General features: G+C 73.2%; 46 protein-coding genes. 13 read left to right on the top strand and 33 right to left on the bottom strand.

Translation table 11 applies throughout. The features are described from left to right. Together ABZS66_RS29945 and ABZS66_RS29950 are read right to left on the bottom strand one after the other, a co-directional pair. Positions 1–1,353 (bottom strand): hypothetical protein (locus ABZS66_RS29945; protein WP_354763414.1); only part of this gene is annotated, 1,353 nt, incomplete at its 3' end. Positions 1,354–1,414: 61 nt separating this feature from the next. After that, the gene (locus tag ABZS66_RS29950) at positions 1,415–2,914 is read right to left on the bottom strand and encodes a glycoside hydrolase family 30 beta sandwich domain-containing protein (RefSeq protein WP_354763416.1); all 1,500 of its coding nucleotides are present in this window, start codon (positions 2,912–2,914) and stop codon (positions 1,415–1,417) included. 106 nt (positions 2,915–3,020) lie between these two features. On the opposite strand from ABZS66_RS29950, the gene ABZS66_RS29955 reads away from it, so the two are divergent. Next, positions 3,021–4,007 (top strand): LacI family DNA-binding transcriptional regulator, encoded by a 987-nt coding sequence (locus ABZS66_RS29955; protein ID WP_354763418.1) that lies wholly within the window; start codon positions 3,021–3,023, stop codon positions 4,005–4,007. Position 4,008: 1 nt separating this feature from the next. On the opposite strand, the gene ABZS66_RS29960 is transcribed toward ABZS66_RS29955, so the two are convergent. Further along, positions 4,009–4,569 carry a hypothetical protein gene (locus tag ABZS66_RS29960; RefSeq protein ID WP_354763420.1) on the bottom strand — a complete coding sequence of 187 codons (561 nt, stop codon included), beginning with the start codon at positions 4,567–4,569 and terminating at the stop codon, positions 4,009–4,011. Positions 4,570–4,649: 80 nt separating this feature from the next. Here ABZS66_RS29960 and ABZS66_RS29965 point away from each other — a divergent pair, with 80 nt between their 5' ends. Beyond that, positions 4,650–5,969, top strand: a complete 1,320-nt coding sequence (locus ABZS66_RS29965; RefSeq protein ID WP_354763422.1) for an ATP-dependent 6-phosphofructokinase — start codon at positions 4,650–4,652, stop codon at positions 5,967–5,969. Here ABZS66_RS29965 and ABZS66_RS29970 read toward each other — a convergent pair. The 8 genes from ABZS66_RS29970 to ABZS66_RS30005 all read right to left on the bottom strand — a co-directional run bounded on the left by ABZS66_RS29970 (position 5,962) and on the right by ABZS66_RS30005 (position 14,640). Next, a complete protein-coding gene (locus tag ABZS66_RS29970) occupies positions 5,962–7,017 on the bottom strand; it encodes a 3-deoxy-7-phosphoheptulonate synthase (RefSeq protein ID WP_354763424.1) in 1,056 nt (351 codons plus the stop codon). The two genes, ABZS66_RS29965 and ABZS66_RS29970, sit on opposite strands and share 8 nt — an antisense overlap. A gap of 220 nt (positions 7,018–7,237) precedes the next feature. Beyond that, entirely contained in the window at positions 7,238–8,371 is a 1,134-nt protein-coding gene (locus tag ABZS66_RS29975) for a serine hydrolase domain-containing protein (protein ID WP_354763426.1), read from the bottom strand. Beyond that, positions 8,368–9,225, bottom strand: a complete 858-nt coding sequence (locus tag ABZS66_RS29980; RefSeq protein WP_354763428.1) for an NAD(P)-dependent oxidoreductase — start codon at positions 9,223–9,225, stop codon at positions 8,368–8,370. Before ABZS66_RS29980 ends, ABZS66_RS29975 begins: the two co-directional genes overlap by 4 nt. Beyond that, positions 9,222–10,637: a radical SAM protein gene (locus ABZS66_RS29985; protein ID WP_354763430.1), complete on the bottom strand. Its 1,416-nt coding sequence runs from the start codon at positions 10,635–10,637 to the stop codon at positions 9,222–9,224. Before ABZS66_RS29985 ends, ABZS66_RS29980 begins: the two co-directional genes overlap by 4 nt. Positions 10,638–10,710: 73 nt before the next feature. Further along, positions 10,711–11,892, bottom strand: a complete 1,182-nt coding sequence (locus ABZS66_RS29990; RefSeq protein ID WP_354763432.1) for an endonuclease/exonuclease/phosphatase family protein — start codon at positions 11,890–11,892, stop codon at positions 10,711–10,713. Between the two features lie 30 nt (positions 11,893–11,922). Then, positions 11,923–13,098 (bottom strand): NAD(P)/FAD-dependent oxidoreductase, encoded by a 1,176-nt coding sequence (locus tag ABZS66_RS29995; protein WP_354763434.1) that lies wholly within the window; start codon positions 13,096–13,098, stop codon positions 11,923–11,925. A gap of 31 nt (positions 13,099–13,129) precedes the next feature. Continuing rightward, complete coding sequence (locus tag ABZS66_RS30000; RefSeq protein WP_354763436.1) at positions 13,130–13,729, bottom strand: PadR family transcriptional regulator; 600 nt, start codon at positions 13,727–13,729, stop codon at positions 13,130–13,132. Further along, complete coding sequence (locus ABZS66_RS30005; RefSeq protein WP_354763438.1) at positions 13,726–14,640, bottom strand: oxidoreductase; 915 nt, start codon at positions 14,638–14,640, stop codon at positions 13,726–13,728. Before ABZS66_RS30005 ends, ABZS66_RS30000 begins: the two co-directional genes overlap by 4 nt. Before the next feature lie 300 nt (positions 14,641–14,940). On the opposite strand from ABZS66_RS30005, the gene ABZS66_RS30010 reads away from it, so the two are divergent. Beyond that, positions 14,941–15,483 (top strand): hypothetical protein, encoded by a 543-nt coding sequence (locus ABZS66_RS30010; protein ID WP_354763440.1) that lies wholly within the window; start codon positions 14,941–14,943, stop codon positions 15,481–15,483. A 49-nt stretch (positions 15,484–15,532) separates the two neighbouring features. Here the strand turns inward: ABZS66_RS30010 and ABZS66_RS30015 are convergent, their stop codons facing one another. Next, positions 15,533–15,982: a MarR family transcriptional regulator gene (locus ABZS66_RS30015; RefSeq protein WP_354763442.1), complete on the bottom strand. Its 450-nt coding sequence runs from the start codon at positions 15,980–15,982 to the stop codon at positions 15,533–15,535. Between the two features lie 75 nt (positions 15,983–16,057). Between ABZS66_RS30015 and ABZS66_RS30020 the strand changes: the two genes are divergently transcribed. Beyond that, positions 16,058–17,425: an NAD(P)/FAD-dependent oxidoreductase gene (locus tag ABZS66_RS30020; RefSeq protein WP_354763444.1), complete on the top strand. Its 1,368-nt coding sequence runs from the start codon at positions 16,058–16,060 to the stop codon at positions 17,423–17,425. On the opposite strand, the gene ABZS66_RS30025 is transcribed toward ABZS66_RS30020, so the two are convergent. From ABZS66_RS30025 to ABZS66_RS30040, 4 genes are read right to left on the bottom strand one after another with little or no spacing between them, the layout of a single operon-like run. Beyond that, a complete protein-coding gene (locus tag ABZS66_RS30025) occupies positions 17,360–18,064 on the bottom strand; it encodes a phosphonatase-like hydrolase (RefSeq protein ID WP_354763446.1) in 705 nt (234 codons plus the stop codon). The genes ABZS66_RS30020 and ABZS66_RS30025 overlap by 66 nt on opposite strands. Beyond that, a complete protein-coding gene (locus ABZS66_RS30030) occupies positions 18,058–19,164 on the bottom strand; it encodes a TIGR03364 family FAD-dependent oxidoreductase (protein WP_354763448.1) in 1,107 nt (368 codons plus the stop codon). The genes ABZS66_RS30025 and ABZS66_RS30030 overlap by 7 nt, the downstream gene beginning before the upstream one ends. A gap of 32 nt (positions 19,165–19,196) precedes the next feature. Further along, positions 19,197–19,916, bottom strand: coding sequence for a GntR family transcriptional regulator (locus ABZS66_RS30035; RefSeq protein ID WP_354763450.1), 720 nt, complete (start codon positions 19,914–19,916; stop codon positions 19,197–19,199). A 9-nt stretch (positions 19,917–19,925) separates the two neighbouring features. Next, the gene (locus ABZS66_RS30040) at positions 19,926–20,717 is read right to left on the bottom strand and encodes an alkaline phosphatase family protein (RefSeq protein WP_354763452.1); all 792 of its coding nucleotides are present in this window, start codon (positions 20,715–20,717) and stop codon (positions 19,926–19,928) included. Positions 20,718–20,771: 54 nt separating this feature from the next. Here ABZS66_RS30040 and ABZS66_RS30045 point away from each other — a divergent pair, with 54 nt between their 5' ends. Next, the gene (locus tag ABZS66_RS30045; RefSeq protein WP_354763454.1) at positions 20,772–21,875 is read left to right on the top strand and encodes a serine hydrolase domain-containing protein; all 1,104 of its coding nucleotides are present in this window, start codon (positions 20,772–20,774) and stop codon (positions 21,873–21,875) included. On the opposite strand, the gene ABZS66_RS30050 is transcribed toward ABZS66_RS30045, so the two are convergent. Then, positions 21,864–22,526, bottom strand: a complete 663-nt coding sequence (locus ABZS66_RS30050; RefSeq protein WP_354763456.1) for a TetR/AcrR family transcriptional regulator — start codon at positions 22,524–22,526, stop codon at positions 21,864–21,866. The genes ABZS66_RS30045 and ABZS66_RS30050 overlap by 12 nt on opposite strands. A gap of 93 nt (positions 22,527–22,619) precedes the next feature. Here ABZS66_RS30050 and ABZS66_RS30055 point away from each other — a divergent pair, with 93 nt between their 5' ends. Continuing rightward, positions 22,620–23,255 carry a DUF4386 family protein gene (locus tag ABZS66_RS30055; RefSeq protein WP_354763458.1) on the top strand — a complete coding sequence of 212 codons (636 nt, stop codon included), beginning with the start codon at positions 22,620–22,622 and terminating at the stop codon, positions 23,253–23,255. On the opposite strand, the gene ABZS66_RS30060 is transcribed toward ABZS66_RS30055, so the two are convergent. The 3 genes from ABZS66_RS30060 to ABZS66_RS30070 all read right to left on the bottom strand — a co-directional run bounded on the left by ABZS66_RS30060 (position 23,213) and on the right by ABZS66_RS30070 (position 26,089). Then, positions 23,213–23,944 (bottom strand): SDR family oxidoreductase, encoded by a 732-nt coding sequence (locus ABZS66_RS30060; RefSeq protein ID WP_354763460.1) that lies wholly within the window; start codon positions 23,942–23,944, stop codon positions 23,213–23,215. The two genes, ABZS66_RS30055 and ABZS66_RS30060, sit on opposite strands and share 43 nt — an antisense overlap. Before the next feature lie 493 nt (positions 23,945–24,437). Then, on the bottom strand, positions 24,438–25,364 hold the full coding sequence (locus tag ABZS66_RS30065) for a glutathione S-transferase C-terminal domain-containing protein (RefSeq protein WP_354763462.1): 927 nt from the start codon (positions 25,362–25,364) through the stop codon (positions 24,438–24,440). 23 nt (positions 25,365–25,387) lie between these two features. Next, complete coding sequence (locus ABZS66_RS30070; protein ID WP_354763464.1) at positions 25,388–26,089, bottom strand: SDR family oxidoreductase; 702 nt, start codon at positions 26,087–26,089, stop codon at positions 25,388–25,390. A 99-nt stretch (positions 26,090–26,188) separates the two neighbouring features. Between ABZS66_RS30070 and ABZS66_RS30075 the strand changes: the two genes are divergently transcribed. Continuing rightward, entirely contained in the window at positions 26,189–26,776 is a 588-nt protein-coding gene (locus ABZS66_RS30075; protein WP_354763466.1) for a TetR/AcrR family transcriptional regulator, read from the top strand. Between the two features lie 10 nt (positions 26,777–26,786). Further along, on the top strand, positions 26,787–27,125 hold the full coding sequence (locus ABZS66_RS30080; protein WP_354763468.1) for a DUF1330 domain-containing protein: 339 nt from the start codon (positions 26,787–26,789) through the stop codon (positions 27,123–27,125). Between the two features lie 4 nt (positions 27,126–27,129). On the opposite strand, the gene ABZS66_RS30085 is transcribed toward ABZS66_RS30080, so the two are convergent. From ABZS66_RS30085 to ABZS66_RS30100, 4 genes are read right to left on the bottom strand one after another with little or no spacing between them, the layout of a single operon-like run. Further along, complete coding sequence (locus ABZS66_RS30085; RefSeq protein ID WP_354763470.1) at positions 27,130–29,046, bottom strand: DNA recombination protein RecN; 1,917 nt, start codon at positions 29,044–29,046, stop codon at positions 27,130–27,132. Beyond that, positions 29,043–29,525: a hypothetical protein gene (locus ABZS66_RS30090; protein ID WP_354763472.1), complete on the bottom strand. Its 483-nt coding sequence runs from the start codon at positions 29,523–29,525 to the stop codon at positions 29,043–29,045. Before ABZS66_RS30090 ends, ABZS66_RS30085 begins: the two co-directional genes overlap by 4 nt. Next, on the bottom strand, positions 29,512–30,477 hold the full coding sequence (locus ABZS66_RS30095; protein ID WP_354763474.1) for a hypothetical protein: 966 nt from the start codon (positions 30,475–30,477) through the stop codon (positions 29,512–29,514). Before ABZS66_RS30095 ends, ABZS66_RS30090 begins: the two co-directional genes overlap by 14 nt. A gap of 34 nt (positions 30,478–30,511) precedes the next feature. Beyond that, positions 30,512–31,654, bottom strand: a complete 1,143-nt coding sequence (locus tag ABZS66_RS30100; protein ID WP_354763476.1) for an endonuclease/exonuclease/phosphatase family protein — start codon at positions 31,652–31,654, stop codon at positions 30,512–30,514. A gap of 52 nt (positions 31,655–31,706) precedes the next feature. On the opposite strand from ABZS66_RS30100, the gene ABZS66_RS30105 reads away from it, so the two are divergent. After that, on the top strand, positions 31,707–32,330 hold the full coding sequence (locus ABZS66_RS30105; RefSeq protein WP_354763478.1) for a CPBP family intramembrane glutamic endopeptidase: 624 nt from the start codon (positions 31,707–31,709) through the stop codon (positions 32,328–32,330). Positions 32,331–32,340: 10 nt separating this feature from the next. Then, on the top strand, positions 32,341–33,195 hold the full coding sequence (locus tag ABZS66_RS30110; protein WP_354763480.1) for an LLM class flavin-dependent oxidoreductase: 855 nt from the start codon (positions 32,341–32,343) through the stop codon (positions 33,193–33,195). A gap of 3 nt (positions 33,196–33,198) precedes the next feature. On the opposite strand, the gene ABZS66_RS30115 is transcribed toward ABZS66_RS30110, so the two are convergent. Then, positions 33,199–33,522, bottom strand: coding sequence for a MarR family transcriptional regulator (locus tag ABZS66_RS30115; RefSeq protein WP_354763482.1), 324 nt, complete (start codon positions 33,520–33,522; stop codon positions 33,199–33,201). An 808-nt stretch (positions 33,523–34,330) separates the two neighbouring features. Here ABZS66_RS30115 and ABZS66_RS30120 point away from each other — a divergent pair. After that, on the top strand, positions 34,331–35,140 hold the full coding sequence (locus tag ABZS66_RS30120; protein ID WP_354763484.1) for an alpha/beta hydrolase: 810 nt from the start codon (positions 34,331–34,333) through the stop codon (positions 35,138–35,140). Here the strand turns inward: ABZS66_RS30120 and ABZS66_RS30125 are convergent. Genes ABZS66_RS30125 through ABZS66_RS30150 form a run of 6 tightly spaced genes read right to left on the bottom strand, consistent with a single transcriptional unit; the run spans position 35,094 to position 43,544 of the window. Next, a complete protein-coding gene (locus tag ABZS66_RS30125; protein WP_354763486.1) occupies positions 35,094–36,299 on the bottom strand; it encodes an Ig-like domain-containing protein in 1,206 nt (401 codons plus the stop codon). The genes ABZS66_RS30120 and ABZS66_RS30125 overlap by 47 nt on opposite strands. Positions 36,300–36,356: 57 nt before the next feature. Continuing rightward, entirely contained in the window at positions 36,357–37,139 is a 783-nt protein-coding gene (locus ABZS66_RS30130; protein WP_354763488.1) for a hypothetical protein, read from the bottom strand. Next, entirely contained in the window at positions 37,136–38,392 is a 1,257-nt protein-coding gene (locus tag ABZS66_RS30135; protein WP_354763490.1) for a hypothetical protein, read from the bottom strand. Before ABZS66_RS30135 ends, ABZS66_RS30130 begins: the two co-directional genes overlap by 4 nt. A 56-nt stretch (positions 38,393–38,448) precedes the next feature. Then, positions 38,449–41,730 (bottom strand): NB-ARC domain-containing protein, encoded by a 3,282-nt coding sequence (locus ABZS66_RS30140; RefSeq protein ID WP_354763492.1) that lies wholly within the window; start codon positions 41,728–41,730, stop codon positions 38,449–38,451. A gap of 18 nt (positions 41,731–41,748) precedes the next feature. Further along, entirely contained in the window at positions 41,749–42,387 is a 639-nt protein-coding gene (locus tag ABZS66_RS30145; protein ID WP_354763494.1) for a response regulator transcription factor, read from the bottom strand. 26 nt (positions 42,388–42,413) lie between these two features. Next, positions 42,414–43,544: a histidine kinase gene (locus ABZS66_RS30150; RefSeq protein WP_354763496.1), complete on the bottom strand. Its 1,131-nt coding sequence runs from the start codon at positions 43,542–43,544 to the stop codon at positions 42,414–42,416. Between the two features lie 107 nt (positions 43,545–43,651). Here ABZS66_RS30150 and ABZS66_RS30155 point away from each other — a divergent pair, with 107 nt between their 5' ends. After that, positions 43,652–44,980 carry an alpha/beta hydrolase gene (locus ABZS66_RS30155; protein ID WP_354763498.1) on the top strand — a complete coding sequence of 443 codons (1,329 nt, stop codon included), beginning with the start codon at positions 43,652–43,654 and terminating at the stop codon, positions 44,978–44,980. Here ABZS66_RS30155 and ABZS66_RS30160 read toward each other — a convergent pair. Both ABZS66_RS30160 and ABZS66_RS30165 read right to left on the bottom strand, forming a co-directional pair. Then, positions 44,969–45,622 carry a class I SAM-dependent methyltransferase gene (locus tag ABZS66_RS30160; protein ID WP_354763500.1) on the bottom strand — a complete coding sequence of 218 codons (654 nt, stop codon included), beginning with the start codon at positions 45,620–45,622 and terminating at the stop codon, positions 44,969–44,971. The two genes, ABZS66_RS30155 and ABZS66_RS30160, sit on opposite strands and share 12 nt — an antisense overlap. Before the next feature lie 247 nt (positions 45,623–45,869). Beyond that, positions 45,870–48,569: a tetratricopeptide repeat protein gene (locus tag ABZS66_RS30165; protein WP_354763502.1), complete on the bottom strand. Its 2,700-nt coding sequence runs from the start codon at positions 48,567–48,569 to the stop codon at positions 45,870–45,872. Between the two features lie 476 nt (positions 48,570–49,045). Between ABZS66_RS30165 and ABZS66_RS30170 the strand changes: the two genes are divergently transcribed. After that, positions 49,046–50,146 carry a hypothetical protein gene (locus tag ABZS66_RS30170; RefSeq protein WP_354763504.1) on the top strand — a complete coding sequence of 367 codons (1,101 nt, stop codon included), beginning with the start codon at positions 49,046–49,048 and terminating at the stop codon, positions 50,144–50,146. Positions 50,147–50,245: the final 99 nt, after the last annotated feature.

Here is a 50,245-nt window from a genome sequence, read left to right on the forward strand (position 1 = left end):
GGCGACCCGGCCGGCGGCGAGCGCGTTGCGCCCGGCCAGGCCGGCCCCGGCGAGCAGCGCGCGGGTGGCGAGCACCCCGGCACCGACGGCGAGCAGCAGCGGGGCGGCCTGGGACAGGCCGAATCCGGTGTCGCGCCGCACGTCGGCGGCCGGCTCGGTGGCGACCTGGAAGAACGCGGCGACGGCGAGCGCAAGGGCGCACACCTCGACGGTGGCGGCGGCGAGCGGCCGGCGCGGGAGCACGACCCGCAGCAGGTCCGCGACGCGCCGCTGGGTGGCCGTCCAGTCGGCGACGACCACGATGACGGCGGCCGCCCCGAGCAGCACCCAGAGCTCGACCGGGGGCCGCTGCCGCAGCGCGTAGGCGACCGCGAGCGGCACGGCGGCGCCGGCCGCGAGCGGGATCAGGCTCTGCCCGGCGGTGGCGGCCAGGGCACGCCACCGGGGCAGGCCGCGGATCGCCAGCCGGGCGGCGTCGCCGCGGCGCTCGGCGGCGGCGTAGGCGGCCGCCACCGCGAGGGCCAGCGCGCCGAACAGCAGGACCTGGAGCTCGGCGATGCGGATGCCGCGCAGCGTCGCCCGCCGGTCGGTGGCGAGGGCGGCGGCGAGTGCGGGTGCCCCGGAGTACACCTGCGGAAATGCCGCCTGCAGGCGGATCAGCTCGGCCGAGAGCTCCTCCGGTGCGTCGAACGCCGCCGGGCGCAGCAGGGCGTCGACGGTGGCGATGACCGACACCTTCGCCTGCGCGATCGTGCCGAGCGTCGTGTACGCGGCGAGGCCGCCCTGGTCGGACCAGTACCAGCCGGTCGGGTCGGCCACCTGGAAGACGCCGGTGACGGTGAGCTCGACCGGGGTGGCGGTGAGGCCGGCGTCGTGCCGCACCTTCGCGCCGGGGCCGACCGCGAGCTGCCGGGCCAGGTCGGCGCCGAGCATGACCTCGCCGTCGGCGGACGGGCAGCTCCCGGCGGTGAGCGTGACGTTGCGGCAGACCTCGTCGAGGACGCGCAGCTCGACCGCCTGCTTGCGGTCGCCCGCGTGGAGACCCCCGGCCAGGCGTACCCCGGTGATCATCCGCTCGGTGTTGTCCGACGTCAGCGCGTTGCCGCTGACCAGCTGGCGGAAACGCTCGAGGGTCGGCCCGGGGCTGGTGCCGAGGTCGACCGGGCCGTGGACGCCGAGCGAGCGCTGCGCCTCGCCGGCGGCGCTGATGCGCTCGCGGGTCGCGGTGCGCTCGGCGGTGCTCGCGCCCCAGCCGGCGGCGAGCGCGGCGCTGACGGTGATCGCTGCGAGCAGGGCCATGACGAGTGCCTGCGGGCGTCGCGCCCGCAGCGCGGCGAAGATCAGGCCCAGCATGCAGTGGACCCTAGCGAAGTCCCCTGGGGGCGGCCACCCCACCGTGGCCGCCCCCAGGTGCTCACCAGGTGAAGGTCGCCAGGGCGCCGCCGGGCAGCGTGTACTCGAACGTCTTGCCGCCGATGGTCACCGCGAACGATCGCGGGTCGTCGTTCTGGTTGTGCACGACCAGGGCGATCGTGCCGTCCGGGGTGCGGAAGGCGACGTCCTGGATCTGGCCGTTCCAGCCGGTGGTGCCGTACGAGGTGCTCGCGATGCGCACCGAGCCGGGCGGCACGAACTTGGCCAGGTGACCGATCGTGTAGTACTCGGCGTCGGTGGTCACGCTGCCGTCGGCCTGGCGGGTGACCAGGCCGGTGCAGGTGCCGCAGCCGCCCAGGTGCGGGCCGCCGTCGCCGTCGAGCGCGATGTTCCAGTTGACGACCGACTTCGCCCACTCGCGCGTGGTGCCGATGACGATGTTCCGCGCGTGCCAGACCAGCGTGTCGCGGAAGATCTGGGCCGGCGGGTCGTTCGGGCCGTGCGAGCCGGAGCACTCGGTGAACCAGATGCCCTTGTCGGGGAAGGCGTCGTGCAGCTTGCCCTGCGCCGACGGGTCGCCGGAGTAGCAGTGGTACGCGGTGCCGGCGATCCACTTGGCCGCCGGGCCGGCCAGCAGCCGGTACGGGTAGTCGGTCTCCGGGTCCTCGCCGGGCGGGGTGGACCCGACGTCCCCGGGGTGCGTGGTCCAGTTGTGGTCGTAGCCGAGGATCTTCGTCCGCGGGCTGAACAGGCGCAGCAGCGGGCCGAGGATCTCGATGACCTTCGCCTCCTGGCGCACCGGCAGGTCGGTGCCGGGGTAGGCGCTCGGGTGCCGGTTCTGCGGCTCGTTCTGCACGCTGATGAAGTCGATCGGCACGCCCGCGGCGGTGTAGGCGAGGACGAAGCGCAGCAGGTAGGCGGCGTAGGCCGCGTACACGGCGGGTTCGTCCTTGAGCCGCCCGCCGACGAGGGAGTCGCCGGTCTTCATCCAGGCCGGCGGGCTCCACGGCGTGGCCATGACCTTCAGCTGCGGGTTGAGCTGCCTGGCCTTGCGCAGCAGCGGCAGGATCCGGGCCCGGTCGTGGTCGATGCTGAAGTGCCGCAGCGTGTAGTCGGTCCGGCCCGGGGGCATGTCGTCGTACGTGTAGTGCGCCGGCTCGGCGGTGAAGTCCGACGAGCCGACGGGCTGGCGCAGGAAGCTCACGCCGATGCCGGAGCGCGGGTCGAACAGCTTGCGCATGGTGTCCTCGCGCTGCGCCGGGGTGAGCCGGTAGAGCACGTCGGCGGCGGAGTCGGTGATGGCGGCACCGAAGCCGTCCATTCGCTGGTACGTCTGTGCGGGGTCGACGGTGATCGTGACCTCGGCCGAGGTGCCCGGGTCGAACTTCACGGGTGCGCGCTCGTGCAGCAGCTCGGCGCGGTCGACGGTGGTCACCCAGACCCGGGCGGTCGTGGTCCGGGGTTGTGCGACGGCGCTGCCGGACGCGGCGAGTGCGAGCACGCACCCGGTCGCGATCGCGCCGGTGAGACGGGTGAACATGCGATCTCCTCTGCGGCCTCTGTAACAAAATGAAACAGCCGTGTAACATCGCCGGGCATCAGGAAACTCTCATCGATATCGACTGTCAAGCTTGGTGATGAAACAGATGATTGATCGACGGCGGGTGACAGTCCGCGACATCGCCGCGGCCACGGGGCTGTCGATCGCGACGGTGTCGCGGGCGCTGAACGGGCACGCCACCGTCACGGCGGCGACCCGGGCAGTGGTCGACGAGGCGGCCGAGCGGCTGCGGACGGGATCGCACTCCTTCCGCGGCACCGTGTTCGTGCGCTGCCCGTACCTCCTGACCGACTACTTCGGCCTGATCGTGTCGTCGATCGCCGAGACGCTGAGCCTGCACGGCCGCCAGCTGGTCCTGACCGCGGGCGAGGCCGCGGCCCGCACCCCGCTGCTGGCCGACCTGGCCGGCCGCCAGGGCGTGGCCGGGGTGATCGTGATCCTGCCCCCGGAGCCCGGGTCGGAGCTGCTGGAGCTGCAGGGCCGCGGCGTCCCGTTCGTGGTGGTGGACCCGCGCACCGCCCTGCCGCGCGACATCGTGTCGGTGTCGGCGGCCCACTTCGCGGGCGCCCGGGCCCTCACCGGCCACCTGGTCGGCCTGGGGCACCGCCGCATCGGCGTGCTCGGCGGGCCGACGGAGTGGCTGGTGAGCGACGCCCGCCTGGCCGGGCACAACGCGGCGCTGGCCGACGTGGGCGTGCTGCCGTCACCGGCGCTGCTGCGCGCGGTGGAGCCGACGACCTCGCACGGCTACGCGGCGGCGGCGTCGCTGCTGGACCTGCCGTCCCGCCCGACCGCGCTGGTGTGCTTCAACGACAAGGTCGCGGTGGGCGCACTGCGGGCGGCTGCGGAGCGCGGCCTGCGGGTCCCGCAGGACCTGTCCGTGACCGGCTTCGACGACCTGGACCTGGCCCAGGCGACCGGCCTGACGACGGTCCGCCAGCCGCTGCAGGAGATGGGCCGGATGGCGGTGACGCTGCTGGTCCGCCTGCTGGACCGCCACGAGCTGGACGCCCTGCACGTGGAGCTGGCGACGGAGCTGGTCGTGCGGACCTCGACCGCTCCCCCGCCCTGAGCTACCGGCGGCGGCGGGCGGGCTCGCGTCTGGTCGTGTTCCGCGGCGCGGCGGGCAGCCGCCGGTGGGCCGGCCACTCCACCACGAGCGTGTCGCCGACCTTCAGCGCGCTCCAGCGCTCCTGGGCCGCCCGCAGCGCGGCGACCGCGGTCCGGACGCGCTCCACGGCCGGCCGGGGGACCTCGCCCACCGGGGCGGTCGCGACGTAGTGCGGCAGCTCGGCGTCCGGCAGGTCGGCGGCGCGCTCGACGTAGCCGCCGATGAGCTCGGCCCGCTGCAGCAGCGCGCGGTGCTCACGGATCAGGGCGGCGGACGTGTCCGCCGCGTGGGGCGGCCGGCGGCCCGACACGTGCGTCATGCTCTTGAACACCGCGCCGCCGGCGATCGCACCCCAGATGCCGTCCGGCATGCCCAGCGCATCCTCGACGGTGAAGTGGACGAGGTCGTGCGGGATGTGGTCGGTCACGGGACCGGCATGCATCCGGTACACCACCCCGTCGTCGCGCTCGATCAGCACGTCGGCCCACTGATGGTCGGCCAGCCGGGAGAACGTTACCCGCATTTCCCCACCATCCCGCAGATCGCACGGCGCCACAACGCGATTTCATCGCCGTGAAACGTCGGTCGCGGACCATGGCGGACATGGTCGACGAACGCGCGCAGCTCGAGGTCACCACCCTCGGTGAGTGTCGCATCGATTCGCCGCTCTCGGCGGCGCTGCGCCGGCAGCGCAGCACCCAGCACTACGTCGACGAGGACGACCGGGTGCTGCTCGACGACACGGTGTCGCTCGTCGCCGCCCGCGGGGTGCCGGTGGCGGAGCTGCCGGGGTTCGAGCCGGGCGGACCGCGGTCGAAGATCTTCTTCGACCCGTCGAAGACCCGGGTCGGGATCGTCACCTGCGGCGGGCTGTGCCCGGGGCTCAACGACGTGATCCGGGCCCTGGTCCTGGAGCTCACCAACCACTACGGCGTGCACCGCATCTTCGGCTTCCGCAACGGCTACCAGGGGATGACCGCGCGCTACGGCCGGCCCGTCGTGGACCTCACGCCCGAGGTCGTGAGCGGCATCAACGAGTACGGCGGCACGATCCTCGGCACCTCCCGCGGCAACCAGGACCCGAACGAGATCGTCGACTGCCTGGAGCAGCTGAGCGTCAACGTCCTGTTCGTCATCGGCGGCGACGGCTCGATGCGCGGCGCGCTGAAGATCGCCGATGTGGTCGCCGAGCGGGGCCGCCGCATCGCCGTCGTGGGCGTTCCCAAGACCATCGACAACGACATTCCGTACATCGAACGCTCCTTCGGCTTCCAGACCGCCTTCGGCAAGGCGACCGAGGCGATCCGCGCGGCGCACGTGGAGGCGACGGCGTTCCCGAACGGGATCGGCCTGGTGCAGCTGATGGGGCGGCACTCCGGCTTCATCGCCTGCTATGCGGCGCTGGCCAACAACGACGCCGACTACGTCCTCATCCCCGAGGTGCCGTTCGCGCTCGACGGCCCCGGCGGGTTCCTCGAGCACCTGCGGCGCCGGGTGGTCGACCGCGGGCACGCGATGATCGTCGTGGCCGAGGGCGCCGGCCAGGAGTACCTCAGCACCAAGGGCACCGACGCGTCCGGCAACGTCCGGCTGGAGGACTTCGGCCGCTACCTGCGGCAGCGCATCGCCGAGCACTTCGCCGCCGCGGGCGTCGAGGCGAACCTGAAGTACATCGATCCCAGCTACACCATCCGCAGCGTCCCCGCCGACCCGTACGACAGCGTGTACTGCATCCGCCTGGCCCACGCCGCCGTCCACGCGGCGATGGCCGGGCGCACCGAGATGGTCGTCGGCCGCTGGCGCGGCCGGTTCGTGCACGTACCGATCACGCTGGCGATCAGCTCGCGCAACCTGGTCGACCCGGACGGCGACCTGTGGCTCTCCGTGCTGGAGGCCACAGGTCAGCCGGCCGCGTTCAGCTGAGGCCGGCCCGGCGGGTGCGGACGGCGGCGGCCAGCTCGTCGAGGATGCCCGCGGTCGTGTCCCAGGACATGCAGGCGTCGGTGACGCTCTGGCCGTACGTCAGGTCGCCGCCCAGGTCCTGGCGACCGGCCACCAGGAAGCTCTCCAGCATGATGCCGGCGATGCCCTCCTGGCCCGCGGCGATCTGCTCGGCCACCTCGCCGGAGACCGAGGCCTGGCGCACGTGGTCCTTGCCGCTGTTGCCGTGGCTCGCGTCGACGATGAGGCGCTGCGGCATGCCGGCCTTCTCCAGGCGGGCCAGGGCGTCGCGGATGTCGGACGGGCCGTAGTTCGGGCCCGAGCGGGCGCCGCGCAGGATGATGTGGCAGTCCGGGTTGCCCGTGGTCGACACGACCGCGGCCCGGCCGTCCTCGTCGACGCCGAAGAACACGTGCCTGCTGGCCGCGGTGCGGCAGCCGTCGATGGCGACCTGGACATCGCCGTCGGTCCCGTTCTTGAATCCGACGGGCATCGACAGGCCCGACGCGAGCTGCCGGTGGACCTGGCTCTCCGGCGTGCGGGCGCCGATCGCGCCCCAGGAGACGGCGTCGGCGATGTACTGCGGGCTCGTCGGCTCCAGGAACTCGCAACCCACCGGCAGGCCCAGCCCGAGCACGTCGAGCAGCAGCCGCCGGGCCAGCCGCAGCCCGGTGGGCACGTCGAACGTCTCGTCGAGCCCCGGGTCGTTGATCAGGCCCTTCCAGCCCACCGTCGTGCGGGGCTTCTCGAAGTACACCCGCATCACCACGCAGAGATCGTCACTGTGCTGTGCGGCCGCGGCGGCCAGGCGGCGGGCGTAGTCGACGGCCGCGACCGGATCGTGGACGGAACACGGCCCGACCACGACGAGCAGGCGGTCGTCCTGCCCGGTGACGATCCGGTGCACCTGGTCGCGTGATCGGCGGACCAGGTCGGCGCGTGCGTCGTCCATGGGCAGCTCGGCGGTGAGCTCGCGCGGCGTGACCAGCGGCCGGTAGCCGGTGACCCGCAGGTTGCTGGTGTCGTTCATGAGGCCCTCCCAGGTTGGCGGCGGGCTCATCGGACGACCAGCCCGCCGTGTGACACGACGAAGGGCAGAGACCGAGGTCTCTGCCCTTGCTGGCTCCGGGTGACTGGCGTTCAGCGCAAACGACCGCCGGCTCCACCCGGAGCCACGGTAAAGCGCCAATACCACCGAATCACGCCGCCACTGTACCGCACCGGCCGCCGCGGGCAACGTGACCGGGGCCTCACGCGGCGAGCACGTCGGCGACGGCCTTGCGGGCCGGGTTGGGGCTGGCCGCCGACGCGCTCGGGTGCACCCGGTTGGTGAGCAGGACGAGTACGACCCGCCGCCGCGGCTCCACGACGATCGACGTGCCGGTGAAGCCGGTGTGGCCGAAGGCGCCGCGGCCGGCCAGGCGGCCCATGTACCACGCCTGGTCGAGGTCGACGCCCAGCCCGTGCGCGGCGGACGGGCCGAACGCGGTGTTCTGGTTCGTGCGCATGAGCTCGATCGTGGGCGGCCGCAGCAGCGGGCCGCCGCTCAGCAGCGCCCGCCCGAGCAGCGCCACGTCGGCCGCGGTCGCGAACAGGCCCGCGTGCCCGGCCACGCCGCCGAACGCGGCCGCCGACGGGTCGTGCACGGTGCCGCGCAGCGTGCCCTCGGTCGCCGCGATGCGCGGCAGCAGCGCCGCTGGCGGCCGATACCCGGTGTCGGCCATCCCGAGCGGCACCGCGATCTGCCGCCGCACCTGCCGGTCGAGCGGCTCGCCGCCGAGCCGCTCGGCGAGCGCCCCGAGCGCGATGAAGTTCTGGTCGGCGTAGATGTACCCGCTGCCGGGCGCGGCGACCGGCGGCTCGCGCAGCACGTGGGCGAGCCGGTCCGCCGGGTCGGCGCCGGCGATCGGCGTGTCCTTCGACAGCCCGGACGTGTGGGTCAGCAGCATGCGGACGGTGATGTCCGGCTTGCCCTGGAACAACGGGAGATAGCGGTCGACCGGCGCGTCGAGCTGCACGGCGCCCCGCTCGTACAGCCGCAGCACCAGGATCGCCGTGAACACCTTCGTCAGCGAGGCCAGGTCGTAGAGCGTGCCCGTCGTCGCCGGGACCGGATCGGCGCCGTAGCGCACGGCGTCGCCGACGGCGAAGTGCGCGACGACGTGCCCGTCGACGGCGGCGAAGAGCACGGCCCCCGGGAACAGGTTGGCGTACCGCTGCAGCGCCGAACGAAGCGGCGCCTCATAGCCGCCGGCGGGTGGCGCCCAGGGCGACGGCGTGGACACCGGCAGCGCCCACGGGTCGATCGACGCGGCCGCGACCTGCGGGGCCGAGCAGCCGGCCAGCGCCGCGCCGAACAGCCCCAGGACCGCCCGCCGCCTCACTTGGGCGCGCGGACGGCCTCGTAGAGGGCGGCCATGTCGTGCTCGTGGTAGCCGCGCTCGACCGCGGTCTCCAGCAGGCGCCGCGCCGCGTCGACGACCGACGTGTCGATGCCGGCCTGCGCGCCCAGCTCGCCGACGAGGCGGGCGTCCTTCGCGGCGCCGCTCGCCGGGAAGGCCACCGGATAGTCGCGGTCCATCATGGCCGCTCCCTTGAGCTGGGCGTACTGCTGGTCGAGCGGGCCGCCCGCGATGAGCGACAGGAACAGCTTCGGGTCGATGCCGAGCGCGTCGGCGAGGGCCACGCTCTGCGCGGTCGCGGCGACGGTCGTCATGACCCAGCTGTTGACCACGAGCTTGGTGCGGCTGGCGGCGCCCGCCTCGCCGAGCCAGGTCACCTTGGCCGCGATCGGCCCGGCCAGCTCCTCGACCCGGGCCCGGACCTCGGCCGGCCCGGACCCGAGGATGTTGAGCTTGCCCTGCTCGGCGGGGCCGCGCGTGCCCAGGACGGGCGCGTCGACGTACACCAGGCCGAGCCGCGCGGCGAGCGCCCCGAGCGCGTCCGCGCCGTCGGCCCCGACCGTGCTCATCTGCAGCCAGAGGGCCCCCGGCGTCAGGCCCGGGGCGGCGGCCGTCATGACCTCCTCGACGACCGGCGCGTCGAACAGCATGGTGACGACCACGTCGGCCCCCGCGACCGCCTCGGCCGGCGAGCCCGCGACCACCGCCCCGTCGGCGGCGAGCGGCTCGGCCGCGTCGCGGGTGCGGTTCCAGACCCGCACCTCCTGCCCGGCCTTCAGCCAGTTGCGCGCGATCGCCGCGCCCATGATCCCGGTTCCCAGCACCGCCAGCGTCATGCCCCGATCGTCGCATCCGCGCGGTTGGCGGCCTTTTCCGGGGCGCGCGTGCCGAAGGCGCTCAATGCCGACTCCAGCAGCGGCAACGCGTGCAGCACCTGCCGCGTGCGGATCAGCGCGTCCCACACCCGCTCGAACTTCTTCCAGCCGCCCGCGTACGCCAGGTGGCGCAGCCGGTCACCGGCCGACGAGTGGGCCGCGGCGCCGCGCCAGAGGTTGCCCCAGCGGTAGAAGTCCCGGTACGCCCGCCAGTACCCCGCCTCCAGCTGCGCCGCCGTCATCCCGCGCGGCTCGTACACCACGTGCCGGGTGTCGTACAGGTCCCAGTCGCGGTGCCGGATCCGCCCCTCGCCCTCGATCCGCCGGAAGAGCCCGGTCCCCGGGTACGGCGTCATGATGTGGAACGTCGCCGTCTCGACTCCCTGCCCGACCGCCCAGGCCACGGTACGGTCGAACACGTCGGGGCCGTCGGCGTCGAGGCCGAACACGAAGCTCGCGTTCACCATCGCCCCGGCGTCGTGGACCCGCCGCACGACGGCCGAGTAGTCGCGCCCGACGTTCTGCCGCTTGCGCTGCTCACCGAGCCCCTCGGCGTTCACCGTCTCGAAGCCGACGAACACGCTGCGCAGCCCGGCCTCGACCGCCAGCTCCAGCAGGTCCGGCTTCAGCAGGGCGTCCACTGTGGACGCCCCCTGGAACACCCGGCCCATCCCGCGCATCCCCTCGAACAGCGCCCGCGCGAACCGCGCGTTGCCGAACAGGTGGTCGTCGAGGAAGTACAGATGCCGCCCCGGCAGCCGCTCGATCTCGGCGAGCGCGGCGTCGACGGCCTGCGTGTAGAACGACCTGCCACCCTCGAAGAAGGCATCCTTGTAGCAGAAGTCGCAGTGGTGCGGACATCCCCGCGTGACGACGATGGAGTTCGGCACGAGATACCGATGTCGCTGGATGAGGTCCCGCCGGATGGGCGGCAGCCCTTCGAGCGTTCTCTTCTCCGAGTCGTACCGCCGCAGCGCCGCCTTCCGCCGGAAGTCCGCGAGAAACACGGGCCAGGTGTCCTCGCCGGGCCCGGTGAAGATCACATCGGCGTGCTCTGCGGCCTCGTCGGGCAGCGAGGTGACGTGCAGTCCGCCGAGCGCGACGAAGACGCCGCGACGGCGGTACCAGTCGGCCAACTCGTACGAGCGGCGCGCCGAGGTGATGTACACCTGGATCACCACCAGGTCCGGCAGGGGGTCGTCGCTCGGGTCGAACCGCTCGACGTGCTCGTCGACGATGCGCACATCGTCGTCGTCGCCCAGATACCCGGCCAGGGTGGCCAGCCCGAGCGGCGGGAAGAGGGAGTACTTGATCGGCCGGAAGAGCGGACTGGTGGCCTCGGTCAGGGCCGGAAGAATCATCAGCACCCGCATGGATCCGACGGTAGGCGCGCCGCCGGACCCGATTGGTGGACGACTTGTGGAGATGCCGTGCCACAACGACCCGTCAGAGGTCCACGTCGACCCAGACCGCGGCGTGGTCGGAGGCGCCGTGGCGGGCCGCGGTCAGGTCCTCGTAGACCGTCCAGTGGCTCGGCGGCTTCTTGTTCGACGGGGTGCCCCACAGGCCCTTGCGGAAGACGCCGCCCGCCGTCACCCGCTCGGCCAGCTCCGGGCTGAGCAGGATGTAGTCGAGGCGGTTGCCCAGGGTGCAGGACTGGAAGCTGCCCGGGCGCTCGTGGTCGGTGTCCTTCGCGTCGTAGAGGCCCGTGAACGCGTCGAGGTCGTAGGCGTTGACCAGCGGCGTGCCCGGGTCCAGCAGCGGCTCCAGGGTCGGGTGGTGCTTCGGGTCGTGGCGGTCCGGGGCCTTGTTGAAGTCGCCCATGATCGCCACGTACTCGGCGCCGTCCGCGCGGAGGCGGTCGTAGATCGCGCGTACCTCGGCGCTCTGGCGGGACCGCAGCGGGTCCGGGTCGCCGCCGGTGAAGGACTGGCTCTTGAGGTGGTTCAGCAGCAGGTACAGGTCGGTGCCGCCCGGCAGCCGTAGCTTGTACAGCGGGCAGTCGCGGCTGAACAGGCGCTTGCCGGGGCGGCCCGGGTCGGGGACGTCGACGTGGCTGCGGACCCAGTCGACGTCGATCGCCGCGGTACACACGAGGCCCACGTCGATGCCGCGGGCGTCATTGCCGTCGACCAGCATCGCGTGGCCGTAGCGGCCGTCGAGCAGCTCGTCGTTGAAGCGCACGAGGGCCGGGCGGTTCTCGGCCTCGACCAGGCACAGGACGTCGGCGGCGACGTCGCCGATCACCCGCGCCGTCATCCGGGTCGACTGCTCGTCGACCGGCTCGACGGTCAGCTCCACCCAGCCGGTCCAGTCGGCCCGGCCGCGGGCCACGATGCGTGGCTCGCGGTCGTCCGGCGCGGCGAGGAAGTCGCCGCGGTTCTCGCGCAGGACCGCCCACGCGGTCTCGAACTGCTCCTTGTTGAGCCGCCGCCCGGCGCGCGTCTCCACCAGCACGCCGAGCGTCTGCAGCGCGTCGAGCATCGCCGCCTTGTCGTCGTCGGAGTACTCCGCCTTCGCCGCGATCCGGTTGAACGTCTCGAACGCGGTCAGCGCCGGCTGCCCCGCATCCCGGAGCGCTTTGGCTCGTGCGAACAGGTTCTCCACGTTGAACGTCGCCAGCCGCATGCACGCACCGTAGCAATCCCTCACCGACGGTCAGGTCGGCAACGCGACACGTTCGTCCCAGTCGATGGGGTGGTCGAACTGCCACGCGAACGAGCTGGGCTGCGCGAACCGCATCAGCACCGGCATGAGCAGGTCGCGCAGCACCCGGCCGACCGGCCCGGCGGCCTTGTCGCTGTTGGTCCGCTCGGCCATCTTGATGATCCGCTCCACGCGCTGGCGGCGGATCCGCTCGTACTGCTGGAAGGCCTGCTCCCGGGGAAGGTCGCGCAGGCACCGGGCGAGCTGGACCGCGCTCTCGATCGCGAGGGAGGCGCCCTGCCCGGAGCTCGGGCTGGTCGGGTGGGCCGCGTCGCCGATGAGCACGACGCTGCCGCGGTGCCACGTCGGCACCCTCGGGATGTCCTCCAGGCCGCCCGTGACCACCAGCTGGTCCGGGTCGGTGCGGCGGATCAGCTCGACGGCCGGCACCCGGTCGTCGCGGAACACCTCGGCCAGCCGTCGCAGCCACTCGTCGTTGCCGGTCGCGCGCGCCTCGGCGGCGCTCATCGGCGTGCGGTGCGGCAGGTTGGCGAACCAGCCGCCCTCGTCCGGGCCGACCTGGTACCCGAAGAAGGCCCGCTTGCCGAACACCATGTGCATCTTGTCGTGGGTGTCGTCGAGGCCGTCGGTCTTGGCCACGCGCGCGCCGAAGCCGAGCAGTCCGGCGTAGCGCGGCTCGGGCGCCGCCGGGTCGATCAGGCGCCGGGTGGTGGAACGGATCCCGTCGGCGCCGATGATGACGTCGGCAGCCGCGGTCGTGCCGTCCGCGAACCGGGCTTCGTCACCATCAATGTTGACGAGTTTCTTGCCGTGCTCGAACGCGATGCCCCGCCGGACGGCCTCGTCGTACAGCGCGCGGTACAGCTCCGCCCGCCACACGAGCAGCATCGGCGGCAGGTCGGCCGGGCTGCCGAACTCGCCGAGCCGCTTGCCCGTCCAGCTCTGCATGACCATCCCGGCCATGGGGGTGCCGATCCGCTCGACGACGTGCTCGGCATCGATGGCCTTGAGCGCGGTACGCCCGTTGGGCGCGATGCTGAGCGCCCCGCCCACGCCGTCGGCGGTCCCGTCGTACGCCTCGAACACACGACTTTCGATCCCGGACTTCTGCAGCGCCATGGCTGCGACGGGGCCGGCAATCCCGCCCCCGATGACGATCGCCTTCATGGCTCAAGTATTCAGCTCTGACTAGTCAGAGTCAACTATTCGCGCGCAACTCCTCGTGGAAGGCTGCCCACGTCGGCCCCCAGTCCGTGGTGATCTTCTCGATGAACTCGCCCACGAAGGCCGTCTCGGCATCGATCAGCCTGACCCGATATACCTCCTCGACCAGGAACAACGGGTGCACGCCCTCACTGTCGGCCAGATCGATCGCCCGCTGCGTCTCGGCCCGCACGGCGTGGAGCCGCCGGAGCCGCTGGTCGAGCAGCTCGACGACCTCGTCCGGTTCGAGCGCGCCGATGAGCGAGAGCGCGGAGACGAACGCCGGGTACTCGTGCTGCGGCTGCTCCACCAGCTCCCGGAGCCAGTCGCGCAGCTCGGCCCGCCCCTCCGCGGTGATCGCGTACACGGTCCGCTCGGGCCGCTGGCCGTCGCGGCTGGTGGCCTGCTCGGCCACGAACCCGGCCTTGGCGAGCTGCTGGATGACCATGTACAGCGACCCGTGGGTGAACTTGATGCTGCGCGCGTCGCCGTTGGCCTGCAGTGCCTTGCTCAGCTCGTAGGGGTGCATCGGCGCCTGGCTGAGGTATGCGAGCGCGGCGAGCGCAAGGAGGTTGGCGACCTTCCGCTTGCTCATCGCCCGCCGCCCTTCGGCTTGATCGCCGTTTCGGCCTCGGCGGCGCCCTCCTTGGTCGCGCGCTGGTCGATGTCCCCGACCACGCCGAGCTCGGCCAGCGACCCTTCGTCAAGCTGGATGTGGGCGACGGCGAGGTTCTCCTCGAGGTGCTCCAGCCGCGACGTACCTGGGATGAGCAGCGTGTTCGGCGCGACGGCCAGCACCCAGGCCAGCGCCACCTGCGCGGGCATGACGTCGAGCCGCCGGGCGACGTCCTTGACCCGCGGGTGCCCGATCACCCGCTCCCGCCCGAACGCGGCCCCGAGCGGAAAGAACGGCACGAACGCGATCCCGCGCTCGGCACACTCCCGCAGCACGCCCTCGGACCCCCGGTCGACGAGGTTGAACGGATTCTGCACGCAGGCGATCGCGGTCCGCCCGAGTGCCCGCCGCAGCTGCCCCACCTCGACGTTGCTGAGCCCGATCCCCCCGATGAGCCCCTCGTCGCGCATGGCGATCATCGCGTCGAGCTGCTCGCCGAACTCCCCGTGCCCGGTCAGCCGCAGATTGACCACCGCGAGCTGCTCGAGCTTGAGCGCCTTGAGGTTCTCCAGCACGCCGGCCCGCAGCTGCTCGGGCCGCTGCGCCGGCACCCACCCGCCATGGGCGTCCCGCTCGGCCCCCACTTTGCTGACAATGACCAGCCGCTCGGGGTACGGATACAACGCGCTGCGCAACAGCTCGTTCGCGACGTCGGGCCCGTAATACTGGGCCGTGTCGATGTGGTCGACCCCCAGCTCCACGGCCCGCCGCACCACGGCCAGCGCCTCGGCCCGATCCCGGGGCGGCCCGAACGCCCCACGCCCGGGAAGCTGCATGGCCCCGAACCCGACCCGGTGCACCTTCCGACCGCCCAGTGGGAAGCTCTTCACACGGCCAGCCTACGGCCCGCCACCCCCACCCCAGCCACACCACGTGCCGTTCCCCCCACCCGGCCCCACTACGAGTCGATGGCGGCGGCGCACCCCCAACCCCCTGCGCCGCCGCCTTCCCCCCGTTCGGAGTTCCGTGGCCGTAAGCCTGCCCGGTGGCAGGTGCTCCGCACATCGGGGAATGTCCCCCACAGCGAATCTCAGGGTTCCCGGGCGGCGCGGTGGGTGGCCGGTAAATGGGTCACCGGGTCGAAAACCCGACCGGCGCCGCGTATGTCCGATCCACTACGGTGTACGGGCATGACCGCACCGAACGCTTCCGGCCCCACCCCAGCCGGGCTCGGCGCCCGTGTCGTCGCCCTGGTCGGGGCACTGGTCGCGCTGCTCGCCCTCTCGTTGCCGTGGGCGAGCGAGGACAACACGATCACGGTCCAGGGGCAGCTCTTCGACTCGGAGGCGTTGCTGGTCCGGGGCGGGGTCGAGTGGACCGGATGGGGGATCGCGGCGGCCAGCCGGCTCGACGGGCACCGGCCGGTGGCGATCGCCGTGGCGATGGTCATCATCACCGGGACCGTGGTGGTGGCCGGGATCGCCTGGGCGGCGTTCGAGCGGCCACGGCGGATCTGGATCGCGCCGGCCGCGGCCGGGGTCGCCCTGCTGCTGTTCATCCTGAGCTTCCCGCTGCTGTCGGGCGTGCAGGGGCGGTTCGGGGCGGGGCACATCACGTCCGTCGAGTTCGGGGTCGCGGTCTGGCGCCTCGCATTGGCCGTCGTCGTTGTCGGGGCCACCCGGCTCGCGCTGCTCCAGGAAGTGGTGCGGCCCGGGCGGCGCACGTATCAGTAGGGATGATCCCCGGTCAGAACATGATCACGGTCTTGACGCCGTCCCCGGTTCACTCGCCCACCAGTCGCGCGGCGTGGTGGTACTGCTGCCTCGTCACGAACCGCAGCATCTCGTTCATGCTCGTGAGCGTGGCGTCGTCGAACCGGTCCATGAACGCGCTGCCCTCGGTGACGATCGGCCCGAAGATCTCGCCGGCGACGCGCGTCGCGTGGTCGGTCGGGCGCACCGTCACCCGCCGCCGGTCGGCCGAGTCGCGCACCCGGGTCACGTAGCCGGCCCGCTCCAGGCGGTCGATCGCCGTCGTCACCCCGCCGGTCGTCAGCCCGGCGGCGGCCGCCAGCTCGCCCGGGCTCAGCGGCTCCGGCGCGAACAGCAGCTCCAGGCAGCGCATGTCGGTGCGGTTGAGGCCGAGCCGGTCGGCGACCCGCTGGTCGAGCACGTCGACCGCGCGCTGGTACGCCTGCATCAGCTCGCCGAACTCGGCAATCAGGGGCCTCACCCTTGCCAGCCTACCGGATCGCTCGTACCGTAAGTAACTAGAAAATCTAGTCACTCAACAATCAAGGCGGTACGCATGCGAGTCATCATCATCGGCGCCGGCACGGGCGGCATGTGCCTCGCGCACGGGCTGCGCCGCGCGGGCGTCGACGTCGTCGTCTACGAGCGCGACCGCACCCGCACCAGCGGCCTGCACGGCTACCGGGTCGGCATCGACCCGCACGGGAGCCGCGCGCTCAAGGCCTGCCTGCCGCCCGAGCTGTACCGCACGTTCGTCGCCACCTGCGCCCGGGCGCCCGAGTGGTTCGCGTTCCTGGACGAGCGCCTCCGCCCGACGCTGACGCTCCGCCTGCGACCGGCGGCGGACGACGTCAACGACGAGAAGTCGGTGAGCCGGATGACGCTGCGGCAGGTCCTGTTCACCGGCATGGAGGACGTCATCCGGTTCGACAAGGAGTTTCAGCGGTACTCCCACACGCCCGACGGTCGCGTGACCGCGCACTTCGCCGACGGTACCGCCGACACCGCAGACCTGCTGGTCGGGGCCGACGGCGTCAACTCGCCCGTCCGCCGCCAGCGGCTCCCGCACGCCCGGCTGGAGGACGCCGGGATCGTCGCGATCGCCGCGAAGGTGCCGATGACCCCGGAGAGCACCGCGCTCATGCCGCCCGGGCTGTTCCCCGGCATCGGCCTGATCCTGGCGCCGCGCGGCCTGGCCTGCATCCTGCACTGGATGGAGTTCCCGTGGTCGGCCGACGGCCGCCCGGAGCCGGCCGGCAACGACGCGGACCTGCTGGCCGCGTGGCCCGGCCTGCTGTTCGACAACACGCGCGACTACCTGAACTGGGGCCTGTCCGCCGCGACGGGCCGGTTCCCGGCCGACGTCATGGACCGCCACGGCCGCGACCTGGTCGACCTGGCGATCCGGATGACCCCGCGCTGGGACGCCCGCCTGCACCGGCTGTTCGCCCTGACCGACCCGAGCACGTGCTTCCCGATCAACATCCGCACCTCGGTGCGCGTCGACCCCTGGCCGACGGACAACGTCACCCTGCTGGGCGACGCCATCCACACGATGACCCCGGGCCAGGGCGTGGGCGCCAACACCGCGCTGCGCGACGCCCACCACCTGGTCCAGGCCCTGACCAGCGGTCGCCCGCTGCTGGAGGCGGTGGCGGCCTACGAACGCGCGATGCTGGAGTACGGCTTCGCGGCCGTCGAGGCCTCCAAGCGGCAGACCGGTGGCGACCAGCTGATCCACAAGCCGGTCATCGGCCGCCTGGCGCTGGCCGGTCAGCGCGCGTTCCTGCGCGCGACCGACCGCATCCCGGCCCTGAAGCGCCGCTTCGAGGCCGGCCTCTACGAGACCCGCGGCACCCTAGAGGCCGAGGACGGCGGGGAGGTCGCGGACCGACTCCAGGACGTGGGTGGCGCCCGCGGCTGACAGCGCCTCGGCATCGTGTGCGCCGGTCAGGACGCCGGTGACCGTGCGGGCGCCGGCGCGCAGGCCGCACAGGATGTCGTAGGTCGTGTCGCCGGCCGTCGCGACCTCGCGGACGTCGTCGATCTCCAGCCGCAGGACCGCGGTCAGGACCAGGTCGGGGAACGGGCGGCCGCGACCGGCCTCGGCCGGCACCAGGGTCAGGTCGGCCAGCTGCTGCCAGCCCAGCGCGGCCAGGATGCGGTCGGCCGTCGCGCGGGAGAAGCCGGTCGTCAGGGCCACCTTCACACCCGCGGTGCGCAGCGTCTCGACCACGGCCGCGGCGCCGTCGATCGGCACGCAGTGGCCGGCGCCGACCAGGTCGCCGTAGGCCGCCTCGAAGGCCGCGTTCGCTGCCTGGGCGCGAGCCTCGGTGCCCGCGTTCGCGCCCTGGGCGCGGGCCTCGTCGCCGGTTAGCAGGTGGCGGAAGACGCTGATCTTCGACTCGCCCATCGTCGCGCGGACGTGGGCGAGCATCGGGGCGTACGCCGGGTCGTCCGGCGCGACCCCCTGGGTGCCGATCGCCGCCGTGAACGCCTGCTCGACCAGGCCGTCGTCGCGGACCGTCGTGCCGGCCATGTCCAGGACCACCAGTGCTACCACGCCAACTCCTCGGCCGTCTGCTCGGCGATTGCGGGGGAACAGGTCATGCCGCGGCCGCCCGGGCCGGTCACCAGCCAGGCGCCGGGCCGGACCTGCGAACGGTGGGCGACGGCCGCCGGGTCGAGGCACTGGGCGTACACCCCGTGCCACCGCCTGACGATCCGCGGGAGCGGCCGGCCGAGCAGCTCGGACGCGACCTGCGTGACGTGGTCGTACGGCGCCTCGACCTGGTCGAACGGGAACGGCTCCGCGTAGGCGTGCGTGTCGCCGATGGTGAGGCCGCCGTCGAGGCGCTGCACCATGAGCAGCTGCATCGCGTGCTCGGCGGCGACGGGCGGCTGGGGCTGCCCGGCGAGCGGCGCGGCGTCGTAGGCCGGGTAGTAGCGGAAGCTGTCGGCGTCGGCGACCGACGTGGTCAGCGGCTCCCCCAGCGGCTCGGTCTGCGCCATCTGCAGCCAGACCCGCCGCACGGGCAGCGCCGGGGCCAGCTCGCGGACCAGCCCGCTCAGCGCGGCGCCGGTGGCCAGCACGACCTGGTCTCCGGCGTGGGTCTCACCGTGGTCGTCCACGACCCCGTCCGCCGACACGTCGCGCACCTCCCGGCCGGGCCGCCAGGCATACCGGCCGGATGCCTCCAGGAGCGTTCGCAGCGCGGGCAGGGCCACGCGCGACTCGACGGCGCCGTCCAGCGCGCAGTGCAGGGCGCCGAGGAACGATCCGCGCAGCGCCGGGTTGAGCGCCCGCGCCTCGGCCGGCGACAGCAGCCGCCAGCCCCGCGTCGCCGCGGAGTCCCGCGCCAGGGCCGTCCTGGCCACCTCCAGCTCGGCCTCGGTGCGGCACAGGGTCAGCGAGCCGTTGCCGCGGAAGCCGACGCCGGGAACCCGCGCGCCGATCTCCTCCCACAGCTGCCGGGCCCGCAGCGCGGTCGCCAGCTCGGGACCCTCGGCGCGGCCGGAGACCCACACCAGGCCGAAGTTGCGCACCGACGCGCCGCGGGCCTCCGCCTCGCGCTCGAGGTGCACCACCTCGTGCCCCCGCTCCACCGCATGCCAGGCGTGCATGGTGCCGAGCACCCCGCCGCCGACGATGACGATCCGCACCGGTCACCCCACTCAGTTAAAGGTCTGAACCTTTAATCTACTCGCAGCCGGGTCTCGAAGCCAATGCGATCTCCGCGATACAGCGAGCGCACCCACTCGATCGGCACGCCGGCACTGTCGAGCGAGCGTCGCTGCATGAGCAGCAGCGGTACCGCCGGGTTGGTGCCGAGCAGCAGCGCGTCGCGCGGGGTGGCCAGGACGGTCTCGATCCGCTCGGTGGCCTCGGCGTGCCGGACCCCGTACCGCGCGGCCAGGTGGGCATAGAGCGACGTCGTCGGGTCGAAGCCGTCGAGCAGGTCCGGGAAGCGCGCGACCGGCAGGTACGTGCTCTCCACGCCCAGCGGCTCGGCGTCGGCGAGCAGCACCCGCTCCAGGTGCCAGGCGCGCCCCTCCCCCAGCTCGGGCGGGGCCGGCACCTGCTCGGCGGTCACCACCCGCCGGCCCGGCCGGTGACCCGCCTCGCGCAGCGCCTCGGTGTAGCTCACCAGCGCGAGCGGCTGCACGATCTTCGGCGCGGCGACGAACGTGCCCTGCCCCCGGTGCGCCCGCAGCCGCCCCTCCACGGTCAGCTCCGAGATCGCCTGGCGCAGCGTCGAGCGGGACACGCCGAACCGCGCGGCCAGGTCCCGCTCGGCGGGCAGCAGCGCGCCCACCCCCAGTTCCGAGAGGAGGTTCAGCAGCTGCGCCTTCACGGCGTAGTACTTCGGAATCCGCCCGTGCGAGGGCACCCCGCCGTCCACTGCGCTGGTCATCCCGCTGTTCTATCGCACGGCCTCCTGCCATGGACGGCCGTCCAGCTCCGCCGTCAGCTCGAAGTGGTACAGCGCGGTCGCCGCCACGTCGACCTGACCCGTCCCCGACGGCCGCCCACCGGCCGCGATGCCCGGCCCGGCCGCGACGATCCAGGTGCCGCGCTCGTCCTCGCGGCAGCCGCCGTGCCCGCCGTCGGGGACCCGGTGGCCGTGGTCGGTCGTGACGATCACCAGCCACTCCCCCGGCCCCCGGGCGGCCAGCACCTCGCCCAGCCGGCGGTCCTGCTCCTCGGCGGCGGCCCGGTAGGCCGCGCCCGTCCCGACGGTGTGGGCGACGTCGTCGGTGCTGCCCAGGTACACGAAGGCGGCGTCGACGTCCCGCAGCCGCCCGCACGCGTCGGCCGTCACGCTCGCGTCCGCGCTCCCGTAGCCGTCGGCCTCGCCGTCGAAGGTGACCCGCACGCCCACGGCCGGGCCGAACGTGCCCTGCCGGTGCAGCTCGGCCCAGCCGACCGCCGAATACGTGCGGTACCGTGGCGACATCCGCGTCAGGAAGTCGGGAAACTCGGCGTAGCGCGCGCCCGCGAACCCGTTGTCGCGCACCCCGTGCCGGCCCGGCCACACGCCCGTCGCGATCGTCGACCAGCCCGGACCGCTCGACGACTCGGCGACCGGCGGGCACGGCACCAGGCTGTGACCGACCGCACCCTCGGCGACCAGACCCTTGAGCAGCGGCATGTCGGCCGCCTCGACGACGGGCCAGTTCAGGCCGTCCATGCCGACCACGAGCAGCTTGCGCACGGCCGACAGCAAAACCCCACTGGATGAACGCCGCGTGACGCTACAGTGTGCCGCGTGAAGACCCCGATGGGCGGCGGCGTGGCCCCCGGCTTCGAATCCGTGGCGGACACCTTCCGGGAGCTGCTCGACAGCGGCGCGGAGACGGGCGCCTCCTGCGCCGCCTACGTGCGCGGCGTGCTCGTGGTCGACCTGTGGGGCGGCTGGGCCGACGCCGCCCGGACCCGCCCGTGGGAGCCGGACACGCTGGTCACGGTCTTCTCGGCGAGCAAGCCCGTAACCGCCCTGGCGGTGCTGGCGCGGGTCGCCGACGGCCGGATCGAGCTGGACGCCCCGATCGTGCGCTACTGGCCGCAGTTCCCGCACCCCGGCGCGACGGTCCGCCACGCCCTGTCGCACCAGGCGGGGCTGCCCGCCGTCGCTGCTTCGCTCACGGCGGCCGAGGCCCTGGACTGGCCCCGGTTCACCGCCGCGATCGCCGCCTCGCCGCTGGAGTGGGAGCCCGGGACGGCGGTGGGCGAGCACGCGCTGACCTACGGCAACATCCTGGGCGCCATCCTCCGGGGCGCGACGGGCGAGACGATCGGCTCGGTGGTGGCCTCCTTCGGGGTGGACTTCCATTTCGGGCTGTCGCCGGCGGACATCGTGCGGTGCGCCGAGGTCGAGCACGGCTCGCCCGACTGGCCGTCGGCGTCGATCCACGGCCACGGCGACCTGTGGGCGCGCGCACTGGGCAACCCGCCCGACCTGCTGTCGACGTCGGTGCTGAACGGCGCCGCGTGGCGCGAGGGCGAACTACCCGCGGTGAACGGCCACACGACGGCCCGCGGCCTGGCCTCCCTCTACGAGCGGCTCTCCTCGCTGCTCCCGGCGGACCTGCTGACCGAGGCGCTGTCGACCCAGGTCAACGGCTACGACCGGCTGCTCCAGGAGGACGCGGAGTGGACGCTGGGCTGGCGCCGCGACGAGTCGTGGGTGGGCATGGGCGGCATCGGCGGCTCCTCCGCGGGCGGCACGTTCGCGGGCGACCCGCGCACCGACTACCGGCTGGCCTACGTGACCCGGCACCTGGCCGACCACGACCGGGGCAACGCGATGTACGACGCCCTGGAGGCCTGCCTCGCCTCGTCCTCGCCTTCCTCGTCGTCCTCAGAGGTGTAAGCCGTCCAGGATGCGGTCGAGGCCCCAGGTGAACTGGCCGGTGCCGACATACGCCGACATCGTGGCCGCGGTGCGGGCCGTGCGGGGGTAGACGTCGGCGGGGACGGCGTCGAAGGCCTTGCGTCGGGCGAGCATGCGCTCCTCCTCCGGTGGGGCCGCGGCGGTCGGGTCGAGCTCGACGGCCTCCAGGGCGACGAAGCCCAGCAGGTACACGATGATGAGGTAGCAGGCGCGGGCCGCCTCGTCGTCCTCCAGGCCGCCGTCGGCGAGGGCGTCGAGGAGGCGCTCGCCGAGCAGGAGGGCCTGCGCGCCGTCCATGGGGGCGCCGAGCACCAGGCCGGCGGCGCCCGGGTGGCTGATCAGCCCGTCGCGCAGGCCGGCGGCGAGCCGGTGGATGCGCCGGCGCACCGGGACGGCCGGGTCGGCGAGCGCGTCGAGGTCGGCGTGGGTGCCGATGAGCCGGTCGACCACCGCGCGTAACAGCGCCGCCTTGTCCGGGAAGTACGTGTAGAGCGCGTTCGGCGCGACGCCGAGCGCGGTGGCGATGCCGCGTAACGACATCCCGTCGGGCCCGCGGTCGTCGAGCAGGTCGAGCGCCGCGTCGACGATCGCGGCGTCGGACAGGTCACCGCGCGGTCCGGGTCGTGCCACAGGTCCTCCTCGCTCCGGGGCTTGACAAAGCAACTGTACACCGTCCAATCTGAACACTGTCCAGACTGAACACCGTACAGATTGGAGCTCATCATGATCGGCTATCTGCTCATCGGGGCGGCCGTGGTCGCCAACGTCGCGTTCACCGGCCTGGGATCCGTGTTCGGCTACCCCGACGTGCTCCAGGACCCGCCGGCCGAGGTCCTCGCCCGCTTCCACGCCGACGCGTGGGTGATCGGCGGCCTGTTCCTGCTGCTGGCGCTCGGCGCCGGCCTCCTGGCCCCGGTCGCGATCGGCCTCGGCACCTCCCGCGCGGCCGTGCGGGTCGGCGTCGCCGCCGCCGCGGTCCAGGTCGCGGGCCTGCTGCGCTGGCCGCTGATCGTCCCGTTCGTCGACGACCCGGAGACCTTCCGCACCCTCAACCTGGTGCTCGGCCAGCTGATCGGCGAGAGCGCCGGCTATGCGCTGACGGCCGCCTGGACCGTGCTGGTCGCCCTGGGCCTGCACCGCGCGGGCCGCCTCGACCGCTGGTCGGCCGGCGCCGGCATCGTCACCGCGGCGATGATCGCCACCGGCCTGCTGGTGCCGTTCGACGTGCCGGGCGCCGACCTGGCGAACTTCGTGGGGTATGTCGGCTGGAGCCTGTGGCTGGTCGCCCTGGGCATCCGCCTGATCGTCCGCCGCCGTCAGATCCCGCCGGTGACCCGGACGGTGGTGCCGGTGGCGTAGGAGGCCGCGTCGCTCAGCAGCCAGGCGATGGCCTCGGCGATCTCGTCCGGGGTCCCGAGGCGCCCCATCGGGATACGGCCGACCACGTGCTCGGCACGGTCGGGGTCGCCGCTGCTCAGGTGGATGTCGGTGTCGATGAAGCCCGGGGCGACACCGTTGACCCGGATGCCCTCCGCGGCGAGCTCCTTGGCCAGCCCGATCGTGAGGACATCGAGGGCGGCCTTGCTGGCGGCGTAGTGGATGTAGTCGTGCGGGCTGCCCAGGGTCGCGGAGCCGGAGGAGACGTTGACGATCGCACCGCCGTCGGTGAGCACGCGGGCCGCCTGCCGCGCACACAGGAAGGCACCGACCACGTTGACGTCCATGACCCGCCGCAGGTCCTCGGCGCGCAGGTCGGCCAGCCGCCCGAGCGGCGAGATGACCCCGGCGTTGTTGACCAGCCCGGTGACCGGGCCGAGCTCGGCGGCGGCGGCGTCGAAGAGCCGGACGACGTCGTCCTCGACTGCGGTGTCGGCCTGGACGGCAACGGCCCGCCCACCACCATCGCGGATGGCCGCCGCGATGTCCTCCGCGGCCGCCGCGGCCCGCTGATACCCGACCGCAACCCGATGCCCGTCCCGAGCCAGCCGCAGGCAGGCGGCAGCCCCGATCCCCCGACTCCCGCCGGTGACGATGGTGACCTTGTCCATGGCCGCCACGCTACTGCGGCGCCCGCCAACCGACACCAGCCCCATGCCCGGCCGCCGACCCCACACGCCGCGCCCGCGCCCCACGCCCCACACCGCCCACGCACCGCAGCCCTCCGCACGCCGCGCGCACACCGCGGCTCCCCACATCGCCTGCGCACCGTCAGCCGCCGCCCACGCACCGCAGCCCCCGCTCACCGCCCGTGCACCGCGGCTCCGCACGCCAGGCGCGCGCCGCCAGTTGCCGCCCACACCGCAGTCCGCGCACCGTCAGCCGCCGCCCACGCACCGCAGCCCCCGCTCACCGCGGCTCCGCACACCGCCCGCGCGCCGCCGCCCCCGCACACCGCCAACGCACCGCGGCTCCGCACGCCAGCCGCGCACCGGCAGCCGCCGGCCCGAGCACCGCCGCCAGACACGCCGCCCCGCCACCCGCGCCCGCGCGCCGATCGCGGGCCGTCCGGTGCCCCTTCCCCGGCGGCGGCTGTGGGATCTGTCAGGCGAGGGTGTCGCGGTCGTGTGGGAGGTGCCAGCCGGACAGGTCCGGGCCGACCGGGACTATGCCTGACGGGTTGATGTCGCGGTGGACCACGTAGTAGTGGCGCTTGATGTGGTCGAAGTTCACCGTGTCGCCGAAGCCCGGGGTTTGGAACAGGTCCCTGGCGTACGCCCACAGGATCGGCATCTCGGTCAGCTTGCGGGCGTTGCACTTGAAGTGGCCGTGGTACACCGCGTCGAAGCGGACCAGCGTGGTGAACAGGCGGATGTCGGCCTCCGTGATCCGGGCGCCCACCAGGTAGCGCTGGGTGGACAGGCGGTCCGACAGCCAGTCCAGGCGGGCGAACAGGCGGGCGTACGCCGCCTCGTAGGCCGCCTGGCTGCCCGCGAAGCCGCAGCGGTAGACGCCGTTGTTCACGTCGCGGTACACGACCTCGTTCACCGCGTCGATCTCCTCCCGGAGGTCCGGCGGGTAGAGCTGTGGTGCGCCCTCGCGGTGGTAGCTGGTCCACTCCGTCGACAGGTCGAGGGTGATCTGCGCGTAGTCGTTCGTGACCACCTGGCCCGTCGGCACGTCCACGATCGCGGGGACCGTGATGCCGCGCTCGTAGCCGGGGTAGCGGGCGAAGTACGCGTCCTGGAGGCGTTCGATGCCCAGGACCGGGTCGCGGCCGCCCGGGTCCAGTTCGAACGTCCAGCTCCGCGCGTCGTGGGTCGGGCCGCAGACGCCCATCGACAGCACGTCGGAGAGGCCCAGCAGGCCGCGGACGATGAGCGCGCGGCTCGCCCACGGGCAGGCCCGCGACACCACCAGGCGGTACCGCCCGGGCTCGACCGGATAGCCGTCGCGCCCGTCGGCGGTGATCCGCGTGGTGATGTACCGCGAGTCGCGCTTGTATTCGCCCGCTGACCGATAGGCACCCATGTGCCCATCGTGCCCCGGAACGGTCAGGCCGACACCAGCTGGGGGTAGAGCGCCTCCGGCGCCGCCGACAGGCCCTGCTTGACCCGGCGGCTGATGTCGTCCGCCAGGACCTCGAAGGCGCCGGCCTCGACCCCGTCGTACGCCTGCCGCACGACGTCGGCCGCGGCCACCTTCGGGCCCTCGATGTCCGCCGCCATGTCGGTGTCGACGTAGCCGACGTGCAGCCCGGTGACGCCCACTCCCTGCGGTGCGAGCTCCAGCCGGAACCCGTTGGTGGCCTGCCACAGCGCGGCCTTGTTGGCGCTGTACGAGGTACCCTGGCTGATCCACGACAGCACCGAGTGCACGTCGAGGACATGCCCGCCGCCGTTGGCGACGATGATCGGCGCGAACGCGCGGGTGACGGCGAGCGGACCGAAGAAGTTGGTCTCGAACTCCTGGCGCACGTCGTCGAGACTGCCGGTCAGCAGGCTCGCCCGCATCGAGATGCCGGCGTTGTTGACCAGGAACGTCACGTCACCCGCCTGCGCGGCGGCGCGGGCGATCGAGTCGGGGTCGGTCACGTCGAGCGCCAGCGGCACGGCGCCGGGGGTGGTGACGCTGCCCGGGTCGCGCGCCCCGGCGTACACCTTGCGGGCCCCGCGCTGCACCGCCGCCTCCACGAAGGCCTTGCCGAGCCCCCGGTTGCCGCCCGTCACCAGTACCACCGAGTCCTGAATCCTCATCGCGAACCCTCCCTGTCGGCGGAAACCGATCGGTTTCCAGTGACACCGACTGTAAACCGATCAGTTTCCGATCGTCCAGTGTCGCGCTAGTCTCATGACGTGGCTTCTCCGCGCGAACGGCTCCTCTCTACCGCCGCCGAGCTCTTTTACTCCGAGGGCATCGGGGCGGTCGGCGTCGAGAAGCTGTGCCAGACCGCCGGCGTGTCGAAGCGCACGATGTACCAGCTGTTCGAGACGAAGTCGGACCTGGTCGCCGAGGCGCTGCGCACCAACGGCCCGCGGACCGTCGAAGGCTACTTCCCGCCGGACGACGCCGGCCTCACCCCGCGCGAGCGGATCCTGCACGTGTTCGCGCGGCTGGAGGAGGACGCCGGCCACCCCGGCTTCCACGGCTGCCCGTTCGTGAACACGAGCGTCGAGCTCCATGACCCGAGCCACCGCGCCAGCACCGTGGCCCTGCACTTCAAGCGTCTGCTCGAGTCGTACTTCGAGCGCCTCGCGCGGCAGCTCGACGCCCCCGACCCGGCAATCCTGGCGGCCCAGCTGACGGTGGTCTTCGACGGCTGCGCGGTGCGCGCCGTGATGCGGGCCGCGCCGCTGGACGGCCTGGCCGTGCGCACCGCCACGGCCCTGCTCGACGCCGCCATTACCGCAGAGGTCATCGACACCATGCCCGCGGCCCGGTGACGATCGGGGCATGACCGCATACGCACTCGCGCACCTGCACACGCCGACCATGCACGACGACGTGCTCACCTACCTGGAGCGGATCGGGGCGACCCTCGCGCCGTTCGGCGGGGCGTTCATCGTCCACGGGCCGCAGGTCGAGGTCCGCGAGGGCGAGTGGCCCGGGACCGTCGTGATCATCGCGTTCCCCGACCTGGACGCGGCGCGGGCGTGGTACGACTCGCCGGCGTACCAGGAGATCCTGCACCTGCGCACCGACCACATCGCCGGGTCGGCGATCCTCTTCGACGGCGTGCGCGAGGGCCACGACGCGGCGAAGATGGCGGCCGCCATCCGCGCGGAACACTGACGCCTCAGGTTGTTTCGTCGTCGATGAGGCCGTAGGGCGGCTGGTCGGGGCGGCGGGTGAACCGGACGATGACGTCGGCCGCGGCGGCCGGTGGCGGGGCGTTGTCGGCCACGACGATCTGGGCGCCGACGCCGCGGCCGGCGAGCCAGTCCTCCAGGTGGCGGTAGATGCGCTCGATCGTCTGGCGGTCGGCGAGGTCGCCGGCGACCTCGCCGAGATTCTTCTGCGGGCTGTCCAGCAGGAGGAACCCCGGGTGCGACGAGCGGGACTCCCAGGCGATCTCGAAGAGGGCGAGCTGCCAGGCGAGCGCGATCAGCGTGCGGCCGCCGGAGGACGCGGCGGTGTAGGGCTCGCCGCGCATGTACGGCGTCAGGTCCTCGGCCAGGTAGGCGTCGGCGAGCTTGGGGTACTTCCAGGCCTCGAGGATCTCGCGGTACCGCTGACCGACGCGACGGACCACCGCGGACCGGGAGGCGCGGCGGGCCTGTCCTCCGGCCGCGGCGAGCTCCTCGCGGTGCGCGGAGACCTGGTCCATCTGCTGGAGGATGCCGGTGGCGCGCCGCTCCAGGCTCTGCACCAGGCGCAGTCCGCTGACCGCGCGCTGCAGTGTCGCGGCGGCCTCCTCGCGGCGGCGGGCGAGGGCGTCGCGCTGGGCGAGGTACGGCGTGACGGCGTGGGCCGTCATCGCGTCGACCTCGGCCACGGCGCGGGCCTCGGCCTCCTGCGCCCGCTCGGCCTCGGCCCGCAGGCCGGGCAGCTCGGCCTCCAGCTCCTCCAGGTACCGGGTCAGCTCGCCGAGGCGGGTGCGGGCCGAGCGCAGCTCGCCGGAGACGTCGACGGCGCCGCCGCCGGTGATCGGCAGCCGGCAGGCCGGGCAGTGCGACTCGCCGCCCGCGAGCGGGGCCAGGCACGACGGGCAGGCGGTCACCCGCATCGGCTCGAAGAGCCGCTCAGCCTCGGCGAGCATGGTCCACTTGCTGACGTCGTCGGCGTACGTGCCGCGCAGGGTCGTCATGCGCTGCAGCTGCGTCTCGCGGTCGCGCAGCGTCGACGCGGCGGCGCGGGCCTCCGCGGCGGCGGCGTGGTGCCGCTCGCGCAGCTCCCCGGCGAAGCGGGTGTCGGCCCGGGCCCGGGTGTCGAGCGCCGCGAGGGCCTGGGCACACTCGGCGAGCTCGTCCTTGGCGCCGTGGTGCAGGGCCTCGAGGTCGGCCCGGCTGCCGACGCGCTGCTCGTCGACGAGCTGCTCGGCCGCGCGGTACGCGGTGCGGGCCGCGCCCAGCTCGGCCTCCAGGGTGCGGATGCGCCGGCCGAGCTCCACCGAGTGGTCGTCGTGCACGTCGAAGACGACGTCGACGACCTGGCGCAGCTTGAGGTGCTTCATCGGCACGCTCTCGAACAGCAGGTCCTTGTCGTCGAGGCGCTCGTTGGGCAGGAAGCACAGCCACATGAGGTCGCGGAAGCTCAGCGGGTCCTCGGTCTCCTGGGAGAGCCGCACGCCCTGGAGCTTGCAGTGCGACAGCAGCATGCTCGACAGGCTCTCCGGGCTGCCGGCGGGCCGTAACGGGCGGCGCACCGGCGGGGTGGCGCCCGGCTCGTCGAGGCGGCCGGCGCGCACGTAGGCGAACATCGACGGCTCGCCGACGGTGCGCTCGATGAGGTACGGCGAGCCGGACAGCTCGACCTCCAGCGTCGCCGCCTTCACCTTCGGCATGATCTCCGGGTGGCGGGGGTGATCGCTCGCGCCGAGGCAGTAGTCGACGAACTCCAGGATCGTGGTCTTGCCGGTGCTGAACGCGCCGGCGAGCACCGACAGCGGGCGGGGCGAGTCGTCGGATGCGCGGAAGTCGACGTCGTAGGTCCGGTCGCCACCGTGGAGGCGCAGCCGCCTGAGCCGGATGCCGTGTGCCCGCAAACCGATCATGTCAGATCCTTCAGGGCTGGAAGGAGCCACTGTCGCAGGCCCTCACGAAGCTTACGTCCGCTCACCCGCCGAAGGCGACGGATGACGACGCGCGCCGCTGTGATGTATGACTGAGCATACATCGCCGTGAATTCGGCAGCCATGGTCGCGCCCTCCGGAGTGAGGTGGTAGGTCACCCGGCCGGTGGCCGCCGCCCGCACCAGGCCGCGGGCGACGAGCTCGGTGAGGTCGCGGGCCAGGTGCTGCTGGGCGGTGACCCAGCGCTGGGCCGGGCTGGCGTAGGCGGCCGCCCGGTCGTCGAACCCGGCGAGGCGCAGCGCGGTGCGGTCGGGGTCGGTGTCGGCCCGGGCCAGCAGCAGCGGGTGGGCGGCCAGGAAGTCGTAGACGCCGAGCCGCTCGGCGTCGACCGGCTCGGCGGCCGTGGCCAGCAGCAGGAGCAGCCGGGCCTGCCGGAAGACCGAGACGTCATCGGGGTTCACTCGCCACCTCCCGCCAGTGCCGGACCCAGCCGGCCCGCCGGTCCTCCACCACCCGGTGCATGAGGCCGCAGCGGTGCACCGGCCCGGCCCGCAGCCGCTCCGGGAACGCGCCGGACTCGCGGATCTCCGTCATCACCCCGGCGTGCAGGCCCGGCAGGCGCGGGTCGGTGTTGAGCAGCGCGTTGAACCGCGCCTCCCAGATGCCGTGGACCACGCCGTCGGCCTCGTGCAGAGCCGCGACCTCCTCGGGCAGGCGCTTGTCGAGGATCTCGCGGGCCATCAGCTCGGCGTTGAAGTACTCGCGCTTGGCCGCGCCGAACTCGGCGTGCCCGGCCGCCCGCAGCTGCCGCACGAACAGCGCGTCGTCGAGGCTCGTGACGTCCTCGTCGGACAGCTGCCGCAGCGGGACCCGCTGGGTCTGGGACGGCACGTACGGGTCGTAGAAGTGCCGGCGCACGTGCGCGCAGTCGGGCTTGACCAGCAGGTTGCGCAGCACGTTCTCGTGCCACAGCTCGATGGCGACCCCGGTCTCGCGCTGCCGGCGGGCCCGCCAGTTGTCCCACCACTGGGCGGTGGGCGCGTCCATGCTCGCCGGGACGCAGAGGATCCACTGGCTGAGCCGGTAGCCGTTGCGCGCGGCGGCGGCGACCGCGGAGTCGAACGACTCCCGGATCTGGCCGTGGTGGCTCTTCGTGACGGTCGGCCAGAAGTACTTCGACTGCCACACGACGACGAGGCCGGACAGCTCGCCGAGCAGGATGTCGATGCCCCAGTCGCCGGGGTTGGCGGTGATCGCGCGGGCGCCGGGGTACACCGCCGCGAGCAGCATCGCCAGCATCTGCTCGAAGTCGTCCCGCGCACCGGCGATGTTGCCGGTGCGCAGCTGGTGTGCGGCAAAGTTGATCGGAGGCTCGCCGGAGGCGAGACTCGTCGCCGCCGTGGTCGCCGTCATTCGACCAAGATTGTCACGCGTCGAGATTGATCCGCTACTCTGTGCCCGATGTTCGGGCGGTTTTCACCGTTTGTTGGTCGCTCAACCGGGTGAGTTCGATGTCGGCGTAGATGGCCGCGTGGTCCGAGCCCGCATGCACGGGCTTCGTCATCGTGTCATAGATGGGCCACAGTACGCCGCGCCGGCCGCCCCACACGCCCTTGCGCAGGATGCCGCCGCCGGTCGCGGCCGCGAACAGCCGCGGCGACAGCAGCACGTAGTCGAGCTTGTTGCGGGCGGTGCAGGAGCCGTACGTGCCGGGCCGCCCGCCGTCCTCGAACGCCGGGTGCGTCGAGATGTCCCGCAGGTCGGTGTCGCGCAGCAGCGGCGCGAGCGGCTCGCTCTCCGGGGTGTCGTTGAGGTCGCCGACCACGGCGACCAGCGGGGTGCGCTGCTGCCGGTAGATCTCGGCGACCCGGGCGGCCTGCCGCCTCCGGGTGGCGTCGGAGGCGGCCTTGCCGCCGTAGCCCTTGCTCTTGAGGTGGTTCACGAGCACCACGAGGTCTTCGCCGGCCGGGGTGCTGAAGTGGTACTCCGGGCAATCCCGGCTGAACACCCGCCCCCGCTCGTCGACGTCGTCGACGTGGGTGCGCTGGCCGGTCAGCGGGAAGTCCACGGTGGACATGACGCCGACGTCGATGCCCCGTTCGTCGTTGCCGTCGACGACCATGATGTGCTCGTACAGGCCGCGTAGCCCGCCCTCGGCGAAGCGCCGCAGCGCGAGGCGGCTCTCCGCCTCGATGACCGCGAGGATGTCGGCCCGCGTGTCGAGGATGACCCGGGCGGTGTTCACCAACGACAGCTCCTCGACCCGGTCCGTGGTGAGCTCGACCCAGCCGATCCAGTCGTCGCGCCCGCCGGCGACCACCTCGACCCGGCCGTCGCGGCGGCGCACGACGAGGCGCCCGCGGTTCTGCCGCAGCCGCGCGAACTTCGCCGTGTCGCCGTTACGCAGCCCGAGCCGGGCCAGCTCGCGCAGGATGTCGTGCTGGATCTCCGGCGTGTACACCGGCTCTTCGAGCAGGTCACCGATCCGCTGGAACGCCTCGAGCACCGGCCGGCCGAGGGCCCACGTCCGCTGGTCGAAGATCTTCGCCCGGTTGAAGAGGTTCTCGACGTTGTAGCTCGCGATGCGCATCGGCTACGAGAGTAGGGTGCCGACGTTACCTGCGGGTGGCACCGTCCCCCGGATGGCTGCCGAGTTCATCATCATCTTCTTCGTTCTCGTCGGGCTGTTCGCCGTCGTGGACATTCCCGGCGGCCCGATCCCCGTGCTGCTCGTGCTGACGGTCGTCGTCGCGTTCTACTTCCGCCGGACGTCCGGCTTCGACCGGCGCAACCTGTGGCGGGCCTCGGCGCTGCGCCCGGCACTGCCGTCGATCCTCGGGCTGTGGGCCGTGGCCGCCGTCGTCGCCGTGGCGGCGGTCTGGGCGTTCGACCGTGAGCACCTCTTCGACCTGCCCCGGCACAACCCCGGCCTCTGGGTGCTGATCGTGATCGCCTATCCGGTGGTTTCGGTGTACCCGCAGGAGCTGCTGTTCCGCGCCTTCCTGCTGCACCGGTACGCGCCGCTGTTCAGATCCCCCACCGTCGGGGCAGGCGCGAGCGCGGTCGCGTTCGGCTTCGCGCACATCCTCTTCGGCAACGTCCTCGCCGTCGCCCTCACCCTCGTCGGGGGCTGGCTGTTCGCCCGGCGCTACCAGCAGACCCGGTCGCTGTTCGTGGTCTGCGTCGAGCACGCGCTCTACGGCCTGCTCATCTTCACCGTGGGGCTAGGGCGGTATTTCTACCACGGCACGCAATTCGGGTCGTAATGTCGGCCTCATGGACATCGGCATCGGCCTTCCGACCACGCTGGACATCGCCGGCCCGGACCTCGTCGCCTGGGCGCGCCGGGCCGAGGAGCGCAGCTTCTCCTCCCTCGGGACGATCGACCGCATCGTCTACCCGAACTACGACAGCCTCACGGCGCTGGCCGCCGCGGCGGCCGCCACGACCCGCATCCGCCTGTTCACCGACATTCTGCTGACTCCGCTGTACCTCCCGGTGCACCTGGCGAAGGTGACGGCGAGCGTGGACGCGCTGTCCGGCGGCCGGCTCACCCTGGGCCTGGGCGTGGGCGGCCGGCCGGATGACTTCGCGGCGGTGGACCGCCCGTTCAAGCGCCGCGGGGTGCTCATGGACGAGACGCTCGAGCTGCTGCACCGCGCCTGGGCCGGCGAGCCGGTCGCGGGCGGCTCGTTCGCGGTCGGCCCGCGCCCGCTGCACGGCCGCGTGCCGATCCTGATGGGCGGCTCGGGCGAGCGCGCGCTCGCCCGCACGGTCCGGTGGGCGGACGGCTGGACGATGGGCGGCGGCGGCCCCGAGGCGGCGGCCCAGGCGGTGCCGCGGATCCAGCAGGCGTGGCGCGAGGGCGGCCGCGACGGCGAGCCCCGCCTGGCCGCCCTGTGCTACTACGGCTTCGCCGACGCCGCTGCCTCCGCGGCGGCGCTGCGCCGCTACTACGGCTTCCTAGGCGAGTACGCCGACCGCGTCGCCGACAGCGTCATCACCAGCCCGTCCGCCGCGGCCGCGACGGTGCGCGCCTACGCTGACGCCGGCATCACCGAGCTGGTGTTCTTCCCGACGATCCCGCAACTGTCCGAGGTGGACGCCCTGGCCGACGCGGTCCTGCAGTAGTCCTCAGCGCTGCTGGTGGCTCGGGTTGAGGTGACGCGAGAGGGTGTCGAGCGCGGCGAGCACCTCGGGCAGCGCGGAGGTGTCGGGCAGCGCGTCCGCGATGGCATCGTCGACGGGCGTGTCGGTGATGACGAGCAGCGCGCCGGCGGCCTTAGGGTTAACTTTGACGCGGGTCCGCCGCCGGTCACCGGGGTCAGCGTCGCTCACGACGTCCCCCGACTCGATGAGCCGGGCGATGGAGGCCGAGACGTGGCTCTGCGGAAACCCGGTGCGGCCGGTAATCTCGCTGATGGAGCTGTCGGGATGCTGAGCGATGTCCACGAGCACGGACCGCACGCTGGCCGGCAACGAGGGCCCACCAGCCATCGGCAAGGCGGACCCACCGATCTTCATCAGCGTCCGCCCCAGGACAAGCAACTCCAACCCATTCACGCCGCCACGATACAACAGTTCTGATACATCACCCCTGATACATCAAAACCGATGCACCGCCGGCCCCAGACCACACGGCGGACGGCACAGGCAACGCCCGCCCAGCAGACAGCCGGACCGGCGGGTTGGCGGGCCGGCGGGCCGGCGGGTTGGCGGCCGGCGGGTTGGGGGGGCCACACAACGCCGACAGCACCCCACACGGCCGGGCAGGCATCAGCCACGCGACAGGCAGGCGGAAGGTGAGCCGCACGACGCCCGCAGCACGCCGCACGGCGAGCAGGCGGCAGCCGCACCGCACGCAGGCGGCCGGCAGGCCGGGCGACCCCGACAACGCACCGCACGACCGGCAGGCAGGCCAGCGGGCCGCGCGACGCCGACAGCACGCCGCGCGGGCGGGCACGCGGGCACGCGGGCACGTTGACCGCTCGGCGGCGACGGCGCGCCGCACGCCGTCACCCCGGGGGATCGTCCGTGCCCCGCGGCGCGAGGTAGCGCGGCCCGTTCCATGATCATGGGAACAATCTGGCTGCCAGGACAGCCATATGCTTCCCATGATCATGAGCCGAGCCCAACCACGGCGGGTGGAGTGTGCTTACCGTGCCGTCCCGGCGTGGGTGCATCACGTCTGATACATCACGTCTGATACATCACTTCTGATGCATCAGGCTTGATGTATCAGAAGTGATGTATTAGCGTCGGCGGCATGTACAGCTCAATCGCAGGAAGCGGCGAGCGGATGCTCGTCATCGTTCAAGGGGGCGACGGCGACGCCGACGGGGCCAGTGGGCTTGTCGAGGCGGTCGTTGCCCGCGGCGGGTTCCGGGTGCTCACGTACGACCGGCGCGGGCTCTCGCGCAGCCCCGTCGGCGACGGGCCCGTCACCATCGAGACGCACACCGACGACCTCGCGCTGCTGCTCGCCAAGCAGGCCAGCGGGCCCGTCGACGTCCTCGGCATCAGCATCGGCGCGCTCATCGCGCTCGACCTCGCCGCGCGCTACCCCGGGCTCGTCCAGACCGTCGTGGCGCACGAGCCGCCGCTCAGCCAGGTGCTCGACGACCCGGCCGAGTTCGTCGCGCGGCAGCAGGCGGTCGAGGAGGCGTTCGGGAGCGAGGGGGTACCGGCGGCGATGCGGCAGTTCCTCGCCATGACCAGGTTCGACCCCGCCGACCGCGAGGACGACGTCGTGCTGCCGGCGCCGCGGCCCGAGCGGGCCGCCAACCTCGCCTTCTTCCTCACGCACGACGCGCCGGCCGCGCGACGGTTCCGCCTGTACCTCGAGCCGCTCCTGCACGAGCCGCCGCAGGTCGTGCCCGCCGCCGGCGAGCGCTCAGGCGGCGCGCTCCACGCGGCGCCCGTCGAGGCGCTCGCGCGGCGGCTGGGTAAGGAGGTGGTCCGGTTCCCCGGCGGGCATTCGGGCCACGTCCTGCGGCCGAAGGCCTTCGCGGATCAGCTGATGACGGTGCTCACCACTGCGCCCACGGCACGTTCCAGTCCCCCAGGCCGTCCGTGAGCGTCAGGTTCTTCGGCGTGTTGCGCACCTCGACGACGTCGCCGACGTCGAAGGTGTCGTAGAACCACTGCGCGTTGGCCGGGCCGACGTTGACGCAGCCGTGCGACGTGTTGGCCTTGCCCTGGGACGGGATGTTCCAGTCCGCCATGTGAACGTACTCGCCGGACAGCGAGATCCGGCAGGCCAGCTTGATCTTCTCGACGTAGTAGTTCGGGTTGTTCTTGTCGGTGATCCCGAACGTCTCCGAGCTCATCGTGACCAGCGGCTCCTTGGTCATGAGCACGTGCACGCCGGAGCGGGTGTAGAAGTCGATCGTCTCGCCCTTGTTGCCGGTCGTGCTGCCGCCCTTGCCCATGCTGATCGGGATCCGGCGGACCATCTGGCCGTCGATGTAGCACTCCATCTGGTGCGTGTTCGAGTCGGCGATGGCGATCCGGGACGGGCCGATGGAGAAGTTCGCGGTGGAGTTGGCGTTGCCGAAGACGCCGCCGCCCAGGTCGACGCCGAGCAGCTTGACGCTGACCGTGACCTTCGTGCCGGGAGTCCAGTACTTCTCGGGCCGCCAGTGGGCGCTCTGGCTGCTGACCCAGTGCCACTTGCCCTCGACGGCCGGCTCGGCGGTCACGGTCATCGCCTGCTCGGCGGCGTCCTGGTTCTTCACGGCCTTGTTGAAGTACACGATGACGGGCTGCCCCACGCCATACGTGTTGCCGTTCTTGAGCGCGAGCATCGGGTTGGCCTGGAACGTGACCTGCGCGGTGCTCGCCGGCTTCAACGTGGTGAAGGTGCTGGTCTGGTTCACCGCGGCGCCGGCCGCGTCGGTGCCGGTGACGGTCACCGTGTACGTCTGGTTGTAGGCGAGGCTGCCGCTGGACGCCCACTGATGCTTGTCGTCGGCCAGCTTCCCGTCGAGCTGCTTGCCGCCGCCGGCGACCGTCACCGACTCCAGCGTGCCGTTCTCGATCGCGACCGTCACCGGCGCGCCTGGAGAGACGTCCGCGCTGTCGGCGGCGGGCGTCACCGTGACCTTCGCCGCGGCGGCGGGCTTGCCGGAGGACCAGGTGCTCGTCCCCTTCGCCCCGCTGTCGGAGCAGGCGGCGAGCACGGCGCCTGCCGCGGCCCCCACACCGGTGACCAGCACTTTACGCCGAGTGAACATGTGCAACCTTCCCTTCCCCCCGAGAAGACGAACCGCCGCGACCGGCGGGTTGCACGATCACGCCCGCGTCGCTGTGCCGCTCATCACCGACCTTTCGCCTGAGCCGTACCACTGGATCCGCGCACCCTGCGCGTCCCGCACCAACTCCAGGCGCCCGGCCGGCAGGCACCCGCCGACATCCGTCGACGTGACCCGGACCGTCGTCGTCCCGTCTCCCGTGACGACCTCGGCCACACCGTAGTCGCATCCGCGGCCATCGTCGACCGAGGCCGAGTTCCCGCCACGGATCGTGACCGTGACATCGCGCTCGGCGTAATCGCCGGTCAGATGCGCCCGCCACGCCTCGGACGAGCCGGGCCGCAGCACGGCCCACGCCCCGACGACCGCGGCGACCACCAGCAGGACGACCACCGGCACGACCAGCCCGACAAGAGGCCGCCGGGGCCGGGCAACGGGCTCCACCGCCGACGCGAGCGGGAACGCGGACGCAATCGTCGCGCGCGACCGGCGGTACGACTCCTGGGCCATGACCAACGAGCGCCGCAGGTCCTCGTCCGCCACCTCGGCGACCCGGCCCGGGCAGGCGAAGCCATAGACCATGACCAGTGGCCGGCCGTGCTCGTCGACGCCCGGGAGGTGGTGCGTGCGATAGACCAACGTCAGTTCCCCCACGGTACGCCGCGCCGGGCGGCCGGCCGTGTCGTCGCCGGGCGCGACCGAGCGCTGGACGAGCGCCCGCTGGGCCGGGTCCTGCAGCGGCGGCGGCACGAGCAGCAGCCGGTAGCCGCTGGTGGCCGTCCGGGCGACCGCGAACGGCCAGCCCTGCACCCTGGCGCTCACAGCCGCGACGCCGGGAGCTTGGCCTCGAAGACGTACATCGTCTTCTGGAAGTGCTCGACGACGACGGCACGAGCGTCGGCCACCGCCGCCAGCCGCCGCTGCGCCTCGGTGCGGAACGCGGCGACCTGCTCACCCTTGTCGCGGTACGGCTTGCTCAGCCACTCCATGGCGAACGTCACCAGCTCGGTGCTGAACGGCCGCCCGATCACCGCGCCGAGCGCCGCGCTCGCCGGCTTCGTGAGCACCTCGGCGACGGCGCCGCCCCACTCCCCCGGCGAGAGCCGCATGACCCGCCGCAGCTGGCTGTTCACGCTCGCGCCGGCGTCCCGGTCGAACGCCTGCTGGAACCGCTTCAGCAGGTCGGGCACGACGGCGGCGAGCGGCACCTCGACGTGCTGCGGCCGGAACCGCCCGTCCTGCCGCTTGTCGATCCGGCCGCTCTCGGGGTCGAACCGGGCGAAGTCCGGCCCGACGGCGCTCACGGGAATCAGCCGCACGATGTTGCGGACATCGACGAGGCCCTGCAGCTGCGGCAGCGCGAACAGCGCATGCCGCACGAGCTCCAGCCGCGCGTTGTCGTCGGCGTCGGCCGGCTCCCCGAAGCCGCGCACGATGTCCCACTTCGTCAGCACGAGGTAGATCGGGCTGCGGCCCGCGACCATCATGCCGATCATCGGCTGGATCGCGGCGACGAGGTAGGCCGTCCCGCCGGGATCGCCGACGAGGTACCGCAGAATCTGCCGCCCGTCGAGCATCCCGAGCACGGCGTCGGCCCGGTCCACTTCGGACTCCAGCTCGCGCAGCGCGGCCCCGTCGTCCCCCAGCGCCTCCTCCAGGACCTCGCCCGCGTAGTCGAGGTAGCGGACCCGCAGCACGGGCACCCATTCGTCCATCGCGCGGGCCATGCAGTCGAAGGTGTACTTGCGGGTCTGCGCCACGGCGGTCCCGGCCGGCCACGGCTGCCGGGCGTCGCTGACCTGCCGCAGCACGCCGCTGAGCCGGACCCGGTCGGCGGCCTCGGTCCGCAGGAAGTACGGCCGGTCGTCGATCGGCACGTGCAGCTCGTGGAACAGCCCGGCCAGGAACACGGTCTTCCCGGCCCCGCTGATCCCGAGCGCCACCACCTCGACCGTCGGCACCGGCACCTCCGGCGCCACCGGCTCCTTGCCGCCCCGCCGCCGCCGCACCGCGACCGCGACGATCGCCCCGGCCACCGCCAGTACGACGATGACGCCCACCAGGCCCGTCCCCATGCCTCGCCTCCCTCTCGTCGCAAGGACGGATCGGGGCGGAGCGCCGGTGATACATCTCAGCCGGAAAGCCACTGCTCCCGATCCTCCGGGAACCGGAGGATGCGGTGCAACGCCTCGGCGAGGCCCTCGCCGAAGGCGTTGAAGAAGAGCGGGCCGTCGTCGTCCGTGCTGGGGCCGCCGGGCCACCACCGCTCGACCGCCAGCAGGTCGTCGAGCAGGTGCGGCGCGGTCTCCTCGTCGGCCGCCGCGACGACCGCCTCGAGCACCGCCGGACGGCCCCGCGGCACGGCGGCGTCGAGCGCGGGCCGCGGCCGGGTCCGCGGGGCGGGGGCCGGCTCGTCCTGCCGGTCGGTCGTGTAGACGGCCAGGCAGGCGTCCTGGCGCCCGCGCCGGTTCCAGTCGATCGCGGTGTCGGGGGCCGGCTCGATCGCCACCGGCAGCCGGTCCGGGAGCGGGACCCGCGCGGCGGCGCGGGCCAGCGCCGCGGTGATATTGCAGTCGGTGTGGTCGCCGTGACCGTGCGGGCCGCAGGCGGCCTCGACCGCGTGGCGGAGCAGGGTCGCCGCCGCGGGGCCGGAGGTGCACAGCACGAGCGCGGCGAAGGCGTGCGACCGGCGGCAGCCGTCGTCGATCTCGTGCGCCAGCCGCACCGCGGTCTCGACCGTCGCGGCCGGCACGTGCGCCGCGAGCGCCGCGAGGTCGCCCCGCGAGGACGGGCCCCTCCAGTCGTCGAGCCGGAGCTGCAGCAGCACGGCCGACCACAGCGCCAGCGGGTCGGTGTCGATGCCGTCGGTCAGGCGGCGCAGCTCGGGATGGCCCAGGTCGACCTGCCGGTGTGCCTCCGCCGCCGCCCGCGTCAGGTCCCGCCGCCGCGCACCGGACGCATGCGTCGCGAGGCTGCTCAGCGCCATGACCCGGCGCAGTGGCTCGGCGTCCGGCGGTACGAGGTCGCACAGCTCCGCCCGCAGGGCCGCCGGCACGTGCCGGACCAGGGAGACGATCAGGCCCGCGCGTACGTCCGGCCGGGTCACCGCCCGCAATGCCGCCACCACGTGATGGTGCCGCGCCTCGGGCAGCAGCGGCGCGAGCCGGACGAGCGCGGCGGCCCGCTGCTCCGGCGTGTCCAGGCGCACCAGCGACTCCAGTGCGTGGCGCACCAGGTCCGGCGGCAGATGTGGGGCGAGACGGTCCAGCACGTCGGCCTGCCTCGACCCCGGTGTCAGGGCGCACGCCCGGTCGACCTCGGCGGCGAGGAGCCGGTGCGGCAGGTACGGCGCGAGCTCGTCGAGCTTCCGCCCCGCGCACCGGGCGAACAGTGCGTCCCGTGCCGAGTCGTCCAGGTAGGGCAACGCGACCCCGGCCAGGCCGGCGTCGTCGACGGCGGCGACCGCCGCCACCCGCTCCGCGGTGGGCCGCGCGGCGAGCAGGACCGCGACCGCGGCGGTGCGCAGCGATCCTGCGCCGCGACCGGCCAGCACGGCGTCGAACCGGTCCGGGTCCGGGTCGGCCAGCGCCTCGAGGTACAGCCGGGAATCGGCCTGGGAAACCTCGCGGATCCGGGCCCGCAGCGGTGCCCGCAGCTCAGGCAGGTGCCGGGCCGCGACGGCAACCGGGTGCAGGTCCACGGTCAGCCAGTCCTCCCGGTCCAGCTCGGCGAGCAGCCGGTCGCGCACGAGGTCCGGGACGTGGCCGGCCAGCCGGGCCAAAATCCACAGCGCGTGCTTGGTGTCGTCGGCGGCGGCGTTCAGGGCGAGCGTGGCCATCCCGGCCGCGTCGGCGGCCAGCGGGACCAGTGACGCGTACACCCAGGCCCGGTCGGCCTCGTCGGACACCTCCGGCGCCGCGTCGGCCGCCCCGGCGACGAACCGCCGCCGCTCGTCGCTGCCCGGTTCCGTCAGGCGTGCGACGGCGGCCAGGACCCGTGTGCGGTCCCGCGGACCGGTGATCATGCCCGCGTACGTCCAGGCCTGCGCGAACGACCAGATGCCCACGCGGACGAGCGCGGCGACCAGCGGGGCCGGCACGCACCCGGCGAAGCTGACCAGGGAGGCCTGCATCAGCGCGTACCGCAGCTCCAGCGGGCGGCCCACGGCGCCGCGCCGGGCCCGGTCGAGGGTCGCGACGTAGTGGTCGGTCCAGCCGTTGCGGTCGTGGATCGCGAACCAGCGGTTGCGGGTGAACGCCGGACCGTCCGGCGTCTCGATCGCCAGGAGCGCGTGCAGGTCGTCGGCGCGGCCGGCGCGCTCCAGGTGGTACGCGAGACGGGTCACGCCGTACTCGTCGGTCTCGTCGACGCCGGGCAGGCCCGGCGCGAGGCCGCCCCAGCCGGCGAGATACCGGTCGGCCAGGCGTCCGTGCAGGGCCGGCAGACCTGCGCCGGCCTCGGCCTCGAGATAGCGGTACAGCAGCTCGTGCAGGGTGAACGTCCCGTCGGCGCCGCGGATCAGCAGCGACCGCGCCGCCAGCCGGAGCAGCATCGTGCTGGCCTGGTTGCCGCGCAGTCCCAGGGCCGACCACATCCGCAGCGCCGCCGCCTCCGGAACCAGGCCCTGGCCGGCGAAGACGGCGAGCGACAGGTAGGCATCTCGCTCCTGCTCGTCGAGCACCCGCACCCCGGCGGCGAGCGCGGCGAGCAGGGTCGGCTGCGGGTAGCCGGCGAACCGCTGGCGGAGCAGGTCGAGGTCGGCCTCGTCGAGCAGGGCGGCGACGTCGTTCCAGGGGTGCCCGTCGGCGACCATCGCCCCGCAGATCGCCAGCGCCAGCGGGAGTCCGCCGCAGTGGGCCAGCACCCGCTCGGCGGCAGGGGACTCGGCCTCGCTGCCGGAGTACCGCCGCAGCAGCGCCAGCGAGGCCGCCGGGTCGAAGTGGTCCAACGGGAAGCGTTGCGTGCGGTGCGGCAGCAGCGAGCGGTCGGTGGTGGTCACCAGCAGGGCGCTGTCCGGGCCGGTCACCGTGAACGCGTCGTCGTGGTCGGTCGACACCAGGTTGTCGAGCACGACCAGGCAGCGGAGGCGGCTGAGGCGGTGGCGGAGGAGGTCCGTCAGGTCGGCGCCGTCCGGGATCGACACGCCCAGGCGGGTCAGGAGGTCGCGCTGCCAGGCCCCGGCGGCCGGGGTGCGGCGGGCGTCGAGCCAGTGGACGCCGTCCGGGAAGTGCTCCTCGATCTCGGGGCGGCCGGCGATGTACTGCGCGGACAGCGTCTTGCCGGCGCCGCTCATGCCGGTCAACGCCACGATCCGGCGGCCGCCGTCAGCGGCGGGGCGGAGCAGGGCCGCCAGCGCCGGCTGCTCGACGGCAGGCCGCGGCAGGAACAGCTCCGTGAGGTACGGCACCGGCATCGACGCCGACCGTACCAGTCAGAGCAGGTCGGCGTCGTGGGCCAGGAGCGCCACCTGGACCCGGTTGTTCAGGTCGAGCTTGGTGAGCAGGCGGGACACGTGGCTCTTCACCGTGGGCACGCCCATGCCGAGGGCCTCGGCGATCTCCGCGTTCGACCAGCCGCGGCCGACGCCCAGGGCCACCTCGCGCTCGCGGTCGGTCAGCAGCGCCAGGCGGGCGCGGGCGGCGTCGCGGCGCGGTCCGGGGGCGTGGTCGACGAGCTGGCGGACCACCGCGGGCGACAGCGTGGCGGCGCCGGCGGCGACGGTCCGCACGGCGGCGATGATCTCGCGGGGCGGCGTGTCCTTGAGCAGGAAGCCGCTGGCGCCGCCGCGCAGCGCCTCCAGCACGTACTCGTCGGCGTGGAACGTCGTCAGCACGATCACGTGTGGCGGGCGGGCGCGGGACCGGAGGCGGCGGGTCGCGGTCAGGCCGTCGACGCCGGGCATGCGGATGTCCATCAGCACCACGTCGGGCCAGTGCGCGTCGACCATGGTCACCGCCTCGGCCCCGTCGCCGGCCTCGGCGACGACGTCGATGTCCGGCGAGCCGCCGACCATGATCCGCAGCCCGGTGCGCACCAGCGGATCGTCGTCCACGATCGCCAGCCGGATCATGCGCCCTCCGCTTCGCTCCGGACCGGTCATGCCGGCCACGGCAGCCAGGCCTCGAGCTGGAAGCTCTCACCCGTCATCCCGTACTGCACGCGCCCGCCCGCCAGCAGCAGCCGCTCACGGATGCCGACCAGCCCGACGCCGCCTGACGGTACGGCCGAATCCAATGCCGCACACGGATTGCTGACCTCCACCCGCAGCTCCCCGCCTGCGGCCCCGTCGACGAGGACCGACACCGGCGCGCCCGGCGCGTGCTTCCCGGCGTTCGTCAGCCCCTCCTGGACCACCCGGTAGGCGGTCCGCCCGAGCACCGCCGCCGGCCCGTCGAGCGGCACCCGGCACTCGTAGCCCACCGTCATCCCGTGCGCCCGGGCGCTGTCGACCAGCCGCGGCAGGTCGGGCAGGCCCGGCTGCGGCGGCTCCGGCCCGGCGGGCGCGTCGCGCAGCACCCGGATCACCGTCCGCAGCTCCTCGAGCGCCTCGTGCGCGCTGGTCCGGATGGTCGCGGCGGCGATCGCGATCTCCTCCGGCCGGGCGTCGGACCGCACCTCCAGTGCCCCCGCGTGCAGGCACAGCAGCGAGATCTTGTGGCCGAGCACGTCGTGCATCTCGCGGGCGATCCGGGCCCGCTCGGTCAGCCGCGCCTGCTCGACCCGCAGCTGCTGCTCCGCCTCCAGCCGCGTGGTGCGCTCGCGCAGCGCGCCGAGAAAGAGACCCCAGCCGATGGCGCCCGCGGCGGTCGCGGCCCGCATGACGAGGTCGACCCAGAGCGGGAACGGCGGCTCGTGCTGCAACAGGAAATAGACCACGGACGTTGCCACGTGGCCCGCCGCGAGGAGCAGCGGCACCCGCGCGGGCCGCCGGATCGTGACGGTCAGCAGCGCGACCAGGATCGGTCCGGTCGCCGTGACCGACACCGCGCCGAACGGCAGCAGCGCCAGGACCACCGCGACCGGGTGCCGCCGCCGGGCGACGAGCGCCGCCGCGCACGCGGTCCCGATGCCCACGTCGACCGGCCACGGAACGGCCGCGCCCGGGGATGTGGCGTCGCCGATGAGCACCATGAACGCGCCGTACAGCAGGGCCGCGCCGATCGCCAGCCCGTCGGCCACCCGGTCCCGGGCGGCCGACCCCGGGGGCACGAGCAGTCCGAACAGCATGGCCGCAGCCTACGTGGCGCCCCGTCGGCTGAGGACCTACCAAAGATGGAGGCCCGGCGTCCTCGGGCGGATGTGGCGCGCCGGCGCCGGGCGGCACGATCCCCGCCATGACCTACGTCCTCGTTCTGGCCGCGGCCTGGGGTGTCACGACGGCGCTGTGGATGCCGCGGGGGCCATTGACGACCGCCGAGGCCCTGACATCGATCGCTCTCAGCGCCGCCGTCGGCCTGGCCGCGGGCCGGCTGTGGCGCTCCCGCTGGACGCTGCTCGCCGCCCCGGCCGCGTTCCTGATCGCCCTCGAACTGGCTCGCATCCACGTTCGCGGCCCGTCGGTGGACGCGCCCCACGCGAGCGCGTTCGGGTTCGTGGCGTTGCTGGCGGGCCGGGGCGTGCACGGGCTGCTGTCCGTCTTCCCGATGCTGCTCTTCATCGTGTACGGCCGGGGCGTGGGCCGTCGGTGGAAGCGCGTCGTCACCGGTGTGGCGACGGCCGCGCTGGTCGTGCTCACCGCGCTGGTCGCGATACCGGCCCGCACCGCGCCACGGCCCGGTGGCGTCGCGGAGCTGACCACGATCCATGGCCTCAACGTGATGATCCGCGGCGTGGACCCGGCCCGCCCGGTCCTGCTGTTCCTCCCGGGCGCGCCGGGCGGCTCGGAGCTCGGCGCGATGCGTCGGCACCTGTCCGCGCTGGAGGACCACTTCGTGGTCGCCACCCTGGACCGCCGCGGCGCCGGCGCGTCCTACGCCGCGCTGGACGGGACGGTGACCATGGACGACGCGATCGCGGACACGGTGGCCGTGACGGACTACCTCCGCACCCGGTTCCACCAGGAGAAGATCTTCCTGCTGGGGCACTCGGGCGGCTCGCTGATCGGCGCCCTGACCGTCCACCGCCACCCCGAGCGCTACCGGTCGTACATCGGCGCGGGCCAGGCGGTCGACGTGGAGGCGAGCGACAAGCTCTTCTACGCGGACGTGCTGTCCTGGGCCCGCACGACGGGCCGCACCGCGCTGGAGCGCCGGCTGACCGACCAGGGCCCGCCGCCATGGAAGGACGTCTACGCCTATGAGCCGATCATGCTCAACGAGAATGCGGTGTACGGCCAGTCGACCGAGTTCGTCATCGATGTCCCCGAGTACACGCTGCTCCAGCAGGCCCACACACTGAACGCGGTGCTCGACACGTGGGCGGCGTACTACGCCCAGATCCAGGACGTGGACCTGCGCCGCGAGGTGCGATCGCTGGCGGTCCCGGCCTACTTCGTCCAGGGCACCAACGAGATGCGCGGCCTGGCGGTCCTCTTCGACGAGTGGTACGCGACGTTGGAGGCCCCGGAGAAGCACCTGGAGACGTTCGAGGGCGCCGGCCACCGGGCGATGTTCGAACAGCCGGACCACTTCGTGACCTTCATGGCGTCCGTCTCAGGCAGCTGACGCGGCGAGCCAGGTGCGGTCGGGGGTCAGCCAGCCGGCGGTGACGAAGCCGGCCTCCCGCACGGACGATCGGAGCTCCGGCTCGGTCAGGCGGCGCGCGGTGAAGGTGTGGTGCCACGTGCCCTCGCCGGTCGTGTAGTCCATCGTCGCGGTCAGCAGGGGGCCGTCGCGGCGGATGGAGTGCAGGCGGTACCGGATCCCGGCGCGCGTCGTGTCGAAGGGCTCCACCGTGTCGAACCAGGCCGGCGGGTGCCATTGCACGAGCAGGCGGGTCCCGTGGCGGCGGGCCGCGGCCAGCAGCGCCGAGCGGTCGGCCGGTGACGGGGTGTTGACCAGGTGGCTCGCCAGCAGGACGGCGTCGAACCGGCGGGCCAGGTCCAGGTGCTGAATCCGGGCGCACACCGTGTCCAGGTCCGCGGCGTGGGCGAGCATCTCCGGCGACTCGTCCACGCCCGTCACCGGATGGCCGAGCGCGGCCAGCGGGCGCAGGATGCGACCCGTGCCGCAGCCCAGCTCCAGCACGCTCGCCCGGGCCGGGATCGCCGCGTGCACGATCTCCGGCTCGCCGGCGGGCGGCAACAACGCATAGAAGTCGACCGGGCAGCCGTCCGGCGCGCGACCTTGTGGCCTTCTGGCCCCCATGCTACATTTCTCTCTGCGGACACAAGAAAGCCGTGGCGGTTCGGGATGACCCTCGAGCCGCCACGGCTCCCCGAGCAAACACATAGATCAGAGCAGGGCTACTCCAGTCAATATCAGTAGCTTGATCCACGCGGGCGACGCGAGCGACGCCTGCGTCGCAACCGTGATGAGACACATGAAAGAAAGGTAGGCCAACGACCCGCCGGTTTACCGGAAATACCCATCTCAAGGTCATATCGGTCCGCTCTCAGGGCGGTATCGCTCCGCTTTGGTGAATGCTTTGGTGAGTTAGGTGAGTTAAATCATTCACGCGCTCACGCAACGGTCGTAGCTCGGGCTCGTCCAGGTCCTCCATTAGCTCGCGCGCCTCGGCGCGGGCCGCCTCCGCCGCCGCTGAACGGCCCGATTCTGCCAACACGTCGGCAAGGATCGCGAGGGCCCGCACGCGACGTGCCGGGTCATCGATCGCCTCGCCGAGCGCCAGCGCCGCCCGGGCGGTGCGTTCGGCGTCTCGATGGCGGCCCAGCAGGAGCTCGGCGTCGGCGGCGGTGCTCAGGGTGTCGCAGCGCGCGGCCTCGTCGGGGGCGCGCTCGTGCAGGTCGAGGGCCAGTCGGCAGTGCCGCAGCGCCGTCTCGTGCTGAGCCGTCGCCAGGTGCAGCGTCGCCAGCGCACAGTGGGTGATCGCCTGGCCGCGCGGTGAGCCCAGCCGCTCCCGCAGCTCAAGTGCCTGGCGGTAGTGGTCGGCGGCCTGGTCGTAGCGGCCGGTCGCGCGGTGGGCATCGCCGAGCCGCTGCAGGGCGGCCGCCTCGGTGACCCGGTCGGCGCGGCCGCGGGCCATGCCGAGCACCTGACCCAGGAGGGTCGTTGCCGTGCCGACCTCGCCGAGGTGGAGGTGGACGGCCGCCATGTTGTGCAGCATGTAGGCGACCGTGTCCGGGTCGTCGACCGAACGGGCGAGCTGTAGCGCGGCGGCAAAGCTGTCCAGGGCTTGGCGGTGGTCGTGCAAGGCGAACCGCGCGGCGCCGTGGTTCGACATCGAGCCGATGCGGCCGATGGCATGGCCGTCACGCTCGGCCGCCGCCACCGCGATCGTCAGCATGTCCAGGACATCGGCGGGGCGGCCGCTGCGGTCCAGGATCTCGTACAGCACACCGGGGAGCTGCCAGGCCCGGCGGTGGCGGCCGTGGTCGGCGGCCCACCGGGTCAACGCCATGAGGTTCTCCCGCTCCGCCTCGCACCAGGCGAGCGCAGCCGCGTCGGCGGCAAAGGTAACCGGCACCAAGGACGTCGGCGCAGGCAGGTCGGGCACCGGCGGCGCCGCCGGCTCCAGGCACGCGGCCGCGTTCGCCGCCGTGAGCAGGGCCCAGTCGAGCAGCCGGTCGAGCGCCGCCTCGCGCTCCGGGGGCGGCACGTCGCGGACCGCCCGGTCGTGGGCGAACCGGCGGACGAGGTCGTGGAAGCGGTACCGCCGCACGCCCTCCTGCCCGATGAGGTGCGTACGGGTCAGCCCGTCCAGCAGCCGCTGCGCCTGCGGCACGGGCTCACCCAGTAGTGCGGCTGCCGCCTCGGTCGAGACGGTGCGGCCGGGATGGAGGCCGAGCAGCCGGAACAGCCGGGCGAGGCCCGGCCGGAGCGCGTCGTACGACCAGGCGAACACGACCGGCAGGCTCGCCTCCTCGTCGCCGTCGAGGTCGAGCAGCTGCCCGGCGAGGTCCCCGACGAGGTCGGCGATCGGCACGTACGGCCGCGCGGCGACGTGCTCGCCGATGATGCGGACCGCGAGCGGCAGCCCGCCCGACAGCCGGGCAAGTGCCCGGACTGCCGGAGCCTCCGCACCGGCCCGACCGGCGCCGACCATCCGCCCGAACAGCGTGACGCAGTTGGCGTCCGGCAGCGGCGGCACCGTGACGGTCCGCACACCGTGGCGGACCGTCAGGCCGGTCAGCCGGTCGCGGCTGGTGATCACGGTGAGGCAGGTGCTCGAGGTCGTCAGCAGCGGCAGCACGTGGTCGGAGTTGCGGACGTTGTCGAGGATGATCAGCACCCGGCGTCCGTTGAGCAGCCGGTTGAGCCGGTCGCGGCGCTGCTCGACGCCGGGCGGGATGCGGTCGGGCGGCACATCGAGGGCGCGCAGGAACCGGCCGAGGGCCTCGCCCGGATCGACCGGCGGCGCGGCACCGTAGGCATTGGCATCGAGGTAGAGGTGGCCGTCCGGGTACTGGTCGCGGCGCCGATGCGCCCAGTGGACCGCGAGCGTGGTCTTGCCGATGCCCGGCATGCCGCTGATCGCCACGACGTTCGCGCCGCCCGAGCCGCCGGTCAGCGCGTCCAGCTCGGCCAGCAACCCGGCGTGGCCGACGAAGTCGCCGACGTCAGTCGGCAGCTGCCGCGGGCCCGCGCCCGCGAACGGCGCAGGCGAGGTCGCGGGCGGCAGGCCGACCGACGTCTCCACCCGCATCTGCTGGCGGAAGCGGCGCCGGAACGTGGCCAGGAACGCGTGCGCGTCGTCGTGCTGGCCGGCGGCCGCGAGCGCCGTCACCCAGTGCCGGGCGAGGACCTCGTCGAGCTCGTTCGCCCGCACCAGCGGCTCCAGCAGCGCGAGGGCGGCCAGGTGCCGGCCGGTACTGAGCTGGCTCCCGGCCAGCGCTCTCTGCGCGTCGAGCAGTTCGTCGCGCACCTGTAGACGCAGCTGCTCCGAGCGAGCCGTGTGCAGGTCGGTCAGCGGCTCGTCGTGCCAGAGATCGAGCGCCTCCTCCAGCAGCTCGACGGCCGCCGCGTGGTCGCGCCGACCGGCCGCCGCCCGTGACGAGCGCACGAGCCGGCGGAAGCGGTGCAGGTCGACGAGCTCACGGTCGACGTCGAGGCGGTACCCATGCTGGCCGGGCAGACGCACCAGTGCGCGCGGCATCTCCACTCGGGTGAGGACCGCCCGCAACCGGCTCGCCATGGAGTACAGGCTGCCGCGATACTCATCCGGTTCGCCGCGGTCCCACAGATGCTCGACAATTGCATCGACGCTTACCGGACCGCCCGCGTGACACAGCAGCAGTGCGAGCATTCCCCGCTGTTTCGCGGTGCCCAGCGGAATTGGCCCGTCTGCCGTGTGCAGCGCGGTCGGGCCCAGGATGACGAAGCGCATTCGCCCCCCTCTTGGAGTCCCCTCTCCCCGGCTCCAGTGTGCTCCCGCGACGCAATTCCGGGAGAAGAAAAGCGTCGATGTTCGTGATCCGACAAATCGCATTCCAGCGGGTGCGCAAGTTACCGGCAATGCAACCGGCAACGGCTCGTCAACCGGCGGCCCGCACGCTCGGCTCGTCCACGTTTCCGGACCGAGGAGGCGAGCACGTGAACATGTGCGAGTGGCTGCCGACGCCTATGGAAATCGACGCCGACAGATGGCGGAGCCGACCGTGCAGACGCACGGTGCTGATGGTCGTGCACACGATGGCGAGCTGCCACCGGCTGCTCGACGTCGCGGGGTGCGTCGAGACCGACCCCCGGGTGCAGACGGTTTACACGGTCGCGCCGGACGCGTTCCGCCGCGGCGTGGCCGAGCGGCTGGCGGGGCTCGGCGCGCTGATCCTGCCCTGGGCCCAGGTCCGGCGGGAGCGGTTCGACCTGGCGGTCGCCGCTGCCTGGGGCGGCCTGCCGGAGCTGCACGCGCCGCTGCTGGTGATGGCGCACGGCGCCGGGCGCGGCAAACGGACCCGGCCGGCGGGGCGCGGCAACTCCGCGGCGCGCCCGGAGGTGTACGGGCTGGACGCGGCCCGGCTCGTCCGCGACGGCGAACTAGTGGCGTCGGCGCTGGCCCTCGCCCACGAGTCGGAGCGGGAGGTGCTGCGCCGGCAGTGTCCCGAGGCCCTGCCGACAACCGTGGTCGTGGGCGACCCATGCCTCGACCGGCTGCTCGCGAGCATCCCGGGGCGGCAGCGTTACCGTGACGCGCTCGGCCTCGCCGCGGACGAGCGCCTGCTGCTGGTCAGCTCGACATGGGGCCCCGACGGGCTCTTCGGTGCGGCGCCGGACCTCCTGCCGCGGCTCATGACGGAGGCCGCGCCGGCCGGGTACCGCGTCGCCGCCCTCCTCCACCCGGCGGTGTGGACGGCGCACGGCCACCGCCAGGTGCGGGCCTGGCTGCGCGACTGCCGGGCCGCCGGGCTGCTGCTGGCCGACCCGGCCGACGACTGGCGGATCCCGCTGCTAGCCGCGGACCGGGTACTCGGTGACCACGGCTCGGTGACCGCCTACGCCGCCGCGATCGGCGTCCCGACACTCCGGCACCCGACCGGACGGAACGCGATCGCCGCGGCCGGGTCGGTGTCCGGACGGCTCGACCGGCTCGACCCGGCCCGGCCGGTGCTGCCGCAGCTGGCCGCCGCCGACCGGCCCGACCAGGCGTCGGTGGTGGCGGCGCTGTCGTCGCGGCCCGGGCAGGCGCACCGCCTGCTCCGGCGCACGATGTACCGCCTGCTCGCCCTCGACGAGCCCGGCCGCCACCGCGGCCCGGACCCGGTGGAGTGTTAGGCCAGCGACAGCCGGGCCAGCCGGCGGCGCACGTGCTCCGCGCGCGTGATCGATCTCCCCGTCGGCCAGGTTGTCGTCGTCGCTCACGTCCGGCCACGG

Origin of the sequence: Dactylosporangium sp. NPDC005572, from assembly GCF_040605515.1 — a bacterium.
Lineage (GTDB): Bacteria > Actinomycetota > Actinomycetes > Mycobacteriales > Micromonosporaceae > Dactylosporangium.

Excerpts from the sequence above, each read along its gene's own strand:
- ABZS66_RS29985 (WP_354763430.1), bottom strand. The coding sequence starts at position 10,637 with ATGCGGGTGCTGATGATTCTTCCGGCCCTGACCGAGGCCACCAGTCCG.
- ABZS66_RS30065 (WP_354763462.1), bottom strand. The coding sequence starts at position 25,364 with ATGGGTGCCTATCGGTCAGCGGGCGAATACAAGCGCGACTCGCGGTAC.
- ABZS66_RS30150 (WP_354763496.1), bottom strand. The coding sequence starts at position 43,544 with ATGCTGTTCGGACTGCTCGTGCCCCCGGGGTCGGCCGCCCGGGACCGG.
- ABZS66_RS30145 (WP_354763494.1), bottom strand. The coding sequence starts at position 42,387 with ATGATCCGGCTGGCGATCGTGGACGACGATCCGCTGGTGCGCACCGGG.
- ABZS66_RS30120 (WP_354763484.1), top strand. The coding sequence starts at position 34,331 with ATGTACAGCTCAATCGCAGGAAGCGGCGAGCGGATGCTCGTCATCGTT.
- ABZS66_RS30095 (WP_354763474.1), bottom strand. The coding sequence starts at position 30,477 with ATGACGGCGACCACGGCGGCGACGAGTCTCGCCTCCGGCGAGCCTCCG.
- ABZS66_RS30010 (WP_354763440.1), top strand. The coding sequence starts at position 14,941 with ATGACCGCACCGAACGCTTCCGGCCCCACCCCAGCCGGGCTCGGCGCC.
- ABZS66_RS30020 (WP_354763444.1), top strand. The coding sequence starts at position 16,058 with ATGCGAGTCATCATCATCGGCGCCGGCACGGGCGGCATGTGCCTCGCG.
- ABZS66_RS30140 (WP_354763492.1), bottom strand. The coding sequence starts at position 41,730 with ATGCCGGTGCCGTACCTCACGGAGCTGTTCCTGCCGCGGCCTGCCGTC.
- ABZS66_RS30080 (WP_354763468.1), top strand. The coding sequence starts at position 26,787 with ATGACCGCATACGCACTCGCGCACCTGCACACGCCGACCATGCACGAC.
- ABZS66_RS30155 (WP_354763498.1), top strand. The coding sequence starts at position 43,652 with ATGACCTACGTCCTCGTTCTGGCCGCGGCCTGGGGTGTCACGACGGCG.
- ABZS66_RS30000 (WP_354763436.1), bottom strand. The coding sequence starts at position 13,729 with ATGAGCAAGCGGAAGGTCGCCAACCTCCTTGCGCTCGCCGCGCTCGCA.
- ABZS66_RS29965 (WP_354763422.1), top strand. The coding sequence starts at position 4,650 with ATGGTCGACGAACGCGCGCAGCTCGAGGTCACCACCCTCGGTGAGTGT.
- ABZS66_RS30110 (WP_354763480.1), top strand. The coding sequence starts at position 32,341 with ATGGACATCGGCATCGGCCTTCCGACCACGCTGGACATCGCCGGCCCG.
- ABZS66_RS30100 (WP_354763476.1), bottom strand. The coding sequence starts at position 31,654 with ATGCGCATCGCGAGCTACAACGTCGAGAACCTCTTCAACCGGGCGAAG.
- ABZS66_RS30135 (WP_354763490.1), bottom strand. The coding sequence starts at position 38,392 with ATGGGGACGGGCCTGGTGGGCGTCATCGTCGTACTGGCGGTGGCCGGG.
- ABZS66_RS29995 (WP_354763434.1), bottom strand. The coding sequence starts at position 13,098 with ATGAAGGCGATCGTCATCGGGGGCGGGATTGCCGGCCCCGTCGCAGCC.
- ABZS66_RS29980 (WP_354763428.1), bottom strand. The coding sequence starts at position 9,225 with ATGACGCTGGCGGTGCTGGGAACCGGGATCATGGGCGCGGCGATCGCG.
- ABZS66_RS29990 (WP_354763432.1), bottom strand. The coding sequence starts at position 11,892 with ATGCGGCTGGCGACGTTCAACGTGGAGAACCTGTTCGCACGAGCCAAA.
- ABZS66_RS30035 (WP_354763450.1), bottom strand. The coding sequence starts at position 19,916 with ATGACCAGCGCAGTGGACGGCGGGGTGCCCTCGCACGGGCGGATTCCG.
- ABZS66_RS30125 (WP_354763486.1), bottom strand. The coding sequence starts at position 36,299 with ATGTTCACTCGGCGTAAAGTGCTGGTCACCGGTGTGGGGGCCGCGGCA.
- ABZS66_RS30085 (WP_354763470.1), bottom strand. The coding sequence starts at position 29,046 with ATGATCGGTTTGCGGGCACACGGCATCCGGCTCAGGCGGCTGCGCCTC.
- ABZS66_RS29960 (WP_354763420.1), bottom strand. The coding sequence starts at position 4,569 with ATGCGGGTAACGTTCTCCCGGCTGGCCGACCATCAGTGGGCCGACGTG.
- ABZS66_RS30055 (WP_354763458.1), top strand. The coding sequence starts at position 22,620 with ATGATCGGCTATCTGCTCATCGGGGCGGCCGTGGTCGCCAACGTCGCG.
- ABZS66_RS30070 (WP_354763464.1), bottom strand. The coding sequence starts at position 26,089 with ATGAGGATTCAGGACTCGGTGGTACTGGTGACGGGCGGCAACCGGGGG.
- ABZS66_RS30165 (WP_354763502.1), bottom strand. The coding sequence starts at position 48,569 with ATGGCGAGCCGGTTGCGGGCGGTCCTCACCCGAGTGGAGATGCCGCGC.
- ABZS66_RS29970 (WP_354763424.1), bottom strand. The coding sequence starts at position 7,017 with ATGAACGACACCAGCAACCTGCGGGTCACCGGCTACCGGCCGCTGGTC.
- ABZS66_RS30160 (WP_354763500.1), bottom strand. The coding sequence starts at position 45,622 with ATGGGGGCCAGAAGGCCACAAGGTCGCGCGCCGGACGGCTGCCCGGTC.
- ABZS66_RS29955 (WP_354763418.1), top strand. The coding sequence starts at position 3,021 with ATGATTGATCGACGGCGGGTGACAGTCCGCGACATCGCCGCGGCCACG.
- ABZS66_RS30105 (WP_354763478.1), top strand. The coding sequence starts at position 31,707 with ATGGCTGCCGAGTTCATCATCATCTTCTTCGTTCTCGTCGGGCTGTTC.
- ABZS66_RS30060 (WP_354763460.1), bottom strand. The coding sequence starts at position 23,944 with ATGGACAAGGTCACCATCGTCACCGGCGGGAGTCGGGGGATCGGGGCT.
- ABZS66_RS29950 (WP_354763416.1), bottom strand. The coding sequence starts at position 2,914 with ATGTTCACCCGTCTCACCGGCGCGATCGCGACCGGGTGCGTGCTCGCA.